The sequence below is a fragment of the Nonomuraea sp. NPDC050733 genome, assembly GCF_040654215.1.
Taxonomy (GTDB): Bacteria; Actinomycetota; Actinomycetes; order Streptosporangiales; family Streptosporangiaceae; genus Nonomuraea.
In genome coordinates, this window is the sequence record NZ_JBFAHO010000056.1 from 1 (window position 1) to 44,046 (window position 44,046).

At 70.2% G+C, this 44,046-nt stretch carries 49 protein-coding genes; 19 read left to right on the forward strand and 30 right to left on the reverse strand.

The features are described from left to right. Positions 1-240, forward strand: a 240-nt coding sequence (locus AB0H64_RS41440; protein ID WP_357636460.1) for a hypothetical protein, incomplete at its 5' end; no start/stop codon positions are given. A 321-nt stretch (positions 241-561) separates the two neighbouring features. On the opposite strand, the gene AB0H64_RS41445 is transcribed toward AB0H64_RS41440, so the two are convergent. The 6 genes from AB0H64_RS41445 to AB0H64_RS41470 form a co-directional block, all read right to left on the reverse strand. Next, positions 562-2,196 carry a carboxylesterase family protein gene (locus tag AB0H64_RS41445; RefSeq protein WP_357636462.1) on the reverse strand — a complete coding sequence of 545 codons (1,635 nt, stop codon included), beginning with the start codon at positions 2,194-2,196 and terminating at the stop codon, positions 562-564. Then, positions 2,193-2,597 (reverse strand): hypothetical protein, encoded by a 405-nt coding sequence (locus AB0H64_RS41450; protein WP_357636464.1) that lies wholly within the window; start codon positions 2,595-2,597, stop codon positions 2,193-2,195. Before AB0H64_RS41450 ends, AB0H64_RS41445 begins: the two co-directional genes overlap by 4 nt. Positions 2,598-2,897: 300 nt before the next feature. After that, entirely contained in the window at positions 2,898-4,049 is a 1,152-nt protein-coding gene (locus AB0H64_RS41455; RefSeq protein ID WP_357636467.1) for a Tn3 family transposase, read from the reverse strand. A gap of 31 nt (positions 4,050-4,080) precedes the next feature. After that, entirely contained in the window at positions 4,081-5,034 is a 954-nt protein-coding gene (locus AB0H64_RS41460) for a hypothetical protein (protein WP_357636469.1), read from the reverse strand. Between the two features lie 2 nt (positions 5,035-5,036). Continuing rightward, a complete protein-coding gene (locus AB0H64_RS41465; RefSeq protein ID WP_357636471.1) occupies positions 5,037-5,705 on the reverse strand; it encodes a DUF4158 domain-containing protein in 669 nt (222 codons plus the stop codon). A 30-nt stretch (positions 5,706-5,735) separates the two neighbouring features. Further along, on the reverse strand, positions 5,736-6,044 hold the full coding sequence (locus tag AB0H64_RS41470; RefSeq protein ID WP_357636474.1) for an aminoglycoside phosphotransferase family protein: 309 nt from the start codon (positions 6,042-6,044) through the stop codon (positions 5,736-5,738). 133 nt (positions 6,045-6,177) lie between these two features. On the opposite strand from AB0H64_RS41470, the gene AB0H64_RS41475 reads away from it, so the two are divergent. The 3 genes from AB0H64_RS41475 to AB0H64_RS41485 are packed head-to-tail and all read left to right on the forward strand — an operon-like array spanning position 6,178 to position 8,401. After that, positions 6,178-7,038, forward strand: coding sequence for an alpha/beta fold hydrolase (locus AB0H64_RS41475; protein ID WP_357636476.1), 861 nt, complete (start codon positions 6,178-6,180; stop codon positions 7,036-7,038). Positions 7,039-7,085: 47 nt separating this feature from the next. Further along, positions 7,086-7,892, forward strand: a complete 807-nt coding sequence (locus AB0H64_RS41480) for a MerR family transcriptional regulator (RefSeq protein WP_357636479.1) — start codon at positions 7,086-7,088, stop codon at positions 7,890-7,892. Continuing rightward, complete coding sequence (locus tag AB0H64_RS41485; protein WP_357636481.1) at positions 7,889-8,401, forward strand: hypothetical protein; 513 nt, start codon at positions 7,889-7,891, stop codon at positions 8,399-8,401. The genes AB0H64_RS41480 and AB0H64_RS41485 overlap by 4 nt, the downstream gene beginning before the upstream one ends. Before the next feature lie 29 nt (positions 8,402-8,430). Here AB0H64_RS41485 and map read toward each other — a convergent pair whose 3' ends face one another. After that, positions 8,431-9,198, reverse strand: a complete 768-nt coding sequence (gene map, locus AB0H64_RS41490) for a type I methionyl aminopeptidase (protein ID WP_357636483.1) — start codon at positions 9,196-9,198, stop codon at positions 8,431-8,433. A 47-nt stretch (positions 9,199-9,245) separates the two neighbouring features. Here map and AB0H64_RS41495 point away from each other — a divergent pair, with 47 nt between their 5' ends. Further along, complete coding sequence (locus tag AB0H64_RS41495; protein WP_357636486.1) at positions 9,246-9,536, forward strand: helix-turn-helix transcriptional regulator; 291 nt, start codon at positions 9,246-9,248, stop codon at positions 9,534-9,536. Positions 9,537-9,702: 166 nt separating this feature from the next. Here the strand turns inward: AB0H64_RS41495 and AB0H64_RS41500 are convergent, their stop codons facing one another. Further along, the gene (locus AB0H64_RS41500; protein ID WP_357636489.1) at positions 9,703-10,200 is read right to left on the reverse strand and encodes an FBP domain-containing protein; all 498 of its coding nucleotides are present in this window, start codon (positions 10,198-10,200) and stop codon (positions 9,703-9,705) included. Positions 10,201-10,273: 73 nt separating this feature from the next. On the opposite strand from AB0H64_RS41500, the gene AB0H64_RS41505 reads away from it, so the two are divergent. Further along, entirely contained in the window at positions 10,274-10,906 is a 633-nt protein-coding gene (locus AB0H64_RS41505) for a WHG domain-containing protein (RefSeq protein WP_357636491.1), read from the forward strand. A gap of 94 nt (positions 10,907-11,000) precedes the next feature. Here the strand turns inward: AB0H64_RS41505 and AB0H64_RS41510 are convergent, their stop codons facing one another. From AB0H64_RS41510 to AB0H64_RS41525, 4 genes are all read right to left on the reverse strand, one after another. After that, positions 11,001-12,086 (reverse strand): tyrosine-type recombinase/integrase, encoded by a 1,086-nt coding sequence (locus AB0H64_RS41510; RefSeq protein WP_357636493.1) that lies wholly within the window; start codon positions 12,084-12,086, stop codon positions 11,001-11,003. A gap of 104 nt (positions 12,087-12,190) precedes the next feature. After that, a complete protein-coding gene (locus tag AB0H64_RS41515; protein ID WP_357636496.1) occupies positions 12,191-13,720 on the reverse strand; it encodes a UDP-N-acetylglucosamine 1-carboxyvinyltransferase in 1,530 nt (509 codons plus the stop codon). 16 nt (positions 13,721-13,736) lie between these two features. Beyond that, positions 13,737-15,473, reverse strand: coding sequence for an enoyl-CoA hydratase-related protein (locus AB0H64_RS41520; protein WP_357636499.1), 1,737 nt, complete (start codon positions 15,471-15,473; stop codon positions 13,737-13,739). 400 nt (positions 15,474-15,873) lie between these two features. After that, positions 15,874-16,887: a putative sulfate exporter family transporter gene (locus AB0H64_RS41525; protein ID WP_357636501.1), complete on the reverse strand. Its 1,014-nt coding sequence runs from the start codon at positions 16,885-16,887 to the stop codon at positions 15,874-15,876. 71 nt (positions 16,888-16,958) lie between these two features. On the opposite strand from AB0H64_RS41525, the gene AB0H64_RS41530 reads away from it, so the two are divergent. The 3 genes from AB0H64_RS41530 to AB0H64_RS41540 are packed head-to-tail and all read left to right on the forward strand — an operon-like array spanning position 16,959 to position 18,892. Next, positions 16,959-17,876 carry a LysR family transcriptional regulator gene (locus AB0H64_RS41530; protein ID WP_357636504.1) on the forward strand — a complete coding sequence of 306 codons (918 nt, stop codon included), beginning with the start codon at positions 16,959-16,961 and terminating at the stop codon, positions 17,874-17,876. 45 nt (positions 17,877-17,921) lie between these two features. Further along, positions 17,922-18,308 (forward strand): hypothetical protein, encoded by a 387-nt coding sequence (locus AB0H64_RS41535; RefSeq protein WP_357636507.1) that lies wholly within the window; start codon positions 17,922-17,924, stop codon positions 18,306-18,308. 2 nt (positions 18,309-18,310) lie between these two features. After that, the gene (locus AB0H64_RS41540; protein ID WP_357636508.1) at positions 18,311-18,892 is read left to right on the forward strand and encodes a TetR/AcrR family transcriptional regulator; all 582 of its coding nucleotides are present in this window, start codon (positions 18,311-18,313) and stop codon (positions 18,890-18,892) included. 96 nt (positions 18,893-18,988) lie between these two features. Here the strand turns inward: AB0H64_RS41540 and AB0H64_RS41545 are convergent, their stop codons facing one another. Then, on the reverse strand, positions 18,989-19,243 hold the full coding sequence (locus AB0H64_RS41545; RefSeq protein WP_310716818.1) for a hypothetical protein: 255 nt from the start codon (positions 19,241-19,243) through the stop codon (positions 18,989-18,991). A gap of 45 nt (positions 19,244-19,288) precedes the next feature. Continuing rightward, positions 19,289-19,753, reverse strand: a complete 465-nt coding sequence (locus AB0H64_RS41550) for a hypothetical protein (protein WP_357636513.1) — start codon at positions 19,751-19,753, stop codon at positions 19,289-19,291. A gap of 378 nt (positions 19,754-20,131) precedes the next feature. Here AB0H64_RS41550 and AB0H64_RS41555 point away from each other — a divergent pair, with 378 nt between their 5' ends. Further along, positions 20,132-20,308, forward strand: coding sequence for a hypothetical protein (locus tag AB0H64_RS41555; RefSeq protein ID WP_357636515.1), 177 nt, complete (start codon positions 20,132-20,134; stop codon positions 20,306-20,308). A gap of 87 nt (positions 20,309-20,395) precedes the next feature. Here the strand turns inward: AB0H64_RS41555 and AB0H64_RS41560 are convergent, their stop codons facing one another. The 3 genes from AB0H64_RS41560 to AB0H64_RS41570 all read right to left on the reverse strand — a co-directional run bounded on the left by AB0H64_RS41560 (position 20,396) and on the right by AB0H64_RS41570 (position 21,759). Further along, the gene (locus AB0H64_RS41560) at positions 20,396-20,770 is read right to left on the reverse strand and encodes a nuclear transport factor 2 family protein (RefSeq protein ID WP_357636518.1); all 375 of its coding nucleotides are present in this window, start codon (positions 20,768-20,770) and stop codon (positions 20,396-20,398) included. A gap of 132 nt (positions 20,771-20,902) precedes the next feature. Continuing rightward, positions 20,903-21,208 carry a DUF952 domain-containing protein gene (locus tag AB0H64_RS41565; RefSeq protein ID WP_357636521.1) on the reverse strand — a complete coding sequence of 102 codons (306 nt, stop codon included), beginning with the start codon at positions 21,206-21,208 and terminating at the stop codon, positions 20,903-20,905. Beyond that, complete coding sequence (locus AB0H64_RS41570; protein WP_357636523.1) at positions 21,205-21,759, reverse strand: GNAT family N-acetyltransferase; 555 nt, start codon at positions 21,757-21,759, stop codon at positions 21,205-21,207. The genes AB0H64_RS41565 and AB0H64_RS41570 overlap by 4 nt, the downstream gene beginning before the upstream one ends. 91 nt (positions 21,760-21,850) lie before the next feature. On the opposite strand from AB0H64_RS41570, the gene AB0H64_RS41575 reads away from it, so the two are divergent. The 7 genes from AB0H64_RS41575 (at position 21,851) to AB0H64_RS41605 (ending at position 28,634) form a co-directional block, all read left to right on the forward strand. Beyond that, complete coding sequence (locus tag AB0H64_RS41575; RefSeq protein WP_357636525.1) at positions 21,851-23,209, forward strand: FAD-binding oxidoreductase; 1,359 nt, start codon at positions 21,851-21,853, stop codon at positions 23,207-23,209. Between the two features lie 60 nt (positions 23,210-23,269). Next, the gene (locus AB0H64_RS41580) at positions 23,270-24,247 is read left to right on the forward strand and encodes a radical SAM protein (protein WP_357636528.1); all 978 of its coding nucleotides are present in this window, start codon (positions 23,270-23,272) and stop codon (positions 24,245-24,247) included. A 160-nt stretch (positions 24,248-24,407) separates the two neighbouring features. Next, a complete protein-coding gene (locus AB0H64_RS41585; protein ID WP_357636531.1) occupies positions 24,408-25,775 on the forward strand; it encodes a hypothetical protein in 1,368 nt (455 codons plus the stop codon). A 104-nt stretch (positions 25,776-25,879) separates the two neighbouring features. After that, entirely contained in the window at positions 25,880-26,611 is a 732-nt protein-coding gene (locus AB0H64_RS41590; protein ID WP_357636532.1) for a phytanoyl-CoA dioxygenase family protein, read from the forward strand. Continuing rightward, entirely contained in the window at positions 26,608-27,171 is a 564-nt protein-coding gene (locus tag AB0H64_RS41595; RefSeq protein ID WP_357636536.1) for a GNAT family N-acetyltransferase, read from the forward strand. Before AB0H64_RS41590 ends, AB0H64_RS41595 begins: the two co-directional genes overlap by 4 nt. 52 nt (positions 27,172-27,223) lie before the next feature. Continuing rightward, positions 27,224-28,084 carry an SDR family NAD(P)-dependent oxidoreductase gene (locus AB0H64_RS41600; protein WP_357636539.1) on the forward strand — a complete coding sequence of 287 codons (861 nt, stop codon included), beginning with the start codon at positions 27,224-27,226 and terminating at the stop codon, positions 28,082-28,084. Positions 28,085-28,094: 10 nt separating this feature from the next. After that, positions 28,095-28,634 carry a MerR family transcriptional regulator gene (locus tag AB0H64_RS41605; protein ID WP_357636542.1) on the forward strand — a complete coding sequence of 180 codons (540 nt, stop codon included), beginning with the start codon at positions 28,095-28,097 and terminating at the stop codon, positions 28,632-28,634. Positions 28,635-28,739: 105 nt separating this feature from the next. On the opposite strand, the gene AB0H64_RS41610 is transcribed toward AB0H64_RS41605, so the two are convergent. The 11 genes from AB0H64_RS41610 to AB0H64_RS41660 form a co-directional block, all read right to left on the reverse strand. Further along, positions 28,740-29,927: an Ig-like domain-containing protein gene (locus AB0H64_RS41610; RefSeq protein WP_357636545.1), complete on the reverse strand. Its 1,188-nt coding sequence runs from the start codon at positions 29,925-29,927 to the stop codon at positions 28,740-28,742. A 202-nt stretch (positions 29,928-30,129) separates the two neighbouring features. Continuing rightward, complete coding sequence (locus AB0H64_RS41615; protein ID WP_357636548.1) at positions 30,130-32,322, reverse strand: ATP-dependent RecD-like DNA helicase; 2,193 nt, start codon at positions 32,320-32,322, stop codon at positions 30,130-30,132. 109 nt (positions 32,323-32,431) lie between these two features. Next, positions 32,432-32,989, reverse strand: a complete 558-nt coding sequence (locus tag AB0H64_RS41620) for a hypothetical protein (RefSeq protein ID WP_357636551.1) — start codon at positions 32,987-32,989, stop codon at positions 32,432-32,434. Then, on the reverse strand, positions 32,989-34,908 hold the full coding sequence (locus tag AB0H64_RS41625; RefSeq protein WP_357636554.1) for a hypothetical protein: 1,920 nt from the start codon (positions 34,906-34,908) through the stop codon (positions 32,989-32,991). The genes AB0H64_RS41620 and AB0H64_RS41625 overlap by 1 nt, the downstream gene beginning before the upstream one ends. A 93-nt stretch (positions 34,909-35,001) precedes the next feature. After that, complete coding sequence (locus AB0H64_RS41630; RefSeq protein ID WP_357636556.1) at positions 35,002-35,937, reverse strand: hypothetical protein; 936 nt, start codon at positions 35,935-35,937, stop codon at positions 35,002-35,004. Continuing rightward, a complete protein-coding gene (locus AB0H64_RS41635; protein WP_357636559.1) occupies positions 35,934-36,362 on the reverse strand; it encodes a hypothetical protein in 429 nt (142 codons plus the stop codon). Before AB0H64_RS41635 ends, AB0H64_RS41630 begins: the two co-directional genes overlap by 4 nt. Positions 36,363-36,374: 12 nt before the next feature. After that, on the reverse strand, positions 36,375-36,824 hold the full coding sequence (locus tag AB0H64_RS41640; protein WP_357636562.1) for a hypothetical protein: 450 nt from the start codon (positions 36,822-36,824) through the stop codon (positions 36,375-36,377). After that, positions 36,817-37,080, reverse strand: coding sequence for a hypothetical protein (locus AB0H64_RS41645; protein ID WP_357636565.1), 264 nt, complete (start codon positions 37,078-37,080; stop codon positions 36,817-36,819). Before AB0H64_RS41645 ends, AB0H64_RS41640 begins: the two co-directional genes overlap by 8 nt. Positions 37,081-37,239: 159 nt before the next feature. Next, a complete protein-coding gene (locus tag AB0H64_RS41650; RefSeq protein WP_357636568.1) occupies positions 37,240-37,668 on the reverse strand; it encodes an SsgA family sporulation/cell division regulator in 429 nt (142 codons plus the stop codon). 41 nt (positions 37,669-37,709) lie between these two features. Next, the gene (locus tag AB0H64_RS41655) at positions 37,710-39,272 is read right to left on the reverse strand and encodes a hypothetical protein (protein WP_357636570.1); all 1,563 of its coding nucleotides are present in this window, start codon (positions 39,270-39,272) and stop codon (positions 37,710-37,712) included. Continuing rightward, entirely contained in the window at positions 39,269-39,631 is a 363-nt protein-coding gene (locus AB0H64_RS41660; RefSeq protein WP_357636572.1) for a WhiB family transcriptional regulator, read from the reverse strand. Before AB0H64_RS41660 ends, AB0H64_RS41655 begins: the two co-directional genes overlap by 4 nt. A 160-nt stretch (positions 39,632-39,791) precedes the next feature. Between AB0H64_RS41660 and AB0H64_RS41665 the strand changes: the two genes are divergently transcribed. Further along, positions 39,792-40,628: a GntR family transcriptional regulator gene (locus AB0H64_RS41665; RefSeq protein WP_357636574.1), complete on the forward strand. Its 837-nt coding sequence runs from the start codon at positions 39,792-39,794 to the stop codon at positions 40,626-40,628. An 8-nt stretch (positions 40,629-40,636) separates the two neighbouring features. Here the strand turns inward: AB0H64_RS41665 and AB0H64_RS41670 are convergent, their stop codons facing one another. Together AB0H64_RS41670 and AB0H64_RS41675 are read right to left on the reverse strand one after the other, a co-directional pair. Further along, the gene (locus AB0H64_RS41670) at positions 40,637-41,353 is read right to left on the reverse strand and encodes a 5-formyltetrahydrofolate cyclo-ligase (RefSeq protein ID WP_357636576.1); all 717 of its coding nucleotides are present in this window, start codon (positions 41,351-41,353) and stop codon (positions 40,637-40,639) included. 13 nt (positions 41,354-41,366) lie between these two features. Beyond that, complete coding sequence (locus AB0H64_RS41675; protein ID WP_357636577.1) at positions 41,367-42,533, reverse strand: helix-turn-helix transcriptional regulator; 1,167 nt, start codon at positions 42,531-42,533, stop codon at positions 41,367-41,369. A gap of 382 nt (positions 42,534-42,915) precedes the next feature. On the opposite strand from AB0H64_RS41675, the gene AB0H64_RS41680 reads away from it, so the two are divergent. Further along, positions 42,916-43,761, forward strand: coding sequence for an SAM-dependent methyltransferase (locus AB0H64_RS41680; protein WP_357636579.1), 846 nt, complete (start codon positions 42,916-42,918; stop codon positions 43,759-43,761). The last annotated feature ends 285 nt before the right edge of the window (positions 43,762-44,046 follow it).

The window sequence follows — 44,046 nt, forward strand, 5'->3', positions numbered from 1 at the left end:
GCCGCCACCCAAGGCACTCAGACCTGGACGGACGGCAGCGCCGCCCCCATCATGCGCGACCTGCTACTCCTCAACGCCAGCCGCTTCCCGCTGCTTGCCACCACCCTGGCCATCCCCTCAACCACCACCACCCGGGAATTCGGCCTCCTCGCCCTCCTCGACGGCCTCGAACGCACCATCACTCAACGCACCCACAACAACGGCGACGAACAAACGGCTTCGCGCCCAGATCCTCCGTAAGCGGCGACCACCAGCGGCCCCCGAACACGATCTGCCCACCGACGGCCGGATTCCGGCTGGTGCCACTCCCGCGCCCCTGTGAGTCTCCTCAGGAACCGGAGTCGAGCAGATGAGCGGGCCGGTTACCTGGTGCGCCTGTAGCGGGTTCTCTGGCCGCGAGGACTGCGGACCCTGCGGCAGGGCCGCCGCGAAGTCGGCGTGTGCTTGCTCGATCGCTTCGGGGTAGGCGCTGGCCTTCACCTGCTCGGCGCGCGCCCGGTAGACGCTGTCCAGCGAGGGGTTCTGGGCCTTGTTCTTCCCCGAGGGGATGATCTGCAGCTCCTAGTCGGCTCCTCCGTCCAGCTTGGGCGCGGTGGCCCAGAACCGGCAGTGATGGGCGGTGCTCGCGTCCACGGGCGAGATGCCTCGGGGCGCGGAGTCGAGGGCCTGGATGGACGGGTACGCCCGCCACCACGGCAGGCCGGCACGGTTGGGGTCGCCCGCGGCGGCGAACGTACTCCAGTAGCGGATCATCTGCGCCGACAGGTGCCGCTGCGCCGGGCTGAGGGTGATGGACGTGCTCTCGATGTCGAAGAGCATGGGCAGCTCCGAGCCGTGGTAGGCGCCGGCCGGGTAGCCCTTGGGAAACAGACCGACGATGTCCGGCACGTCAGGGTCGGCGAACTCGAAGCCGTACACGGGCACCTGCCGGGCCAGCAGCTTGCTCGCGGTGAGGGTGGGGCACACCCAGCCGGCGTCCGTGCCGACGGCGGCCCAGGCGAGCGCAGCCGCGGAGCCGGCTCCATCGGCGCCGGTGGAGCCGCGGGTGTAGGCGCGGGGCGGGTATTCGGCGTACACACGCCGGGACTGGCGGGCGCCGAAGGTGGTGGTGAGCAGCTCCCGGTAGCGCGCGTCGTCGATCGGTCGTTCCAGTTCGAACAGCCGGGTGAACAGGCGGTGCTCGTGGCGGGTGTTGCCCTGCATCACGGGCACGCGGTGGAAGTCGCCCGAGCGCAGTGCGGCGGCCGGGTCGACCGGCAGCACCGGGGTGTCGTAGGCGGGCTGGGTGAAGCGGCCGTTGAGGGCGAGGAGCTTCCGGGCGTCCAGGCTGCGCAGGCACGTGGTCGCTCGCGCTCCCGCGCAGCCCAGTTCCCCGGCGGCCTTGGTGCCACGGGCCTCGATGTCGGCGCGTGAGGCCCAGTAGGAGACGGCCTCCAGGCCGGGCGCCATGACGTTCTTGGGCCAGCGTTGCAGGCAGGAGCCGCTCTGGATGATGGCGCGATGGAACAGGCCCGCCGCCTGGGGGGAGGTGAGCTGGGCGCAGACGCTCGCCCCGCCGGAGGATTCGCCCATCAGCGTGACCCTGCGCGGGTCTCCGCCGAACGAGGCGGCGTTGGCTCGCACCCAGCGCAGCGCGGCCTGCTGGTCGGCCAGGCCGTAGGAGCCCGAGCCGGGCAACTTCGGGTGGCCGAAGAAGCCGAACACACCGAGCCTGGAGTTGACGCTCACCACGACCACGCCGCCTGTGGCGGCCAGGCGGCGGGCGTCGAAGTCGCTGCCGGCGCCGGAGCTGAACGCGCCGCCGTGCAAGTAGACCAGAACCGGCCGCCGCCCGGCGGGCTTGCCGCCGGGGGTGGTGACGTTCAGGTAAAGGCAGTCCTCCGATGAGCGTGCCGCGAGCGCGCCCTGCTCGTCGAGCTGCGCGCACGCCGGCCCGGGGCGGCGCGCGTCGCGCGCCTCGGTCCAAGGACGGGGGCGCACCGGGAGGGTCCAGCGCCGTGCCCCCGTCGGCGGCTGGGCGTACGGAATGCCCTGATAAATCTGTACGCCCTGCTCGACGACGCCGCGCACCAGCCCCAGGTCGGTCTGCGCCACCGGGTCCCTCGCGTCCGCGGCCTCGCACATTGACATGATCAGCGCAAGCGCCGCCAACGCCGCCGTCACCCGCGCCGGGAGCCCTGTCGACAGCCTCCTCATGAGGCGGTCCAGTCCTTCAGCAGCCGGGCCCAGGTGCGATTGCGGGTGGTCTCCAGGAAGCGCCGGTGGTTGACCATGAGATAGATCTCGCCCTGTGCGGAGGTGCCGAGGATCAAGGGCTTGCCGGAGTTCAGCAGCCCGCCCACGCAACGTCCGTACAGGTCGGTGTACTCGTTCCTCACCGACGTCACCTCACCGGGCCGGAGGATGAGATCGGTCGTGCCGTCCCAGCCGCTGATCACCAGGCGGTCGGTGTGCAGCACCATCTGACCACGGCGGGGGAACAGCACGCGCTGGTCCGCTCCCGCCGCAATGCGATCACCCCGGCCTCGCGCGGCCAGTTCGTCAGCCGTGGAGCCGGCGAACGTGCCTTGCGCCAACGTCGCCTTTCGCTCGTTCATGGCACCAGACTTGCGACACCGGTCTACGGGCCGCAGTGAGCCAAAGTCGTGACCGGCTCCGACTTTGGTCGATGGCCGAAGCTGACCGTGCGTGTGCGGCGATGGTCGTGCCCCGCCGGTCTGGGGCGGCGTCGACGCTCCTTGATCACCCCGTGCCAGTGGCGACATGGCTCTCCAGATGCCACCCGACTGCATCCCTCATGACCTGCGACAACCCTTCGGCCAGACGCATTTGAACGGAAAGTCGCGGCAAGCCGCTCAACACTGCTCTGCTTACGGGACCTCTCGTTCGGATGCTCGTCATGCCCCGTGCAGAGTTGCTTGTGACATCGACACCGTCCCGGAACTTCGTCCGACAAGGCGACGTTGCTGCACCCGCTCGGCTACGGGGCGAAGAGGACTTGGGACTCGAGGTCGAGGCGGGTGGTCGGATCTGCGGCCGGGCGGGGTGAGGTTGAGGATCCAGTTGCCGAACCGGCGGATGACCTGGGTGATGTAGGGCGAGATGGTGGCCAGGTCGTCGAGGTCGACGGGGTGGCCGTCGGCGGCGATGGCGTTGGCGGCGTCCGTGATGTCCTGGGCGGTGGAGTAGATGACGCAGTTGGCCAGCAGCTCGTTGAACTTGATGATCTTCTCTTGGTAGTCGGGGTCGTTGTGGCCGGTGAGCTTGCCGCCGAACATCAGCCAGTCGGCGAAGTCGTGGAAGGACTCGTTGCGGTTGGTGACCGGGGTGATCTGCTCGCGAAGGCCGGGGTCCGACAGATACCGCAAGAGCGTGATCGTCCTGACGGCGCGGCCGAGTTCGCGGAAGGCCCGGTAGAGCCGGTTCTTGCGGGAGTGGTTGCCCAGCCGGCGCAGCAGGGTGACCGAGGACAGCCGGTTCTCCCGGATGGAGATCGCGGTGCGGAGCAAGTCCGTCCAGTGCGTCTCGATCAAGGTCCAGTCGATCGCCTCGTCGCCGAACAGTGAGACGATGTGCTGGTAGCGGGTGCCCGGGGTCGGCCGGTAGAAGATCAGGTCGTGCCAGTTGCGGATGCGGGGCAGCAGGTCGAACCCCAGGAGCGCGGCGAGTCCGAAGACCGGCAGCGACTGGCCTTGGGTGTCGGCATGGATGGTGTCGGGCTGGATCTCCGAGGCGTTCTTCAGCAGGCCCTCGATGATGTAGACCGCCTCCCATACCCCACAGGGGATGAAGTGGCTGAACAACGCGACGTAGGTGTTGGAAATGTGCCGATACGCGAGGCCTCCGTAGCCTCCGTACCGGATGTGGCTCTCGGCAAGGAGGTTGTTCTCCCATGTCTCGATCTGGGAGCCGTCGGCGGCCACGGTCTTGCCGTCGCCCCAGACCGAGGCGATGTCGAGCAGGTCGCGCTGCGGGAGCCGCTCGTGCACGGCCTCCTCTAGCTTGAGCGCCTCCTTGCTCCGCTCGGCGCCCTTGCGGCGTTTGAGCATCGGCCGGCCGCTCTCCAGGGTCAGGTCGGTGTTAGCCGGGTAACCGGAGTCGACCTCGGCGGCGGTGTCGGCCAGGAGCTGCCGGTAGTGGCGGGTGAGCTCGCGGGGAGTGGTCGGCAGGCCGGCTTCGGGCGCAGAACTCGGTGACGAGCGGTTCGCACACTTCCCAGGACATGAGCTGGTCGTGCAGGTTGGCGTGGGAGTCCGACCCGGCCACCGCGATGTCGCCCGACTTCAGTTCCGAAGCCAGGTAGGAGAACACGCACACCTCCAGGTGGCGGCGCACCAACAGGCCCGGCCGGTCTGGATCCTTGAGGATCTTTCGCCACATCGCGGAGGCGAACGCGTCCACGTCCGCCACCAGCTCCACCGCGGCCGTGGCACCGTCCGGGCTCACGCGTTCCACGGTGATCCGGTCGGGGACGAACGCCGCCCGGGTGTTCCGCTGGGCCTGCAGGTACTCCACCGCGTCCAGCACGCTGCGCTCAGCGTTGGTCGACTCCAGGTCGATCGACTCGACCAGGGTGAACAGCGCCGAGCGGTGGGATCGGTAGTGCTGGTCGAGCAGTGGCAGGTAGTTGTTACCGTGATAGGCCGACACCGCCTCGTGCGCGGCTGCCAACGCGTCCAGGCCGCCAGCCTGCTCCAGAGCTTTTAGTACGAGGCGGCCCGTGCGCTCGGCCAGATCCCCGGATCCGGAGTCCGTACCCGCAGGATCGGTGCTCGAGTCGTCCGGCTGCGGACCGGCCGCATCGTCTTCGGCGGGTGTGACCGCCTCGCGGACGCCGTCCAGGACATCGCCGAATACACCCAGCAGGCGTTCGGACTCGGCCCGGTGCGCCTCCCGCAGTGCTTCCAGCTGGTCGCGGCCCTTCTTGTGGATCGTCGCGATCCGCTTGCAGAACATGGTGACCACGTCGTCGCGCACCCCGGTCCGCACCGTGTGCAGCAGGCTCACGATCAAAGCCGTGTGCAGCAGGCTCACGATCAAAGCGACGCAGCCTGCGCCACGTCCTTCAACCCGTCGAACACGCTGCGCCGGGTGATCGGGTCGACCAGCAGCAGCCGGGCCAGCAACGCCCGGGCTCCGGCGTCGACCCGGCCGGACACCAGCGTGAAGAACCCGCGGTTCACCTCGGTGCGGATCTTCTTGGTCATCTCATCCAGCGTCGTGTAGCCGGGCAGCTCGCATTCCGCGCGGACCAGCTCTTCCAACGCCACGTTGATCAAGTCAGCGGGGTTGTCCTTGGCTTGCGCCGCCTTCCGGATCGCCTCGTCGGCTACCTCCCGCACCCGGACCGCGTCGTAGGTGACGCCCATCCGCTTGCGCACGAACGACCGATGCCGCTTGGCCGACCGCTCCGCGGCATCCTCCAGCACCACCACCTCCGGCAGGCCGATCGCCTCACGGAGGTGCTCGCAGACCACTGCGGGGACGTCTTTGAGCTTCGGGAAATAGCCCAGCCGCTGGTAGGCCTTCAGCCACACCAGCAGGGCCAGCAGATGCTGATCATCCTGCGTCTTGCCGCGGGCCCACTCCACCTCGACTGCCGACGGAGTGAACACCTCCGCCAGCTCCCTGGCCGACACCGCCCGCGCGAACCTCGGGTACGCCGTCCGGTCGATCGACGCCACCCGAACCCCCGAAATCGCCACCAACCAGCGCGAACCCCAGGAGTCTAAAGATCAGTGATCAAGAGCGCGGCCCGTTTCTGCCGTATTCCGGTGGCACCCCTTCCATGCCCGCAGGCCGGCGGCCTCCGCGCGTACCTGCTGGAGCTTGAGGACGGCGGGCGCGCCGCCGGCCTGCAGCACGGGCAGCACGAGCGAGGCCATCCCGTACGCGGGCGGGCCGTCCGGCCGCAGCTCCCAGCGCCCCAGCAGCTCGCCGCCGAGACGGGGCAGGCCGGCGACCCAGGCGCGCGCCTCGGGGCCCTGGCCCCCGTAGGAGGCGGCGAACGCCTCAGGGACGTCGATGGGGCCCGGCGTGGTCATCTCTCTCCTCACTTATGAATCTACAATGTAAAGGGTGGGGTGTTGACAAAAATGATCAACACCCCACCTACAACCCTGCGCCGACGGCGAACGGGCGCCTCAGGGCACGCTGTCCCGGCGTACGGTGCACGGCATGATGATCGACGATTGCGGGATCGCCTACGACGAGGCGGGGCCCTCCCAGGGCGACGTGGTGGTGTTCGTGCACGCCGGGGTGGCGGATCGGCGCATGTGGGAGCACCAGTTCCAGGCACTGTCCGACCGGTATCGGGTGATCCGCTACGACTGGCGAGGCCACGGCGAGTCCGCTGACGCCGACGGCGACGTGTGCCACCACGAGGACCTGCTGGCGGTGCTCGACGCGCTGAAGGTGCGCAGCGCCGTGCTGGTGGGGTGTTCGATGGGCGGCGCGTACGCCGTTGAGGCCGCGCTGGCGGCGCCGGAGCGGGTGGCGGGGCTGGTGTTGTGCGGGTCGGGCCTGGCGGGGCACACCTGGCCGGCGTCGATGGTGGAGCAGGCGCGTGAGCGGGTGCACAGCGTGGTGCCCGCCGACCGGCTGGCGCGTTACCGGCGTGGCGGGGCGGCGGATGTGGAGGCCGGTGACGTGCTGGCGATGGCGCGGGCGCACACCTTGTGGCAGGTGGCGGGTCCGGAGCGGGGGCGGGCGGATCTGGACGACGGGGTGTGGGAGAGGGCGGTGGAGATGTGCCGGCTGGTGTTCGCGCGGTTGTGGGGCGGGCCGCCGGTGGTGGAGCGGGGGCTCGTGCCGGTGGCGGCGGGGCGTTTGGGGGAGATCGCGGTGCCGGCGCTGGTGGTGAACGGGTTGTCGGATGTGGCGGGGATCCAGGAGGTGGCGGGTCTGCTGGCCGAGGGGATCGTGGGGGCGCGGCGGGTGGATCTGCCGGAGACGGGGCATCTGGCTCCGCTGGAGCGGCCGGTGGAGGTGACGCGGCTGCTGGAGGGGTTCCTGGCGGAGGTGGTGGCGGCCCGGTAGGGGGCCGGGTGGACTCTCCCATGGGGGGAGAGGCCATGCTGTGGGGCGTGGACGAGGATCTGCTGCCGATCGGGGTGTTCGCCCGGTTGAGTCGTTTGAGTGTCAAGCAGTTGCGGCATTACGGCGAGCTGGGGTTGCTGGTGCCGGCGTGGGTGGATCCGGTGACGGGTTATCGGTATTACCGGGCGTCTCAGGCGCGGGAGGCGTTGTCGATCGGGTTGTTGCGGTCGATGGACGTGCCGCTGGCGGTGGTGGGTGAGGTGTTGTCGGGGTCGCCGGAGGCGCTGGAGTCGGTGCGGGCGGAGTTGGAGGCGGAGCTGGCGCGGCGTCGCCGTACGTTGGCGTCGCTGGAGGTGGTGCTGGAGCGGGGGTTGCCGTCGGCTTCGGTGCGGGTGGTGGTGGAGCCGGCGTGCTGGGCCGTGGTGGTGCGGGAGCGGGCGCCGGATGTGGATGGTGTGGCGCGGGCGACGTCGGCGGGGGTGGAGCGGCTGTCGCCGTTGGCGCGGGTCGTTGCGGGGGCGTCGGAGCCTGTGCGGTTGGTGGGGTTGTTCCCGCTGGAGCTGGACGAGCCGTTCGACGTGGCGGTGGCGTTGGTCGTGGACGGGGCGGCGGTGGGGGCTCTGCCTGCTGGCGCGCGGTTGGAGGTGCTCGCCGGGGGTGGGTTCGCGTGTGCGACGCATGTGGGTCCGTATGACCAGATCGGCTTGACCGCTCATGCGGTGCTGGCGTGGTGCGCGGAGCGGCGTCTGGCGGTGCGGGGGTCGATTCGTGAGGTGTACGTGTCGGATCCGGCTGTCACGTCGCCTGATCAGCTTGTTACTCATCTGATGATCCCTCTGGAGGAGGAGCCATGAAGGTTGACCTGAAGACGTATGGTCCTGCGACGTGCCTGAGTGTCACGGGGATGGGGGAGCCGGGCGGGGCTGAGCATCTGGCGGCGATCGGTGCGCTGTACGCGGTGGCCGGTGGGATGGGCGGGCCGGCGGGTCCGTTGGAGGGTTTGTGGTGGGTGGAGGAGGAGGGGCCGGGGCTGGAGGTGGCGCGGGAGCTGTGGCGTTGGCATCTGATGCTGCCGCTGGCGGGGGTTCCGGAGCCGGGGGTCGTGGAGGCGGCTCGAGAGGCGGTGCGGGTGCCGAGGTCGGCGGTGGATCGGGTGCGGGTGGTGACGTACACGGAGGGGGAGTGTGTGGAGGCGCTGCATGTGGGGTCGTTCAGCGAGGAGTACGTGACGTTGAAGGTCATGGAGGAGTTCATGGCGGAGCGGGGGCTGGTGCCGAACGGGCCGCATCACGAGGTGTATCTGACGGCGTTCGATGATCCGGAGCCGCGGACGGTGTTGCGTCAGCCGGTGCGTCAGGGCTGAGTTATGGGTGGCGAAGTGTCGGCCGGTGCTCAGGGGAGGGTCAGGACGCGGGGGCCGTCGGTGGTGACGGCGACGGTGTGCTCGGCGTGGGCGGCGCGGCTGCCGTCGATGCTGCGTAGGGACCAGCCGTCGGGGTCGGTGAGGTAGCGGTCGTCTCCCCCGGCGATGAACATCGGCTCGATGGCCAGGACCAGGCCGGGCCGCAGGGTGAGGCCGCGGCCGGGGCGGCCGTGGTTGGAGATGTGGGGGTCCTCGTGCATGTGGCGGCCGATGCCGTGGCCGCCGAAGTCGACGGGGACTCCGTAGCCGGCGTCGCGGGCGATGGTGGCGATGGCGTGGCCGAGGTCGCCGATGCGGTTGCCGGGGACGGTGGCGGCGATGGCGGCTTCCAGGGCGCGGCGGGTGGTCTCGATGAGGCGGGTGTCGGCGGGGGCGGCCCGGCCGATGGTGATGGTGGTGGCGGAGTCGCCGGCCCAGCCGTCGAGGTAGACGCCGAGGTCGAGGCTGAGCAGGTCGCCTTCGCGCAGGCGGTAGGGGGTGGGGATGCCGTGGACGATGACGTCGTTGACGGAGGTGCACAGGACGCCGGGGTAGGGGGTGGGGGCGAAGTGCGGGTGGTAGTGGAGGAAGGCTGAGGTGGCGCCGGCTTCGGTGATGAGGGTGGCGGCGAGCTGGTCGAGCTCGTCGAGGCGGATGCCGGGGGCGGCGTGGCGGGTGACGGCTTGCAGGGTGCGGGCGACGATGCGGCCGGCTTCGCGCATGGCGTCGAGCTCGCCGGGGGTTTTGATCTCAACCATGGCGATAACTATAACGTTATTTCTATACCGCGTTATAGACTGGGTGCATGGTACGGCCACCGCTGACACCCGAAGAGCGGCTCCGCGGCGAGCAGCTCGGTCTGACCCTGCGCCAGGCCCGGGGTGAGCGCAGTATCGTCGAGGTCGCCGCCGCGGCCGGCATGTCGGCCGAGACGCTTCGTAAGATCGAGACCGGGCGCATCGCCACGCCGGCGTTCTTCACCATCGCCGCCCTGGCCGACGTGCTCGGCGTCTCCCTGGACCACCTGTCGGACCACCTGTCGGATCACCTGTCTGGCCGGCTCGCGGGTCGCGTCACCCCGGCCGTGCCCGGGTGATAGGTGAGGAGCGGCGTCCCGGGTGCGAGCTCGCGCCGGCTCGGTCCGGCCCGCCGTAGGCGTTCAGCCCGATCCGACGTGCCCGGGTCCGGCGCGGCTCCGGTCCGGGAGCCCTGGGTAGGTCTCGCCCGGAGCGCGTCGTCTCGCCGGGCGGTGGGAGGGACGGTCACCCGACCACTTTGCCCACGAAGGCGAGCAGATTCGCGCGGGTGCGGGCGGCTTTCTCCGCCGGGGTGAGGGACTCGTCGATGGCGCCGTCCCCCGCGGCCTGCTTCTTGCCGCGCGCGTACAGGGAGCAGGCGAGGTCGGTGCACAGGTACTGGCCGACCGAGTTGCCCTGGCGGCCGGCCTCGCCGGTGCGGCGGGCGGTCATCAGTGCCACGCCGCCGCTGGTGTGCGTGGTCAGGCACAGTGAGCACATGCTGCGTGAGGTGAAGCCGCGCGAGGCGGTGGAGGTCACCCGCAGCGCGATCCCGACGAGGCCGTGGTCGTGGTGGGCGACCAGGTAGGCGCGTTCGGGGGCGCCGGGGTCTCGCCATCCGAGGAAGTCGAGGTCGTTCCAGGGGCTGTCGGTGAAGTCCTTGGGGAGGTTGAGGCGTTTGGCCTCGCCCTTGGTGCAGTTGACGAATGACGTGCGGATATCGCGTTCGGTGACGGGTTCCATGGGCGGCGAGGCTAGCCGTCCTTAAGGATAGTATGCAAATACTTAAAACCTTTAAGTGAGGCGAGGAGGGCACGTGGCACGTGCGGGGGTGACCGCGGAGCGCCTGACCCGGGCGGCGGCGGACCTGGCGGACGAGATCGGCTTCCACAACGTGACCGTCTCGGCGCTGGCGCGCGGCTTCGGCGTCAAACCGGCAGCCCTGTACGCGCACGTCCAGGACGCGCAGGACCTGCGGATCAGGGTGGGAGGGCTGGCCCTGACGGAGCTCGCCGACAGGGCCGGCGAAGCGCTGGCGGGCCGCGCGGGCAAGGCGGCGCTGGTGGCCTTCGCCAACGCCTACCGTGACTACGCCCGGCAGTTCCCGGGACGATACGCCGCGGCACAGCTCCAGCTCGACCCGGAGACGGTGACCGCCGCCACCGCTTCCCCCGGCTCGGCGGCCAGTGCGGCGGTCAGCCCCGCCGTCAGTGCCGCCGTCAGCGCCGCACGGCGGCACGCGGAGATGACGCGGGCGATCCTGCGCGGCTATGAGCTGTCCGAGCCCGACCAGACCGACGCGGTACGAATGGTGAGCAGCACGCTGCACGGATACGTGAGCCTGGAGACGGCGGGCCAGTTCCGGCACCATCCGCGCCAGGCGGACCTGTCGTGGGCGCGAACCCTGGACGCCCTCGACACGGTCCTCAGGCACTGGCCGCCTGCCTGACGGCCGCCCCACCCCGCCCGCCGGGCACGGTGGACGAGCTCGGTGGACGAGCTCGGCGGGGGAGGGGGTCCGGCGGGCGGGCCCGCCGGACCGGTCAGCCGCCGCGGTTCGGGTCGCGCAGCAGCGGGTGGACGCGCATCGCCACCTCCAGCTCACCCGGCAGCTCGTCACGGTAGCGGCCGAGCGTGGACAGGTCGCTGTGGCCCAGCACCCTTCGCACCGCGTCCATGTCCACGGCGTCGGCCAGCAGATGGGTGGCCGTGGTGTGCCGTAACCCGTGGGGAGTGACCGAGCGGCGCTGCGCGGGGTCGACCAGCGCCTGCACCCGGTCGATCACCCCCTGGACCGCGCCCCGGGCCAGGCGCCGCCCGCGCCACGACAGCAGCAGCGCCTTGGCGTCGGAGCCGGTGGCCTTGCCCGACACCAGCGGCCGGCCCCGCTCCAGGTAGGCGTCGAGCGCGTCGGCGCAGGCCTGGGGCAGCGGCACGTCGCGGGTCCGGCCGCCCTTGCCGAAGATGCGCCAGTAGCGGACGCCGTCGTTGGTGTAGAAGTCCTCCACGTTGGCGCGCACCAGCTCCGACACGCGTGGCCCCATCGTGGACAGCAGCAGCACGATCAGCGCGTCGCGCGGCTCCATGCGCTGGTCGCGGCGTCCCTCGCGGGGCGCCTCCTCCAGCGAGCGGGCCGCGCCGATCAGGCCCTGGGCCTGCTCGCGGGTCAGCGCCCGCCGCTCCGGCCGCAGCCCGCCGCGCTGGCGTGCGGTGATCGTGGAGACGGTCATCGGGTCGAGCTGCACCCATCCGGCCAGCAGGGCGTGCTTGAACAGCGCCGACACCGAGCGGCGGAAGCGGGCCTGCGACGACGGCGACTGCCCCTGCGCGCCGCCTCCGCCCACCCCCACACCGTCACCCGTGCCCGAGCCCGTGCCTGATCCCGTGCCCGAGCGTCTGCCGTCGGGCTTGCGGGCGAAGGCCAGCAGCACCGCGTCGATGTCCTGCCCCGTCAGGTCGTCCAGCACCCGGTCGCCGCCGGCCAGGTCGACCAGCGTCGCCACGTCGCGGGCGTACACCTCAGCGGTGGCGGGGGACAGGGCCCCCGTCAGCGTCCGGGCCCGCACCAGCTCCACGTAGCGGTCCGCCGCCTCCGCCACCGTCACCCGTTCGAGCTCCGCAGGCCGCACCGTCCCCCTCCTCGCCTCGTGACGTCAGGCCGTACGACCCCGCTGGTCGTACGGCCTGACGCAAGATCCACAGGAGACGGTAGCGGCCGCCACCGACAGAAAACTCAGATGTCGCGGAAGGTCTCGATGCGCGCCCCGAGCGCGTTGAGCCGCTCGGCCAGATCCTCGTACCCGCGGTTGATCACGTACACGTTGCGCAGCACCGAGGTGCCCTCGGCGGCCATCATCGCCAGCAGCACGACCACGGCCGGGCGCAGCGCCGGCGGGCACATCATCTCGGCGCTGCGCCAGCGGGTGGGGCCCTCCACCAGCACCCGGTGCGGGTCGAGCAGCTTGACCGAGGCGCCCAGGCGGGTCAGCTCGGTCAGGTAGATGGCGCGGTTGTCGTAGACCCAGTCGTGGATGAGGGTGGAGCCCTGCGCGGCGGCGGCGATCGCGGCGAAGAACGGCACGTTGTCGATGTTGAGGCCGGGGAACGGCATCGGGTGGATCTTGTCGATGGGGGAGACGAGCTTGGAGGGCCGTACGGTGAGGTCGACCAGGCGGGTGCGGCCGTTGGCGGCCGGGTACTCCGCGCCGCGGTCGTGGTCGAGGCCCATCTCCTCCAGCACGGCCAGCTCGATCTCCAGGAACTCCACCGGCACCCGGCAGATCGTCAGCTCCGAGGAGGTGACGACGGCGGCCGCGAGCAGGCTCATGGCCTCCACCGGGTCCTCGGAGGGGGAGTAGTCGACGTCGCGGTCGATGGTGGCCAGGCCGTGGACGGTCAGCGTGGTGGTGCCGATGCCCTCCACCCGCACGCCGAGCTGCTCCAGGAAGAAGCACAGGTCCTGGACCATGTAGTTGGAGGAGGCGTTGCGGATCACCGTGATCCCGTCGTGGCGGGCGGCGGCCAGCAGCGCGTTCTCGGTGACGGTGTCGCCGCGCTCGGTCAGCACGATGGGCCGGGCGGGGGCCGCGCCGCGGTCGACGCGGGCGTGGTAGAAGCCGCCGGTCGCGGTGATGTCGAGGCCGAAGTGCTTGAGCGCCGACATGTGCGGCTGCACGGTACGGGTGCCGAGGTCGCAGCCGCCCGCGTACGGGATCTGGAACTGGTCGGTGCGGTGCATGAGGGGGCCCAGGAACATGATGACGCTCCTGGTGCGGCGGGCGGCGTCGGTGTCCATGGACTCCAGCTCCAGCCGGGCCGGGGGCACGATCTCCAGGTCGTTGCCCTCGTTGATCCAGCGGGCGCGCACCCCGATGGAGGCGAGCACCTCCAGGATGCGGTAGACCTCCTCGATGCGCGCCACCTTGCGCAGGATCGTCCGGCCGGAGTTGAGCAGCGAGGCGCACAGCAGGGCGACGCAGGCGTTCTTGGACGTCTTGACGTCGATGCTGCCCGACAGGCGGCGGCCGCCGACGACCCGCAGGTGCATGGGGCCGGCGTAGCCCAGGGAGACGATCTCGCTGTCGAGGGCCTCCCCGATGCGGGCGATCATCTCAAGACTGATGTTCTGGTTGCCGCGCTCGATGCGGTTGACCGCGCTCTGGCTGGTGGCCAGGGCGTCGGCCAACTGGAGCTGGGTCCATCCGCGGTGCTGGCGCGCGTCCCGGATCAGCCGGCCGATCCGCACAAGGTAGTCATCTGTCACAACAGCAGACCATATCTCACATATGAGATGTGATCGCGTCTGCCCCCGCCGACGCGCCGGACAACTCCCGATGCCCCGACGATTCCCGATGCGCCAATTCCCGATGCGCCGCCACGTTGTCCGGCGTCGCCTCGGGCTTGCGCTTGCCCACGAACGCGCGCCGCGCCTCGCGGAAACCGTGCCGGTCGTCGAACATGTCCCGGCTCATCTCCGCCAGCTCCTCCACCCGGTAGGCCTCCAGCGGCTTGCGCCGCTCGTCCTCCTCCCGCTGCGCGCGCCGCGCCGCCAGCAGCCTGCCGTACGACGGGTCGTGCGCCAGCCGCTCGGCGTAGTCCAGCACCGCCCGCTCGAACTCCAGCCGCGAGCCGGGCAGCACCTCGTCGGCCAGCCCCAGCCCGGCCGCGTCCACCGCCCCCACCGGCAGCGCCTCCTGCGTCAGCCGCCGGGCCGCCGCCGCGCCGACCCGCCGCGGCAGCGTGTACGTCCAGTACTCCGAGCCGAACAGCCCCATCGTGCGGTAGTGCGGGTTCAGCACCACGCCCGCGCGCATCAGCACCCGGTCGGCGCCCAGCCCCATCATCACGCCGCCCGCGCCCGCGTTGCCGCCGACCGACGTCACCACCAGCTGCCCCGTGCACGCCACGATCTCCCGGCACACCTGGTTGATGGCGTTGATGTTGCGCCACGCCTCCATCTCCGGGTGCCGCGACGCCTCGATCACGTTGAGGTGGATGCCGTTGGAGAACACCTCGCCGCCCCGCACCACCAGCACCCGGGTGTCCTGCGCCACCGCGTAACGCAGGGCCGAGGCCAGCCGGTGGCACTGCTCGCTGGACATCGCCCCGTTGTAGAAGTCGAAGCTCACCACCCCGACGCTGTCGCTGCGGTCGTAGGTGATCTCGCTGTAGCCGGCGCGTTCCTCCACCCCGGCGGCGCGCTCGCCCAGCACCGTGACCGCCGGCAGCTTCACCGCGCCCGGCTCCTCACGCCGCAGGTGCCCCACCCACACCGAGCCGTCGCCGGTGTGCACCAGCACCGCGCCCTCACGCCGTCCGGCCACCGTGCCCGGCCGGCCGCTGATCGCCGGCCCGCGGTAGACGTCGAACACCCGCATCGGAGTCTCGCCCAGCACCGTCCGCCCGCCGGGCGCGCCGTCGGCGGCCCGTACCCGCCGCAGCACCGCGTCGGTCGGCTCCTCCCAGGAGAACTCGCGGTCGGCGTGCCGCATCGCCGGGCGCAGCCGTCCCACCACCTCCGGCCGCCGGTAGTCCAGCGGCGCCGGCGTGAACGACGGGTCGGCCGCCTTGGCCGCCACCTCCACCACCAGCTCCACCGCGGCGTCGGCCACCGGCCCGTTGTACAGCGCCGACTTGCGCGGCGGCTCGGCCGGCATCGGGAACATGCGGTACCCCCAGATGGGGCCCGCGTCCATCTCCTCCACCGCCTGCAACGCCGTCACGCCCCAGCGCGGCTCGCCGTCGAGGATCGCCCAGTCCAGCGAGGAGGGCCCGCGGTCGCCGGGCGGGCCCGGGTGGATGATGATCGTGCGCTGCGAGCGCCACAGCGGCGAGGGCACCTTCTCCTTCAGGAACGGGCAGATCACCAGGTCGGGCTTGGCCAGCTGGACGGCCTCCAGCATGACCCGCTCCGACAGGGCCAGCTCGACCGTGACGTCGTGGCCGGCCCGGCGCAGTTCCAGCCAGGCGCGCTGGGTCAGGCCGTTGAACGAGGAGCAGAGCAGCAGGATACGCAACGCGGACTTCCTTCGGGTGTTCGTCACATCAAGGGGGAGGGGGCCGCTGGTGGGGCGGGCCACGGGCCGGGGGTGGTCAGCGGGGGAAGGTCGCGCGGCCGTCCCAGCGTTCCCAGGCGTTTAAGACAGCCCCATATGTCCCGTCCATGCATCGATGCTGACATGTCCAGGCAAGTACTACTGACATAACCCGGCAGAAAACCGCGACATGCGGCACTAAAAATCCATAAATGTCCGGATTTTTGGTGGGCGGGCACCCCGCCATCACCTCCGCCACCCATCCGCCCCACCACCGCCGAAGGGCCGAAATCGCCCACCGTCCGTACGCCACCCACCCCCAGCCCGTCACCGAACCCCGGGGGAGCGGCCCCCAACCCCGGTGCCTCCACGTCAACGACCACTACGACACCAGCAACCCCACCCCGGCCAACGCCACCCCCACCACCACAGCCGTCGCCACCCCGCCCAGCAGCACAGCCCGCCCACCCGTACGCGCCAGCACCCGCAACCGCACCGCCGCCCCCATCGCGAACAACGCCGCCGCGAACAACACCACCTGCGCACCCCCCAACGAAGCCAGCCACCCGACCGGCACGACACCCACGCCACGCAAACCCACCATCACCAAGAACCCCACCACGAACAACGGCAGCACCGGCGCCCTCCCACCCCCACCCGAAAGCCCCTCCACCCGGCGACGCCACAACCCCACACCCGCGATCAACGGCGCCAGCAGCACCACCCTGGTCAGCTTCACCACCACCGCCACCCCCAGAGCCGCCGAACCCGCCGTCTGCGCCGTCACCACCACCTGAGCCACCTCATGCACGCTCGCCCCCGCCCACACCCCGAACCCCTCCGCCGGCAACCCCAGCACACCCCCCGCCAGCGGCAACACCACCATCGCCAGCGACCCGTACAACGTCACCAGAGCGACCGCCGTCACCACCTCCTCCCTCGCCCCGCCCACCACCCCCTCCATCGCCGCGACCGCCGCCGCCCCGCAGATGGAGAACCCCGTCGCCACCAGCACCGACAAACCCCGCCCCAGACCCAGCCGCCACCCCAGCCACCACGTCACCGAGAACGTCACGGCCACCGTCGCCACCACCACCAGCAACACCGGCAACCCCAACGCCACCACATCCGACACCGCCAACTGCGCCCCCAGCAGCACCACACCCACCCGCAGCAGCCGACGCGCAGCGAACGCCAGACCCGGCTCCAAAGCCGCCCCCCGCACCCCCAGATTCGTCATCGCGGCCCCCAGAACCACCGCCGCCACCAACGGACTCACCGCCGGAACCAGCGCATTCACCACGAAGGCCACCACCACACCGGCAGCCACCACCACAAGCCCCGGAACGACCGAACCCGCGCCGGCCCCACGCGCCCGCCTCACAGACACCACCATGCGACGGATTGTCCCCACCCGCCGAACGCCCCGGTAGCCGCCGAACACGCACCAGGTCATACGGTGAACGCATGACCCGCCGGTGGCCCGACCTCGAAAGCCTCGCCCTGCTCATCACCGTCGCCGACCAAGGAAGCCTCGGCAAAGCCGCCACACTCCACGGCATCACCCAGGCATCGGCCAGCCGCCGCCTCGACACCCTCGAACGCGAACTCGGCCTGCCCCTCCTGCACCGCACCACCACCGGCTCCCGCCTCACCCCCCAGGGCCACCTCGTCCTCGACTGGGCCCGCGCCACCCTCGCCGCCGCCGACGACCTCCTCACCGGCGTGCAAACCCTGCGCCGCCACCGCGACACCCGCATCCGCGTCGCGGCCAGCATGACCATCGCCGAATACCTGCTGCCCGGCTGGCTCGTCGCCCTTCGCCGCGACCACCCCGACGCCGAAGTGGACGTACGGGTCGTCAACTCCGAAGTCGTCTGCCGGCTGGCAGAGCACGGCGACATCGACGTCGGCTTCATCGAATCCCCGTCCGTGCCCCCGGGACTCACCGCCTGCCCCATCACCTCCGACCGGCTCGTCGTCGTCGTGGCCCCCGGCCACCCCTGGACCCGCCGCCGCGCCCCGCTGCGCCTGGCCGACCTCGCCGCCACACCCCTGGTGGTACGCGAACCCGGATCCGGCACCCGCCACGCCCTCGACCGCGTCGCCACCGGCCCCGACGTCGCCCCGCCCGCCCTCGAACTCGCCTCCAACGCCGCGGTCAAGGTCGCCGTGCAGTCAGGAGTCGCCCCCGCCGTCCTCAGCGTCCTGGCCGTCACCGCCGAACTCCGCGAAGGACGACTCGTCGAGATCCCCGTCACGGACCTCGACCTGCGACGCCTCCTGCTCGCCGTCCGGCGCGAACGCTCCCAGCCACCCCACGCCGCCGCCGAACTCGTCCGCCTGGCCCGCGCCACCACAACCGCACGCCGGGGGAGTGGATAGGAGAGACCCTTGCACTTCTTTATCCACACGGATAACTTTACTCATATGGATAAAAAAGTGTGGGCCCGCGTACGGGCCCTCTTCCTCACCGTCCTGCTCATCTCCCTCGCCACCCTCGCCGCCGCACCCTTCCTCGGCGCCAACTGGGTCGTCTGGCTCCGCGGGGGAGCGGTCGCCGCGGCAGCCGCCTGGCTTCTCGCCCTCAGCGCACAAGCCGCCGTCGGCAAACGCTCCGCCTACCTGCGCATCCGCCTCATCTCCACGATCGCCCCCATCGGCATCGCCCTCATCGTCGCCGTCCCCGACAACGGCTACCCCCTATGGATGAAAGCCGAACAGGGCCTGGTCGGCGTCCTCCTGGCCGCCGTCGCGATCATCGTCAACCGCCCCCGCGTACGACAGGCATACCCCAGGCGTGGCAAGCTGGGCTGACCATGGAAAGGCCCGCAGGCCGGCAGGCGGCCACCGAGGCGCGCAAAGCGCAGATCGCCACGGCGACCATCACCGTCCTGGCCCGGCGCGGCTACGCCGCCACCACCTTCGAAGCCATCTGCGAACAGGCGGGCCTCAGCAGCAAACGCCTCATCTCCTACCACTTCGCCAGCAAGGACGAGCTGTTCGCGGCCGTCGTACGCCAGGTCGTCCAGGACGCGGCCGCGTACATGAGGCCCGCGCTGGACGCCGCCGACGGAGCCCGCGCCCAGCTGGAGGCGTTCATCCGGGCGAACATCGCCTTCATCGCCGCCAACCCCGACCACGTGCGGGCCGTGCAGCAGCTCGCCCACCACGGCACGCCGGTGGGGCAGGACGAGAGCGAGGCGGCGGTCGACCGGCTGGCGGAGCTGCTGACCGGTGGGCAGCGCACCGGCTGCTTCCGGCCGTTCGAGCCCCGGCTGATGGCCGCGACGGTGCGCTCGGCCATCGACGGGGCGGCCGGCCGGCTGGCCGAGGGCATGGACGCGCGGCGGTGCGCGGACGAGCTCGCCGAGACGTTCGACCGCGCCACGCGAGCCTGACGGCGGGCCGCTCACCGCTTCCGGCGGGACCGGAATCATACCGAACAGAATCCACCTTCTGTCCGGTATGGGATATTTTGTGGTCGTCTGGGGTGGTCAGAGGCGGTTGACGAAGCGGGTGGCGGCACGGTGACTCATGCCGGTCTCGCCGCGCACCAGGAAGACGGCTTCCTGGATCTGGCCCATGGCCTTCAGCTCGCGCGCCTGGTCGACCAGGTCGGTGCTGGGGGCCAGGCGGTTACGGGGCCGCTGGGTGAGGCGGACCGCCAGGATGATCAGGTAGATGATCGCTACGGTGACGACGGCTGTGAGCGCGATGAGGCCCGGGGTGGAGATCGCCAGGCTGAGCATGAACTGATCGTAACGCGCCGGCGCCGCGTGCGTCAGGGTGGGTGGTCAGAGCTCGCCCTCGTGCGTCACCTGGATGCTGTCGACGAAGGCGACGGCTTCGTCGTGGCCCATGCCGGTCTCGCCCCGTACGAGGAAGACGGCCTGATCGGCGCGGCCGTCGCTCTTGAGCCGTCGTACGCGGGTGGCCAGGTCGGCCGCCGGCCCGGCGGGCTGCTGGGGAGGGGGGCCCTGGAGGGCGGGGTGGCGGATGGGGCGGTCGTGGGCGAGGCCGTCGATGGCGTGCTTGGCCTCCTTGAGGCTCATGCCGGTGTGGGTGCGCAGGAGCTTGATCGCCTGGATGGGCTGGCCGATGGCGGCCAGGTGGCGGATGCGGGCGTCGAGCTCCTGCGGGCTGGCGGCCGGCTCGACGGGCCGGCTCGCGGCGCGTGCGGCGGCGAAGACGATGATCGCGCCGACGAGGAGGACGGGGACGAGAAGGAAGAGGATCTCCGGGAGGCCGATGTTCGCCATGTCGTCATCGTAAGCGGTCGGATGTGGCGTGATCACGACATGTCGGATTGCTCGATAATGAACATTATGTCAAGTAAGCCCGGTTGTGACGGTGCGTGAGCATGACGGAACGCTTGACCATCGGTGAATTTCCTGTCCCCCGGCGCCTGTGGCGTTTAGGGTGGGAAGCCTGCTATCGCGCCGCGAGAGGAGCAGCACGTGGGGACCGAATCTGTTTTATGTCCGGTGTGCCAGGGGGTTCTGCCGGCCTCCGGCCGGGAATCGTACACCGCCCTGCGGGGCCGGTTGATCGTGACGAACGGTTACTGCGCAGGCGGGTGCGAGGAACGGCGGGCCGTCACGGAGCCGATCCGGCGGATGCCGCGTCAGGCTCCGGCGATGCCTGGCGCGGGTCAGGTTCCCGCTGGTGGCGCTGTGGTCGCGCCGGTCCCCCAGGGTGCGGCGCCGCAGCACGGCCCGCAGGCGCACGGCGTTCCGGGGCATGGCGCGCAGTATGAGCCGTACGAGCAGGTGGCCGAGGCGCGGCTGGCGCCGGTCGTGCGGATCTCGGGCTGACGGTCCGGCGCTGACGGGTGCGGCGCCGAGGGGTGCGGCGCTGAGGGTGCGCGACCGCTGACGCGGTGTGGGGTGCCTGTCCCCCGTTTACTGGTGGCCTTCGGTGGTGTGCCAGTAGTCGCGGGTGCGTACGGCGAGGCCGCGGGCGTCGAAGGTGGCGAAGACGCAGCCGGCGAGGGTGACGGGTGTGCCGTTGTCGTGGGCGTGGACGTGGAATTCGATGGCCGCGTGGTCGCCGTCGACGATGGGGGTGGCGAAGGTGACGTGGGGGTCGGTTTCGCCGGTGAAGGACCAGCGGATGTAGTCGGCGATGGCGCCTCTCCCCCGGTGTGGCGGGCGGAAGGGCATCGAGGTGTGTTCGGCGTCGTCGGCGTAGAGGGCGATGATGCTGTCGGCGTCGTGGTGGGTCCAGCCGTGTTGCCAGGTGTCGGCGAAGCGTTGTGCTGCGGTCCGCGGGTCCATGCGGGCCATTGTGGCGGTTCGCTGCGGCGGTTCGCGGCGGTTCGCTGGGTTTTGGGGGGGCGGTCCGGGGGTGCCACTCCCCCGGGTTCGCGTCGGCGGCTGAGCCCCGCTTTCGAGCCCTTGTTCGAATGGTCAGGTGGTGGGCGGCTCGTAGGGGCGGGTGGCGGTGACCGCGGTGAGCGGGATGGGTCCGTACACGTGGGGGAAGCCGTTCTCGACGCGGACGTCCAGGCCGGTGGGGTCGATCTCCAGCACCAGGAGCGGCTCGGTGACGCCGGTGTAGAAGGCGTCGTGGACGCCGTGGAGCTGGGCGGGGTCGCGGCTGCAGTGGATGAAGCCCTCCTGTTCGAGGGTGCGGCCGAGGGTGGAGACGCGGTAGTCGCCGGCGGCGCGGGCGGCGTGCCAGTCGGCGGCCAGGGCGAGGTGGAGGATGGTCATGGGGTCCACTCGCTGTCGAGCATGGCGTAGATGACCTCGTCGGTCCATTCGCCCTTGACGTGCTCGTTGTGGACGAGGTGGGCCTCGCGGCGCATGCCGATCTTCTCCAGGACGCGGGCGGAGGCGGTGTTGCGGCCGTCGAGGCGGCCGACGAGGCGGTGCAGGCGCAGGCCCTCGAAGCCGAGGCGCAGGAGCTCGCGGGAGGCTTCGGGGGCGTAGCCGTGGCCGTGGTGGTCGGGGTGGAAGATGTAGCCGATCTCGCCTTGGCGGTGCTCCTTGCTCGTCCAGATGAGGATGACGGTGCCGATGAGCTCGCCGCTGTCGCGCAGGGTGACGGCGAGGTTGAGGGCGTCGCCTTCGTCGGCGATGGCGGTTCGGCTGATCTTGGTGTCGAGTCCGGCGCGGGTGGCGTCGAGGTCGCGGGCTTCCCAGTAGAGGTAGCGGGTGACGTCGGGCCGGGATTCGTAGGCGTGGACGGCGTCGAGGTCGGAGGGGGTGAACGGGCGCAGGAGGAGACGCTCGGTGGTGAGGGGGTAGTCGGGTTTGAGCACGGAGGAAGTGTAGAGAGGAGGGCTGGGGGGTGGCGAGTCGTTTGTGGTGTCTCGTGTCGGGTGCCGGGGCGGGTCCGAGCGGGGGGCGGCAGTGAGCCCGGCAGCGAGCTTGGAGGGGTCGCTCGTCTGGCGGGGCGAGGCCGGGTATGAGGACGCCCGGGCGGCGCTGGTGTGGAACGGGCTCAAGCCGGGGCGTTTTCCTGAGGTGATCGTCCGGGTGGCGTGCGAGCGGGACGTGGCGGTGGCGGTCGGGATGGCGCGTTCGCGGGGGCTGCCGGTCAGTGTGCGGTCCGGCGGGCACAACTGGATCGGCTCCTCGCTTCGTGAGGGCGGCATGGTCGTCGACCTGTCCCGGCTGGCGGGGTGGTCCGTCGACGCGGCCTCGGGGACGGCGTGGGTGCAGCCCGCCGTTCGGGGTGGTGATCTGGCTCGGGGGCTGGCCGGGCGTGGGCTGGCGTTCCCGGTGGGGCACTGCGGGTCGGTCGCGCTGGGCGGCTACCTGTTGAGCGGCGGTATGGGGTGGAACCCGGGGGTGTGGGGGCCGGCGTGTGCGAGTGTGCTGGAGATCGAGGCGGTGACCGCGAGCGGTGAGACGGTCCGGTGCGGTGAGCGGGAGAACGCCGACCTGTTCTGGGCGGCGCGTGGTGCGGGGCCTGGTTTCTTCGCCGTGGTGACGCGCTTTCGGGTGCGTCTGTGGTCTCTGCCGGCGGCGATCGTGACGAGCAGGTATGTGTTCGCGGCGGGCGAGGCGGGGCGGGTGGCGTCGTGGGTGGAGGAGATCGCGGCGGTGCTGCCCGCGTCGGTCGAGCTGAGCGTGACGGTGGGGGCCGCGTCGCGGGAGGGTGCGTCGCGGGAGGGTGAGGGGGCGGGTGAGGTCGCGGTCACGGCCACCTGTTTCGCCGGGTCGCGTGCGGAGGCGGCCCGGTCGCTTGAGGCGTTTCGCGCGTGTCCGTTCGCCGGGCGGTCGCTGGATCGGCAGGTGGAGGAGCCGGTGAGTTTCGCGGGGCTGGCGCAGGGGTCGGCGGGGTCGTGGCCGCAGGGGTATCGCTACGCGGCGGACACGTTGTGGTCGAGGCGGGGGGTGGCGGCGTTGCTGCCGGTGCTGGCGCGGGAGGCGGCTGTGGCGGCGTCGGGCAGGTCGCACATCCTGGCGCAGCCGGTGCCGCGGATGCCGGTGCTGCCGGACATGGCGTTCGCGGTGCTGGGCCGCAGTTGTGTGGTGCCGTACGCGGTGTGGCGGGACGCGGCGGGTGACGCGGCGAACGTCGGCTGGTTGCGTGGGGTGATGCGGGCGGTGGAGCCGCTGGGGTCGGGGCACTACATCGCCGAGGCGGATCTGCTGGCCGATGCTTGCCGGGGGCGGCGATCGTTCACGGCGGGGGCGTGGGAGCGGCTGGCGGCGGTGCGGCGGCGGTGGGATCCGGACGGGGTGTTCGCGGCCCTGCTGTGAGCCCGGGCTGTGAGCGTCGGGCGGTGAGCGTCGGGCGGTGTGGGTTGAAAAGGGAGTCGAATGCGTGTTCCACTGGACGGTGTGGGCTGGGACGCGCTTTCGCTGGTGGACGCGGTTGACGATCGTCCGCTGATCGAGCGGCGTGCGGTGCTGCGTGGCGGGTTCTACGAGATGCAGGCGCGTACGGCGATCGAGCGGGTGCCCGCGGGTGCGGGGGTGGCGCAGCGGTGGGCGGTCTCGCCTTATCGGGGTTGTGCGCACGCGTGCCGGGGGTGCGGGGCGCGTGGCGGGCATCGGCGGCTGGGGTTGGACGCGGGGCGTGATTTCGACACGCGGGTCGTGGTGCGGGCGAACGTGGTGGAGCGGTTGCGGGGTGAGCTGGCGCGCTGGGGTGGTGAGCCGCTGGCGGTGGGTGTCGGGGGTGACTGTTACCAGGAGGCGGAGCGGACGTATCGGTTGATGCCGGGGGTGGTGCGGGCGCTGGGTGAGGCGGGGGTGCCGTTCACGGTGTACACGAAGAGTCCGCTGGTGTTGCGGGACGCGGAGTTGCTGGTGGCGGCGGGTGCGCGGGTGGCGGTGTCGATCGCGTTCGTGGACGAGCGGATCCGGCGGGCGGTGGAGCCTGGTGCGGTGGGGGCGCAGGCGCGGCTGGAGTTGGTGTCGGCGCTGGTGGAGGCCGGTGTGGAGTGCCGGGTGCTGATGGCGCCGGTGTTGCCGTTGCTGAGTGACGCGGCTGATCAGCTGGCGGCGACGGTGCGGCGGATCGCGGCGGCGGGTGCGGTGGCGGTGGAGCCGGTGGTGTTGCGGCTGCCGGTGGGGACGCGGTCGTGGTACCTGGAGTGGCTGGGTGAGGCGCATCCGGGGTTGGTGGCGCGTTATGAGGAGTTGTACGACGGGGCGGGGGTGCCGTCGCCGGAGTACGAGGGGCGGATCACGGGGCAGATCGAGCAGTTGTGCCGGGTGTACGGGATGGCGTGCGGGGTGTGGGAGCCGGTGGGGCGGCGGCGTCCGGGTGGGGAGCAGTTGGAGCTGGTCTGATCGGGGGTTTGGGGGCTTGTGGGGGGTGTGGGGGGTGGTGTTCCGCTCCTGTGGGTGTTCGGTGCCGATCGGATGTCCGTAAGCCTCGATTTGGGTCACTTTTTGCGGTTATGGTGGCAGCCTCTACCGGGATGATCTTTGTTCGGGAGGCTGAACCCCCGTGTCAGGCTTAACATCGAAGGCCCCGAAGGCACTGGCCGCGAGCGTCGCGGCGTTCGTGGTGGTGATCGCCGGAGCCGCGACCGGGACGGCGGGCGCGTCCGCCGCGACCGCCGACGACCCTGTCGAACCTGCCGTCTACTACCTCGACAGCGTCGCCGGCAACGACAGCGCCGCGGGCACCTCGGCCGACGCGCCGTGGAGGACGCTGGCCAAGGCGTCGGCCCTGCGGCTGGCGCCGGGCTCGAAGCTGCTGCTGAAGAGGGGCGGGTCATGGTCGGGGCAGCTGGCGATCAGCGGCTCGGGCTCGGCGGAGGCTCCCATCGTCGTCGACGCCTACGGCACGGGTGCCGCGCCGATCCTCATGGGTGACGACGAGGCGTGCGTGGACCTGCTGGGCAGCTACATCGAGGTCTACCACCTGCAGGTCGGCGTGAGCCGTGACCAGGGTCGCTGCTCGTGGGCCGGGATCAAGGTGGGTGGCAGCCACAACGTGGTGGAGCAGAACCTCATCACCGGCGCGGCGGCGGGCGTGTACATCGAGACGAGCGCCCGCTACACGGCGGTGACCGCCAACGACTTCGTCGACAACAACTACATGAGCAAGCTGACCCCTCCGGAGGAGCACTCCAACGACGACTCGGGGGCGTTCGCGATGCTGGTGCAGGGCGATGACTCCAACATCGGGTGGAACACCATCACGGGGTCGGTGGCCTTCAGCTACGACTACGAGTTCGACGGCGCGGCGGTGGAGATCTTCCTGGGCTCGCGCAACTGGGTCCACCACAATCTGGCGATCGACAACGACACCTTCACCGAGCTGGGTACCAGCCGTGAGGACGACGGCACCTCCAACGACCCGGACGGCACGTCGGGCAACGTGTTCGAGTACAACGGGATCTACGGGTCGCGGGCCCGCTCGGGGCTGGTGACGCGGGGGCCGGTGCACGACGACGGCCGGATCGAGACCAACGGGCCGGTGTTCGGCACGGTGTTCCGCAACAACACGATGAACCTGCCCAACGCCGACGCCGAGGGCGTGGTGTGTGACGCGAGCTGCACCAACCAGCATCTGACGTTGTCGCAGAACATCGTGCTGGCGGGCAAGAAGAGCGCCTACGCCGATCCGGCGTTCACCGCCAGCGACCACAACGTCTTCTACGGCGGGCAGTTCCAGATGTCGGCCGGGACGGCGAACGTGCGCAAGGATCCGAAGTTCGATCCGAACCGGCCGTTGCGGCTGCTGTCCACCAGTCCGGCGATCGGGCTGGGCGTGAAGAAGTTCAGCGACGTCGACCTGGACGGTGTGGCGGTCGGGAGGGACGGGCGGATCGAGGCCGGCGCGTACGAGTACGTGGCCGCGAGCTGACCGGTGGTGGTTCGTCCCGTCGCCTGCCGTGGGCCGGCCGGGCGGCGGGACGTACCGGAGAAAATCGGGGGAAGTCGGTGGCCGGCGCTGCTAGCGTGCGGCGCATGGATGTGATCGACGTCGAGCGGTTCGTGGCGGACGGGTTCGCCAAGGTGGAGGGCGCGGCGGCGCGTGAGGTGGGCGACGAGGCGCGGGCGTTGCTGTGGCGTCAGATCGGGTTGTCGCCGCAGGAGCCGTCGGGGTGGACGCAGCCGGTGGTGTGGGCCTCGGATCTGACGGGTGAGGGGCCGTTCGGGACGCTGGTGCGCAGTGAGCGGCTGCGGCGGGCGCTGGACGCGGTGGCCGGGCCGGGCGGCTGGGTGCCGTGTGGGGCTCTGGGCAACATCCCGGTGCGGTTCCCGGACGTGGCGCCGGCCGACGACCGTGGCTGGCACGTCGACGCCAACACCCCGGAGGCGGACGGCGGCTGGAAGGTGAGCGGGCGGCCGCACACGCTGCTGCTGCTGGTGCTGCTGTCGGAGGTGGGTCCGGACGACGCGCCGACGCGGATCAGGGTCGGCTCGCACCGGGACTCGGTGGCGGTGCTGGGCGAGGCGATGGACGCGATGGTGGCGGGGCCGTTGCTGGAGGAGGCGAGCCGGGGCCGGGCGGAGGCGTACGCGACGGGCGCGCCTGGTGACGTGTACGTGGTGCATCCGTTCACGGTGCACGCGGCGCAGGAGCATCGGGGGCGGCGGCCGCGGTTCATGGCGCAGACACCGGTGTTCCTGAAGGAGCCCCTCTCCCCCGCCGGCGGGTCGCCGCTGGCGCGCGCGGCGTGGGGGGTGCCGGCGTGAGCGAGACGGCCGGCCGCGTGGGCGGCCCGGAGAGCCGGGTGGAGAGCCGGGTGGACGGCGGGGTGGAGGTCCGGGCGGGCGGGCCGGGGGATGTGGCGGCGGTGCTGGCGATGTTCGACAGCGCGGTGGCGTGGCTGGTGAGCCGGGGCATCACCGGGCAGTGGGGTGAGCGGCCCTTCACCGGGGACGAGCGGCGTACGGAGCAGGTGCGGCAGTGGGCGCGGGGTGGTGGGCTGCGGATCGCCGAGGTGGGCGGTGAGCCGGCCGGGTGCGTGAGTGTGGGGGCGCCGCCGGCGTACGTGCGGCCTGCGGAGGTGCCGGAGTTGTATGTGCAGGCGCTGGTGGTGGATCGGCGTTTCCCGGGGATGGGCGTGGGTGCGGCGTTGCTGGATCGGGCGCTGGCCGAGGCCGGTGAGCGGGGGGTGGCGGTGCTGCGGGTGGACTGTTATGCCGGTGGGGACGGCCGGTTGGTGCGCTGGTACGAGGAGTGGGGGTTCGAGCGGGAGGCGCCGTTCACGGTCGGTGAGTGGCCGGGGATGGTGCTGCGCCGCTCCGTGTAGGGGGGCGGGCGGGTTTGCGTTCGAGCGCGCTCGAAGGCCTAGCGTCGTCGTCATGACGACACAGACCTGGATCATCACCGGCGCGTCGCGTGGTCTCGGGCGCGCGCTGGCGGAGTCGGCGCTGGCGGCGGGCGATCACGTGGTGGCGGCGGTGCGCCGGCCGGAGAGCGTGGCCGACCTGGCGGGGAGCTACCCGGAGCGCTGCCTGGTGGCCGCGTTCGACGCGCGGGACGTCTGCGCCGCCGACGGCCTGGTGCGGGACACGCTGGACCGCTTCGGTCAGGTTGACGTGCTGGTCAACAACGCGGGCCGGGCCGTGGTCGGGGCGGTGGAGGAGGTCGGCGACGCGCAGTTGCGTGAGCTGATGGATCTGCACCTGTTCGGGCCGGCCGCGCTGGTGCGGGCGGTGCTGCCGGCGATGCGCGCGCGGGCCGCGGGGACGATCGTGCAGATGAGCAGCCAGGGCGGGCGGATGTCGTTCCCCGGGGTGTCGGCGTACTCCGCGTCGAAGTTCGCCCTGGAAGGGTGGTCGGAGGCGCTGGCCGGGGAGGTGTCGCCGTTCGGGATCCGGGTGATGATCGTGGAGCCGAGCCGGTTCCGGACCGGGTTCAACGCGGCGGACGTGCTGGAGTTCACGCAGGCGTCGGAGACCTACCGGGACCTGCTGGCCGGTGTGCGCGTGGACATGGCCGGGAGCGATGGTCTGCAGGAGGGCGACCCGGTGCGGGCGGCCGAGATCATCGTGTCCCTCGTGCACGGTGAGGAGGTGCCGTTGCGGCTGCCGCTCGGGCGGGAGGCGGTCGAGCGGATCTCGGGGGCGTACCGGCGTGGCCTGGAGGAGGTCGAGCGGTGGGCCGAGGTCGCCCGCAGCGCCGACTTCGAGGATGTGCCCGCCTCGGCCCGGCCGGTCTAGGGTGGTGGGCATGGCCACTGACGATCTGATGTCCAGGGCGCTGGAGACGATCGGGGAGGACGGCCCGCTGTCGGTCGAGGTGATCCACCGCCTCACCGACCTGGCCGATGTGCCCGACTCGATGATGATCACCGAGGTTGCCGACCTGCTCGATGTCTCGCCGCACACGCTGCGCTACTACGAGCGGGCGGGGCTGGTGGAGGTGGCCCGGGACGGCAACGGTCACCGGGTGTACGACGCGCGGGCGGTGCGGCGGCTTGTGTTCGTGACCCGGATGCGGCTGTCGGGGATGGCGATGCGTGACCTGCAGCATTACGTCTCGCTGGTCGACGCCGGGGAGCAGACCGTGCCGGAGCGGCTGGACATGCTGGTGGAGCACCGTGACACCATTCGCCGGCGGATCCGTGAGCTGTCTCTTTCGCTCGCGGCCACCGAGTACAAGATCGCTACGTACGGGGGTGAGACGGGGCCGGACGTCCAGACCCTCGGCACCGGTCTCGACGCCGGTCTCGACACCGGTCTCGATCAGCGGAGGCGTCGCATCGGGTGAGGCGGCGCGGGGTGGGAAGCGGGAAGGGGGCCGGCTGGTGCCGGCCCCCTCGTGCTGCGTCGCCACCTCGTGCCGGGTCGCCCCTTGTGCCGGGTCGCCTCGGTGTTACAGGGCGCTGCCCTTCTTCCACTGCGAGAACGGCATCTGCCAGAAGCCCCAGCCGTTGTTCCATTCCAGCTCGCGGTCGGTGCCGGTGATGTCGACGACGTCGCCGCGCTGCATGGTGCTGTAGAACCACTTGGCCTGGTCGGGGCGGGCGTTGACGCAGCCGTGGCTGACGTTGCGCACGCCCTGGGCCCAGACGTTGTCCTTGGCGTGGACGTACTCGCCGGAGTTGGAGATGCGGACCGCGTGGTTGATCATGACGTCGTAGTAGCCGGGGTCGCCCTTCTTGCGGCCCGGGGAGATCATGCGGACGGGGTTGCCGCGCTCCATGGTCAGGTGGACGCCGGAGGTGGTGGTGTACTCGCGGGTGGTGGCCATGCCGGCGCTGATGCGCATGGTCTGGACCCGCTTGCCGTCCTTGTAGACGTACATCATGTGCTTCTTGGCGTCGACCTTGCTGATGACCTTGGCGCCGATCTTGAGGTTGGCGGTGTAGTCCTTGACGCCGTAGGTGCCCTTGCCGGCTTTGACGCCTTCGATGTCGGCGGTGAAGGTGACCTTCTGGTGGGCGGGCCAGTAGGTGGCGGTGCGGTAGATGACGACGGTGTCGTTGATCCAGCGCCAGGCGCCCTTGACGGGCTTTTCGGCCTTGACGCGCAGGGCGCGTTCGACGGCGGCCTTCTGGGTGACGGGCTGGTTGAAGGTGACGATGATGGGGGCGCCGACGCCGAGGGTCTCGCCCTTGGCGTTGGGGGTGACGTCGGCCACCTGGAGTTCACGCTCGGGTTTGATCGTGGTGAAGGCGCTGGTGGCGGTGGTGACGCCGGACTTGGCGCTGACGGTGTAGCCGGTGGAGGGCTTGAGGGTGCCCTTGGAGACCCAGCGGGTCTTGTCGGCGTTGTAGGTGCCGGTGATCTCGTCGTCGGATTTGCCGGCCTGGACGGTGATCTCGTCCAGGGTGCCGCCGGAGGCGGTGACGACGATCTTCTTGTCCGGGCTGACCTTCGCGCTGCCTTCGGCGGGCGATATCGTGATCGTCGGCGCCTGAGGCGTGGCGGACGTGGTGGCTTCGGATGCGCCGGCGTTGCCCGTGGCGGCGTTGCCGCTGGAGCACGAAGCCGTCAGGGCCGCCGCGGCGAGCAGCGCGATGCCCGCGGTGGGCTTCTTCCAACCAGACGCGATGTTCAAGTCTGTCCTCTCCCCCATGGCAGCACCTAAAAACCTTAATGCTGATGCATGTATGACGCGGATTCATTTGGGAGAGTTCGGTCACATTTAGGTCACTTGTTGCAGTCAACCGCAGGTCAGGGCAGGGTCAAGTACGGGTAAAGGAATGACCGTAAAGGCTTCCGCGTCGGCCGTGCGACAACTCCGGTGATCCGCCGTGCGATCAGCGGCGGGTGAGGCGGTGGGTGAGGCCGGTGTGGCGGCGCCCGGCGCCCTTGGTGCGCACGGCCTGGGCCAGGGCGCGGCGGGAGCCGACGATGACGACGAGCCGCTTGGCGCGGGTGATGGCGGTGTAGAGCAGGTTGCGCTGCAGCATCATCCAGGCGCTGGTGGCCAGCGGGATGACCACGGCGGGGTACTCGCTGCCCTGGGAGCGGTGGATGGAGACGGCGTAGGCGTGGGCCAGCTCGTCCAGCTCGTCGAAGGCGTACGCGACGTGCTCGTCCTCGTCGGTCAGGACGGTCAGCTCGCTGTCGTCGGGGCGGATGTCGGTGACGACGCCGACGGTGCCGTTGAAGACGCCGGCGGCGCCCTTGTCGTAGTTGTTGCGCAGCTGGGTGACCTTGTCGCCGATGCGGAAGACGCGGCCGCCGTAGCGGCGTTCGGGCATGCCCTCGCGGGCGGGGGTGAGGGATTCCTGCAGGGCGAGGTTGAGGGCGCCGGCTCCGGCGGCGCCGCGGTGCATGGGGGCGAGCACCTGGATGTCGCGGCGGGGGTCGAGGCCGAACCTGCGCGGGATGCGGCGGGCGACCACGTCCACGGTGAGCTGGGCGATCTCTTCGGGCTCCTCGCACGGGAACAGGAAGAAGTCCTTCATGCCCGCCAGGACGGGGTGGTGGCCGGTGTTGACGCGGTGGGCGTTGACCACGACACCGGACTCCTGGGCCTGGCGGAAGATCTGGGTGAGCCGGACGCGGGGGATGTCGTGTGCGGCGAGCAGGTCTTTGAGGACCTCGCCGGCGCCGACGGAGGGCAGCTGGTCGACGTCGCCGACGAACAGCAGGTGGGCGCCGGGGGCGACGGCCTTGACGAGCTTGTTGGCCAGCAGCAGGTCCAGCATGGAGGCCTCGTCGACGACGACGAGGTCGGCGTCGAGGGGGTTGTCGCGGTCGAAGGTGGCCTCGCCGCCGGGCCGCAGCTGCAGCAGGCGGTGGACAGTGGTGGCCTCGTGGCCGGTCAGCTCGGCCAGGCGTTTGGCGGCGCGGCCGGTGGGGGCGGCGAGGATGACGCGGGCGCGTCTGGCGCGGGCCAGGGTGACGATGGAGCGGACGGTGAAGCTCTTGCCGCAGCCGGGCCCGCCGGTCAGCACGGCGACCTTGCTGGTCAGGGCCAGGCGGACGGCCTGGCGCTGCTCGGGGGCGAGCTCGGCGCCGGTCTGGGCGTGCAGCCAGGCCTCGGCGCGTTCCCAGTCGACGTCGGCGAACGCCTTGAGCCGGTCGTGGCCGCCGTGCAGCAGCGACAGCAGGCCGCCGGCCAGGGACAGCTCGGCGCGGTGGAAGGGCGGCAGGTAGACGGCGGGCACCACGTTGTCGCCGGCGGGGACGTCCTCGCGTACGACGCCCGCCGCGTCGATCCCCTCGGCGGCGACCAGCTCCTCCAGGCAGGTGGCGACCAGGCCGGCGGGCACGTCGAGGATCTTGACGGCGTCGCCGACGAGGTTGGGGGCGGGCAGGTAGCAGTGGCCGTCGTCGGCGGCCTGGGACAGGGTGTAGCGCAGGCCGGCCTTGACGCGTTCGGGGCTGTCGTGGGGGATGCCGACGGCCTGGGCGATGGTGTCGGCGGTCTTGAAGCCGATGCCCCACACGTCGTCGGCGAGCTGGTAGGGGTGGGTGCGGACGACGGTGATGGACTGCTCGCCGTACTGCTTGAAGATGCGTACGGCGATGGAGGTGGACACGCCGACGCCCTGCAGGAAGATCATCACCTCTTTGATGATCTTCTGTTCGGCCCAGGCGGCGGCGATCATCTTCGTCCGTTTGGGGCCGAGGCCGGGGACTTCGACCAGGCGTTCGGGGCTGGTCTCGATGACCTCGAGGGTGTCGGTGCCGAAGTGGTCGACGATCCGTTCGGCCATCTTCGGGCCGATGCCCTTGATGAGGCCGGAGCCGAGGTAGCGGCGGATGCCCTGCACGGTGGCGGGCAGCACGGTGGTGTAGGACCACACCTCGAACTGGCGGCCGTAGCGGGGGTGGGAGGTCCAGCGTCCGCTCAACCGCAGCGACTCCCCCACCTGAGCGCCCAGCAGGGGGCCGACCACGGTCAGCAGCTCCGAGCCGGAGCGGTCGGTGGCCACCCGGGCGATGGTGTAGCCGCTCTCCTCGTTGGCGTAGGTGATGCGCTCAAGTACTGCGTGCAATTCGGTAACGATTTTATCTGCACCCGTGTCCGGCCTGCTCACACCGATGAGGCTAAGGCAGATCTTCATCACCGCAACACCATCCGCGAGCCGCCAAGCCAGCGATCTATCATGAACACGTGACCAACCCTCCCCTTTCCGCACCCATGCCCGTCCCTATCACGCGGGCAAAAGCGCTGGCATCAGCTGGCCAGCTCTTGGCCCGCGCTCGCGCCGAACGCGACGCCCTCTCCCCCGCCGAAGCGGCCAGGCTCGCACACCGGCCAGGACGCATATCCATGGAGGACCTGGAGGCTTCGATTCGCGCCCAGCGCGAGCGAGCACGGATCGTCAGGTCCCCTGGGGCTGGTTGAAGAGCGGGAACGGGAAGCGATGCCAGAGCGGCGATGGTGGACACGACCAGGACCGCGCCGCCCACCTCACCCCACACAGCCATGGCGAAAATCGCCACGTTGAACAGCAGCAACGAGCCGCCAACCGGACGGCCCACCAGCATGACCACCGCGACCGCCACGGCGACGACCACCGGCACCAGCACCTCGGTGCCCGGCGTCGGCCGGCACAGCAACGCTGTCGCCAGCATCGCCGCCAGCCACCACAGCGTCACGGCCGTCACACGCAGCGCGTGGTCGAACCACCGGGCGGGCAGCGCGGGGACTGCACTCATCACTGGCCCTCCTTCACGAGCTGGTACGAGTCGCCGGACTTCCGCACCCGGCCCGCCTTCTCCAGCGCGCGCAACGCGGCCGGGACTTCGCCGAGCGGCATGTCGCCAAGCCGTCGCCGCGCCGCCACGCACACCGCGCCGAGCTCCTTCGGGCCGCTGATCAAGGCGTGCTCGACCACGGCCTCCACGTCGGCCGACGACCACTGCGGCTTGGCGTCCGGCGCCGCCTTGGCCGGCGTCACGGCGGCCGGGTCACGCGGGTCGACGCCGCGGCGCAGCATGTCGTAGTACTCCTCGAAGAAGCCTCGCGTGATGTCGTCGAGCTGCGCGGCCGCGGGGCTGGTCGCGATGCCGTACAGGTCGCGCGAGATGGAGGCTCGCCACTTGCCGCCGGGCCGGTTGTCGACGCCCTTGATGAAGCCGAGGCCGTGGGTCTTCTCCCGGGTGCCTTCCCAGAACTCCGGCAGCGACGAAGGGTCGGCTGCCAAGCCGACCATGTGATGGTCCTGGCCCGAGCCGGTACGGAACGCGGCCACGCTGCCGCCGCCGGACAAGTTCGAGCGGAGCGTGTTGGAGATCGGCTTGCCGCCGAAGTTCTCCAGGCCCAGGTTCTGCGTGAACACGTCGATCGAGCCGCCCGGCTTCCGCCACGTCTTCGCGGCCGTGGCCAGGAACTCGGTGGCCTGCGCGCCGACCTCGGGATCGCCCAGGAGGAGCGGCAGCTCCTCGACCATGACGTACATCAGCACCAGGCCACCCAGGTCCGGATCGCCGGGCACCAGGAACGACTTGCCGTGTCGCTCCCGGCTCTGGTCGTCGACCCACGGGGCGTGCGCGATGTGCTGCGCGCGGCGGCCCATCACGTAGTCGAGCGCCTGCAGCTCAGCCCAGCACTCCTGCACACCCTCACGGCTGATGGCGGTGCGTCCGTTCCAGTCGGGCTGAGAGCTGCCGTCCTGGGCGTCGAGCAGCACGGCCACGGCCAGAGGGCACTGGTGCACCAGCGCCAGCTTGGTGCCGCCAAACCCCGACTTGCCAGCGCCGGTCGAACCGCAGTTGATGCCCATCTGCGCGCCCGCCGACGTGGTCCAGAAGCTCCAGTGGGTGGGTTTGAGGTCGAAGAAGTAGCCGACGCGGGCGACGCCGGTCTTCACGTCGACCGCTGCGGCGTCGTCCTCCAGATAGCGCACCTGCCGCAGGTTGTCGCCCCGTTCAACGACGGTGACCCGTGCGCCGGAGTAGTCGCCGCCGGGGGCCGGCCCGAGCTCGACCTGGTCCTTAGACACGCGGCGCGCCGACGCGATGGTGCCCGTCGCCTTGGCCATCTTGTCCAGCTCGGTCTTGCCGGGCACGCCGACGACGACGGCAGTGAACCCGCCCGGAACGGGCTCCGGGTTGGCGAGGCGGGTCCCAACGAACGCCTGGTGGTTCGGGACAACGGTCTCCTCCCACCATGCTTCAACACCCGACACGGAGCTCTTCGGCAGGGCCTTCGGCTGGACGGCCCGGCGGTGCGCCGACCGGTACAGGCCGTACCAGTAGGGCACCGACCAGACGATGCCGACGACCCACAGCACCAGCGCGATCAGCCCGTACGGGCCGACGAACGTGGCGACCAGCAGCCACATGGACCCCGCCACGGTCCGCTTCATGGCGGGCTTCTGGCCACGCCGCCGCGCCTTCACCATGGTCACCCCTGCGGCGAGCACGACGGCCGTCCCCGTGACCTCCAGGCCCAGGCCGGTCGCGTCGGCCAGGACGGCGGTGGTCTGGATGGTGGCCAGCCACGCCACCGGCCTCGCGTACGCCATGCGCCTGCGCTGCCGGCGCTTGATACGCCGGATGGCCCGGCGCACCTTCCGCGGTTCGGGCTTATCCGTCTCGGGTTCGGTCTTGTTCTTGGCGGCGATGGCGGCCATGAGAGTGCGCTCCCTTCCGAGCGTCAGGGGTGATCGCTCTGCTCCGGGAACCCGCCACGACGACGCCGTGGCGGGAACCCGCAACCTCAGCGGTCACGCGGTGGCGGCAGCTGCCGCGTCGGCCGCGATCTGCTCCGCGACGCTGGCGGCCTGCCTCAGGAGGTCCTGCAGCACGGCGGCGTTGCCGAGCAGGTGCGAGTGCTGGGCGATCAGGTCGCCCATGCTCGCGACCAGGGCATTGCTGGTGTTGACGAGCCCGTTCAGGTCGTTGGCCATCTGGGTGTGTGCGAGCGAGTAGCTGGTGAGGCCGGTGGCCTCCTGAGCGACTGCCATGTCAGTTCCTTCCGGTTGGGGCGCCTGCTCGGCGCCAGGGTTGTCGATTTCTGCTTGCGTTTTTGCTTGCGTGTTGGTCTCGACGGGGGTGCGGGTGAAGCGCAGCTCCTGGCCGCAGTCGCACTTCTTCGTCGTGCTGTCCTGGCTCGGCTGGAGCATGACGGAGTGCTCGGCGCCGCACCTCTCGCACTCGGTCGTCGCGATGATGATCGTGTTCGTGATCAGCCTGCCGCCGTTCGCCACGGGCTGCCCCACGTAGGTTGGGTCGTCGTGCACGACGTCGTCGGCGGCTTGTTCGACCTCTCCGATCACCTCAGCTTCGACCTCGAGCGTGGCGTACGCGGCGCGTCCGCCCTTGACGGCTTCGAGGACGATGCGCCGGGCAGCGCCGATGGTCTTGGCCGCGCCGTAGAAGGCCCCGCCCGCCGTCACCACGGTGACGCCCAGCAGCTCCAGCAGCCCGGACGCGACGCGGGCGCGCTTCGTGCCACGCCCTTGCAGCGCCTTCTGCGCCCGGTCGTACGCCTGGCGGGTCGCCTTGTAGCCGTTGCGGAACTCCGTCGCGGCCTGGGCCTGGCCCGCCTTCCACGCGCCGGCGGTGACGGCCTTCGCGGCGGCGCGGGCGTCCGGCCGTCGCCACAGGATGACGCCGGTGACGAACACGGCGACTACCAGGGCGAGGATCAGCATGGTCATTTCGACCCCTCCACCTGCGTCTTGAGGGTGGTGGCGTTGGAGTTGAACTGTGAGCTGATGTACGTCCAGGTGGGCCCGGACGTCATGACGACGATCGTGATCAGCGCAGGCAGCGCGAACAGGCCCCACTGCGATGGCCTTCCGATGTCCCAGTCGGACACGCCGATCAGGACCCCGATGGCGACGAGCACCAGGGCGATGACCGCAGGGACGCCGATCCACACCTCCAGCCCCCAGCTCCGCCCGAGGGTGACCAGCCAGGCGGCGATGCCGATGAAACCGAACCCGCCGAGGACCATGAGGATGGCGACGAGGAAATGAATCTTCCGGAACAGCGTGCCGTTTCTCATGACCATGATCGCGGGAGCGAGGGGGATAGCGGCGACCACGACGCCGCCGACGACCAGACCGAATGAGAGTTCCATGAGGATTGCCTTTCAGGCGAGAACGGCTGTGAAGAGGTACACCACCGCGCCGACGACCACCACGGCGGTCAGTAGCGCTGGAAAGCGGATGATCAGGAGCAAGGGCTGCAGGGCGAGGTTCGCCAGGATGACCGGCACCCCGTACACGCCGTAGCCGATCCTCAGGAGGATGGCCTCCCGGACGAACTGCGGCGGGTCGATGAAGTACTGCCGGACCAGCGTCGCGATGCTCGCGGGTCGCTGCCCGAACAGGCCATCGCCCACCACCATGTCGTCGAGCAGCTTCTCCAGCCAGGGCCGCATCTCGGCGGCGACCACTGACCAGACGGACACCACGCCTTCGGCCGGCTCGTCCAGCTGGGCGGGAACGGCGTTGTCGACCGGCGCAGGGAACGGGCCGACGACCACGTTGTCCTGCTGCTCATCGCCGTCGTCGTCGGCAGGCAGTCTCAGCTCATACACGGCTGCTGCCTCCCTTCCTGGCCTTGAGATGTTCGAGGTGCTTCTTGTTCAGGTCGGCGGCGATGGCCCGCATCTGCTTGGCCAGGTCCAGGCTGATCGCGTGGGCCTTGGCGGGGTCGCGCTTGGCGAGGTGCTTCAGCTCGGAGGCGGCCCAGCACGCGGCGAACCAGAAGCGGCGGACGCCGTTCCGCTCGCTGTTGATCCGGTCGGTGTGGTACGCCTTGCGCTCCTCCGGGCCGGTGCGGTCCTTGGCCACTTGCTACTCCTCCTGCTTACGGGCTGTGATTGTTGGTAGGCTGCGCCTCGCGCGCGTGCATGCGCGGGCGCGCGCGCTGCGCAACGCGGGCGCGCGTTGGGCCGTCCGCGAAGCTGCCGGTCAGAGCCGGGCAGGCGACGAACCGCCCCTGCAGCCCCGTCACGGAACGTCACCTTCCGGGGCTTCCACGAACAGCGCTTCCACCTCGGCGTCCCAGTCGATCCGGGACTCTTCGGTGCCGGACGGCACGAGCTTCAACGTCTCGGCCAGGTACGCGCGGACGTTGGCGGTCGGCACGCGGAACGTCAGCGGCTCCTCGGGGTTCCAGCGCAGCGTCCACAGCATCCACATCGGCTCGCCAGACGGCTGGACCATCAGGTCGTCACAGGCGGCCAGCTCTTCCAAGCCCCCCATGAGGACGTCGCGGGGCACGTCCAACGCGACGACGCCGCCGCTGACGTACACGCTCACGAACCACGGGTCGACGGGGCTGTAGTGCAGCCACGCGGTGAGGAAGCGTGAGTCGTCGTCGGCCTGCCACATCGGCAGGACCGTGCTGAGCTTGATGAGGTTGGCCTCGGGGTCCATGTCGTGTCCTTCGCGGTGTCGGGTTGGTTGGGGGTGTCGTGTCACGCCGCGTCGGGCGCGCCGCCTGAGGGCGTGTCACGGGCTGTGCCATCGGGCGTGTCACCGGCTGCGCCGTCCGTGTCGTCAGGCGTGTCACGAGGCGTGACACCGCCTGTGTCACCGGGTGTGTCACGAGGCGTGCCACCGGCCGCCGTGTCACTGGGCGCCAGCCCGGCCTGTTCGATGTACCGGTACGCAGTGCGGGGGCTGACGCCGTACTCCTCAATGGCCCTGTCACGCAGGTCCGTGACACTCAGCTGAGGGTTGGTCTTGACGAGGTCGTGCAGCCACTTGATTCGCCGCTCAAGCTCCTCCCTGCTGGGCTGTGCCGGTGTGCCACGACGCGAGCCGTTCTGCTTGCGTGACACGGTCTTCTTGGGACGTGACACACGCTGCGTCACGCGGGGTGCCGCGGGCGGCTGTGCTGCCGGTACCGCGACGCGTGACGCGGCACTGCTGGTGTCGCCCTTGCCGTTCCGCGCCGTGTCGTCCCCGCCCGTGCCACCTCCCACGACACGGCGACCAACCACGCGTCCCCCGGTCGCGAGAGCCGCCAGCGGCACAAGGTTCGCCATCGCCTCGCGGATCTCGGCGCGCGCCTGCTTCATCTCGTCGCGGGCCTCGCGGATCTCGCCCCGCACCTCCAGCCCTTCGTTCAGGCGGCTGGTCTCCAGTGCGAGCCGCTCGAAGCCGGTCGGCTCCTCCGGCTGCTGCCAGAACGCGGGCCTGTCCACCTTCGTCAGCTCGGCCGTGTTGTAGAGCGCGGCGATCTGCGCCAGCATCCGCTGCTGCTTGGCCTTGTCCTGGACGAGGCCCGTGTGCTCGACGGCGCGGTCCATCGCCTTGTCCAGCTTGGCCAGCGAGCGGGCCTGCTTGCGGTCGGAGGCGCCGGCCTCGCGCAGCGCCCGCGCCTTCTTCGCGGCGAGGGCGACACGGGTGAGGCGGCGGTGCGTGTCGACCTCGGTCGCGGTCCGGTCGCTGGACTCGGCCAGGCCAGCTCGGACGAGCATCCTCTCCGGGGTAAGTCGCCAGTTGATCCGGGTCCGGCCGGTGAGCCGCTGCCGCTCGATCGCCATGCCGCGCTCCCAAAGCCACGCGGCGACGATCGGCGCGGCCAGGCGGAACACGGCCTCGGGGAAGCTGTGCGAGTCCATCGCCGACAGCACCGCGGACAGGCCAGTCAGCGCCCACACGGCCAGGCCGTCGATGCCCGCCTTGTGGTTCTCCCGCATGTTCCGGCGGGCCCGCACCGCGCTCGTCACCATGGCGACCTCGATGAACGCGAACAGCAGGAGCTGAAGAGGGCCGTCAAAGCCGAGCACGTCGCCGGAGAAGCGCCACATTCCCTGCGCGGACACGCCGGTCGCGATGGACGCGGACACGACCGTCAGCACGTCCTCGACAGGACGCGGTGCGACGTAGCGGGCCAACAGCCAGGCGACAGCCCGACACGCCAGGCGCAGCACCACGACCACCAGCGCCAGGACCACCAGCGCCAGGACCGCGATGATCGCTGCGCTGATTGGGTTGTTGGTGATGTAGTCGAACAGCGTGGAGGGGTTCACGCGGCTTCCTCTGTGTCACTGCCAGCGGTATTGCTAGCAAGAAGGAGGTTGAGGCGCGCCCAGGGCGCGAGGCCGGCTCGAATGCCGTGCGGCGCGCAGCCGTGCTGGAGGAGGAGGTCGCCTTCCTCGGCCAGGGCCACTTCCAGGCACTCTTCGACGGTTGGGCAGCCAGCGCAGCGGGCGGCGGCGGCCTGCTGGTAGAAGCGGCGTTGGGTCGTGGCGTTGCCGCCGGGTTCGGTGTCGGGGAACCAGAGGTCGGGATCGGCGCCCGGCCTCGTGCATAGCCCCTTCTCGGTGATCAGGTCGGCGAGGAAGCGGAGCCGTGCAAGGTTCGGCGTGGGGGGCTTGGCGCATGTCATACTTCTCACAGACCTTTCAAGGTCGTGTTCTCCTGACTGGGTTGGTTGGGAAGAGCTGTGGCGGCCTCCGGTGCGGGATGGGTACCCGCTGTAGTCCGGGGGCCGCTTTTCTTTGACTCCGTCATGCTGTGTTGTTTAAACAATATGGCGTACTGGGAGCATGATTAACTACGACACGATCATTTGTCAAACGAGCTTGTGGCAACATCCTGTGATCGAGGACAACATCAGCAGGAGAGGGCGCACCGTGACATCCAGGCGCGACGAGATCGCGAACCACCTTCGCGAGCTCATCACCAGCGGCACCTACGCGCCCGGTGACGTGCTGCCCAACCGAGCCAGCCTGCTTGCCACCTACAAGACCACAACGGCCACCCTCAGCGCCGCCGTGAAACTCCTCCGCGACGAGGGCCTCATCTGGCGCGAAGCCAGCCGCGGCCTCATCGTCCAGGACCTGCGGCCCCTCTACATCGACCTCAGCATGGCCATCCCGCCCAGCAGCGGACTCGGCCCCTGGGAAACCGCCTGCCACAACGCCGGACGTACCGGCACCATGCAGCTCATCGCCGTCGACCGCGTCCCAGTCGAAGCCGACGTCGCCCGAGCCCTTCAACTCAGCGTCGGCGCGACCGTCGTCCGCCGCGACAGGCACGCGCTCCTCGACAGCCAGGCCGTCATGCTCGACACGGCGTACTACCCGCTCGCCGTCGTCGATGGCACGCCCGTGGCCGGCAGCGGCAAGGTCGATGGCGGCATCTTCGCCGCGCTCATCACTGCCGGCGTCCTCGACCCCGCGACCGCCCGGGTCCGCGAACTCATCGGGGCCCGTACTGCTACGAAGGACGAGGCCAGCATGCTACGGCTTCGGCCAGGCGTGTCCGTCCTGACCGCTGAACGCGTCACCAGAGACGGGGAAGCCCAGCCGGTGGAACTGCGTCGCCGGGTAGCGAACCCGCGGCGGATCCGGTTCCGCACCGACGACCTGCCGCTTGCCTGATCTCGGTATCAGGGCGTGGAGCGCCGTGCCGCAAGAACTGGAATCTCAGCTATCTGGTCCTCCCGTAGGTTGTCCCAGGTGATGCCCTTTGGTCGACGGGACCTCGGGCACGGGATGAGTTCCTCCGGGGTGACGATGTAGTCGACGCTGAAATCGTGCTCGGCCTCGGGAATGTCTTCGTCGATCACTTGAAGTCGGTGGACTGGCGCCACGATCACGGTCTGCGCGGTCACGAGGCCGGCCTCGATCAGGAGGGCCACCTCAAGGTCGGAGTAGCCGGCACCTTTGCCTATGCGTGCCCCAGACCGATTTACCGCGACGCTGCCGCACACCACCAGGTCGATGGGCCGCATCTGATCTATACCCACCCGGGGCGCGACTCTCCTGGCCCCCTCCTTCCCGGCCGCCTCGTCTGGAGGACCACCCAGCGAGGCAGGGTCGAGAAGGTAGAACGGCTGGAGGCTGGCCATCCTTGGTACGGCCATATAGAGCAGCTTGCCCTCGCGCAGAGCCTGTGCGCGGACGGAAAGCTGGGCGTGATCGGGATTGGCTTTCACCGTCTCCGCGCGCCGCCACGCCTCCAACTCGGCCAGGCGCTCGGCTGTCGCCTTCGCGCCGTCGAAGTCTGGGATCGTCCCGTACACATCTGGTGGTACGACGCCCGCGCTCAAGAGACGGCGCCACACCTTGTCACGGACCGCTTGCTTAGCCTGATCGATGGTCACGCCCCACCTGTCTCTACACGGTCGACATCAGGGCGAAGAGGCGGTCATGGACCTCCTGAACCCATGCCTCCCCTCGCCACTGCCGCAGTTCTCTACCGGCTGCGAACGCCAGGTTAAGACCGCCGCCGCCCCGTGTCAGCTCCACCGTGTCAATGGTCCGATGTACGGCGTCCGCGGCTTCGTCGAGCTTGCGCTGGCGAATCAGGGCGAGGCTGAGGTTGCCAAGGGCGATGGCCTGGCTCTTGCGCTTCGACTCCAACTCGGCGATGGTGGCACGCAAGATCGGCTCCGCCTTGTCGGGGAGATCAAGGAACAGGTAGCACGAGCCGGCCAGCCGGTTGAACTCGTTGATCGTGTAGTACTCCGCAGCGAGGTCCTCGACGTTGACTCTGTCGAACTGAGTCTCAGCCTTCCTGAGAGCGTCTTCGCACGCCTTGAGTTCACCCTTCATGGCGTGCCCCTCGGCGACGTGAAGTAGGGATAGGCCCATGAGTGACGGGCTGGCAAGCCTGGCCACTTCTGCCGCTTGCTGAGCCAGCGCTACCCCCTCGACTGGATCGTTGGCTCCATAGAGGGCGAGGTAGCTCTTACGCAGGATGGCGTACGCCTCCGCGAACGGATCTCGGACGTGTCGCGCCGCGCTCACCGCGTCGTCAAAGTAGGACTGCGGGGCTCGGTGGTCGTGCCTGGAGCTCGCATCCCAGATCAGTTGCCCCATGAACGTCGCCGAGGCGGCTTCCACTTCGCAGAGCGCGCGCCGTACACGGGGGTTGCTCGTCTTCTCGCGAAGGTATTTCACCTGGCCATGAACCTGCCCAGCTGGACCCAGAAGAGTTACTGACGGCGACTGGTTGTAGGAGCTGTCCAGTTCACGCAGCCGTTCATGCAAATAGGCCACAGTCACCAAATCGGCCGAAGTGGGATTATCGAGCACATAACTCATATGCTCGCTCGGCTTTTTCTCAGTGGTCGTCACGTCATCAAGCAGGGCTTGGAGCTCCACCTCTGGCACCCTAAGCGCCCGACATAGCTTGGGGCGCAAGAATGGTTGCGGTTCGGTCTCCGCTCGTTCCCATCTGTTGACGGTTGACCGTTCAACTCCAAGATGCGCTGCAAGGCTCTCCTGCGTGAAACCAGCGGCCTTTCGGCGCTGGGCGAGCCGCAGGCGCTTGGCCGCCATGACGCATACCTCCAGATATCAGCCGTGCGCCAACCATAACTCTTGCTCGCTAACCACGCAGGTCAGAAGCCCCTATGCGACATTGGTGCCTCATTTCTGCGTCATTTCCGCTGTTGGACTCTCCCACGCGAAGCGCTTACCTGGCTAGGCACGGTGTTGCTGCTGCTCGTCGCCGATTCGCGCGACCTGCGCAGCCTGCACAGATCGATTCCTAAAAAGCGGAAACCCGCCAGCTGACGCCATCACGCCGACGGGTTTCCTTGATCGCACATCGGAGGTGCGACCCAATGGACGACTGTAGAGCCACCTCACCACCGAGCGCACCGCTTCAAAAGCGCGCTACTCAGGCAGTGACGTCGCGTAGAGCGAGCCGAGGCAACCCATGATGTCCAGCTATGGCGAGTGCAACTCTCACAGTCTCCTCTCACCGCCTCCGGCTACCCAGGCCGGGGTCTACAGCGCCCTTCTCGGTGGAGGATCGGAGAAGGACGCTTACCAGACCGAGCTGACCGTCGCTGATGAGCTGGAGAACGCGGTCCCCGGCGTGAAGAAGGCTGCAGGCGAGGGGCGCAAGTTCATCGGCCGTGCTGCTCTTACCGTTGGTGAGCGGGGGCTCAGCCAGTTCATCGACCTTGGCTCGGGCCTCCCTCGGGCCCCCTATCTGCACGAGATCGTCCGTCGCGACCAGCGGGAAGCGAAGGTGGTCTACGTCGACCACGACCCGCGCGTCTGCCGCCACGGCTGGGTGCATCTCAAGGGCGAGGGCCTGGCGATGGTTCAAGAAGACATCCGCGAGATCGACAGGGTCCTGGCCAACAAGGATCTGCTCAGCATCATCGACCTCGACAAGCCCGTGGCCGTCGTACTGGGCGCGATCTGCCACTTCCTCACCGATGAAGAGACGACGCGCATCCTTGAGACGCTTCGCGAGATCTTGGCTCCGGACAGCGCGGCGATCGTTACCCATGCCACCACAGACGGGGCGACCGATCAGCAGATCGCTGCCGGCCGGGACGTCTACACGCAGGTATCGGAGATTCACCTGCGCTCGCGGCGGCAGATCCAGGACCTGCTCAGTGGCTGGGACCTCATGGAGCCCGGAGTGGTCAACCCCGCCACCTGGTTCCCTTACGACCGGTGGGCCCCCCTTGAGGCCGACCCTGAGGCGCCGCTCCACATGTACGGCGCCGTCGCCTGGCTGCTGCCGTCAGAGGGGCAGGCAGCGTGAAGTCCCAGCACTCCGCACAAGACTCCGGCCGCCAGCCGGGCACACCCCCGTCGTGCCCACCGGGAGGCGGCCGGTCGCGATGGCAGACAGAAGACCCCTCTTCGGGGCCTCCGGCTGCCGCGCACAGTGTGGCCGGCCCGGTGACCACACCCGCCGCGCCACCTGCGGGCGCGAGCCGACCGATCGATCGCCACGGTTATGGGGGCGCGGGCCCCCGTAGCCGACGCCCCCCGGCGCACCCCAGCGCCCCCGGCGCCGGGGGGGGGGCGCAAGGCCGACCCGCGG

Bases quoted from the DNA above. Each gene is read 5' to 3' on its own strand.
- AB0H64_RS41445 (WP_357636462.1), bottom strand. From the start codon at position 2,196: ATGAGGAGGCTGTCGACAGGGCTCCCGGCGCGGGTGACGGCGGCGTTG.
- AB0H64_RS41450 (WP_357636464.1), bottom strand. From the start codon at position 2,597: ATGAACGAGCGAAAGGCGACGTTGGCGCAAGGCACGTTCGCCGGCTCC.
- AB0H64_RS41455 (WP_357636467.1), bottom strand. From the start codon at position 4,049: ATGCTCAAACGCCGCAAGGGCGCCGAGCGGAGCAAGGAGGCGCTCAAG.
- AB0H64_RS41470 (WP_357636474.1), bottom strand. From the start codon at position 6,044: ATGACCACGCCGGGCCCCATCGACGTCCCTGAGGCGTTCGCCGCCTCC.
- AB0H64_RS41475 (WP_357636476.1), top strand. From the start codon at position 6,178: ATGATGATCGACGATTGCGGGATCGCCTACGACGAGGCGGGGCCCTCC.
- AB0H64_RS41485 (WP_357636481.1), top strand. From the start codon at position 7,889: ATGAAGGTTGACCTGAAGACGTATGGTCCTGCGACGTGCCTGAGTGTC.
- map (WP_357636483.1), bottom strand. From the start codon at position 9,198: ATGGTTGAGATCAAAACCCCCGGCGAGCTCGACGCCATGCGCGAAGCC.
- AB0H64_RS41495 (WP_357636486.1), top strand. From the start codon at position 9,246: ATGGTACGGCCACCGCTGACACCCGAAGAGCGGCTCCGCGGCGAGCAG.
- AB0H64_RS41500 (WP_357636489.1), bottom strand. From the start codon at position 10,200: ATGGAACCCGTCACCGAACGCGATATCCGCACGTCATTCGTCAACTGC.
- AB0H64_RS41525 (WP_357636501.1), bottom strand. From the start codon at position 16,887: ATGGTGGTGTCTGTGAGGCGGGCGCGTGGGGCCGGCGCGGGTTCGGTC.
- AB0H64_RS41530 (WP_357636504.1), top strand. From the start codon at position 16,959: ATGACCCGCCGGTGGCCCGACCTCGAAAGCCTCGCCCTGCTCATCACC.
- AB0H64_RS41535 (WP_357636507.1), top strand. From the start codon at position 17,922: ATGGATAAAAAAGTGTGGGCCCGCGTACGGGCCCTCTTCCTCACCGTC.
- AB0H64_RS41540 (WP_357636508.1), top strand. From the start codon at position 18,311: ATGGAAAGGCCCGCAGGCCGGCAGGCGGCCACCGAGGCGCGCAAAGCG.
- AB0H64_RS41545 (WP_310716818.1), bottom strand. From the start codon at position 19,243: ATGCTCAGCCTGGCGATCTCCACCCCGGGCCTCATCGCGCTCACAGCC.
- AB0H64_RS41550 (WP_357636513.1), bottom strand. From the start codon at position 19,753: ATGGCGAACATCGGCCTCCCGGAGATCCTCTTCCTTCTCGTCCCCGTC.
- AB0H64_RS41555 (WP_357636515.1), top strand. From the start codon at position 20,132: ATGCCTGGCGCGGGTCAGGTTCCCGCTGGTGGCGCTGTGGTCGCGCCG.
- AB0H64_RS41560 (WP_357636518.1), bottom strand. From the start codon at position 20,770: ATGGACCCGCGGACCGCAGCACAACGCTTCGCCGACACCTGGCAACAC.
- AB0H64_RS41565 (WP_357636521.1), bottom strand. From the start codon at position 21,208: ATGACCATCCTCCACCTCGCCCTGGCCGCCGACTGGCACGCCGCCCGC.
- AB0H64_RS41580 (WP_357636528.1), top strand. From the start codon at position 23,270: ATGCGTGTTCCACTGGACGGTGTGGGCTGGGACGCGCTTTCGCTGGTG.
- AB0H64_RS41590 (WP_357636532.1), top strand. From the start codon at position 25,880: ATGGATGTGATCGACGTCGAGCGGTTCGTGGCGGACGGGTTCGCCAAG.
- AB0H64_RS41600 (WP_357636539.1), top strand. From the start codon at position 27,224: ATGACGACACAGACCTGGATCATCACCGGCGCGTCGCGTGGTCTCGGG.
- AB0H64_RS41605 (WP_357636542.1), top strand. From the start codon at position 28,095: ATGGCCACTGACGATCTGATGTCCAGGGCGCTGGAGACGATCGGGGAG.
- AB0H64_RS41620 (WP_357636551.1), bottom strand. From the start codon at position 32,989: ATGAGTGCAGTCCCCGCGCTGCCCGCCCGGTGGTTCGACCACGCGCTG.
- AB0H64_RS41625 (WP_357636554.1), bottom strand. From the start codon at position 34,908: ATGGCCGCCATCGCCGCCAAGAACAAGACCGAACCCGAGACGGATAAG.
- AB0H64_RS41630 (WP_357636556.1), bottom strand. From the start codon at position 35,937: ATGACCATGCTGATCCTCGCCCTGGTAGTCGCCGTGTTCGTCACCGGC.
- AB0H64_RS41635 (WP_357636559.1), bottom strand. From the start codon at position 36,362: ATGGAACTCTCATTCGGTCTGGTCGTCGGCGGCGTCGTGGTCGCCGCT.
- AB0H64_RS41650 (WP_357636568.1), bottom strand. From the start codon at position 37,668: ATGGACCCCGAGGCCAACCTCATCAAGCTCAGCACGGTCCTGCCGATG.
- AB0H64_RS41660 (WP_357636572.1), bottom strand. From the start codon at position 39,631: ATGACATGCGCCAAGCCCCCCACGCCGAACCTTGCACGGCTCCGCTTC.
- AB0H64_RS41665 (WP_357636574.1), top strand. From the start codon at position 39,792: ATGATTAACTACGACACGATCATTTGTCAAACGAGCTTGTGGCAACAT.
- AB0H64_RS41675 (WP_357636577.1), bottom strand. From the start codon at position 42,533: ATGGCGGCCAAGCGCCTGCGGCTCGCCCAGCGCCGAAAGGCCGCTGGT.
- AB0H64_RS41680 (WP_357636579.1), top strand. From the start codon at position 42,916: ATGATGTCCAGCTATGGCGAGTGCAACTCTCACAGTCTCCTCTCACCG.